The 57,209-nt window shown below is 66.8% G+C and carries 46 protein-coding genes and 3 tRNA genes (1 of these 49 running past the window's edge); 27 read left to right on the plus strand and 22 right to left on the minus strand.

Annotated features, from left to right (window positions below):
- The first annotated feature begins 89 nt into the window (after positions 1-89).
- Both ade and E0L17_RS07730 read left to right on the plus strand, forming a co-directional pair.
- The gene (gene ade / locus E0L17_RS07725; RefSeq protein WP_167930683.1) at positions 90-1,904 is read left to right on the plus strand and encodes an adenine deaminase; all 1,815 of its coding nucleotides are present in this window, start codon (positions 90-92) and stop codon (positions 1,902-1,904) included.
- 423 nt (positions 1,905-2,327) lie between these two features.
- Positions 2,328-2,885 (plus strand): YcxB family protein, encoded by a 558-nt coding sequence (locus E0L17_RS07730; RefSeq protein WP_167930684.1) that lies wholly within the window; start codon positions 2,328-2,330, stop codon positions 2,883-2,885.
- Positions 2,886-2,995: 110 nt separating this feature from the next.
- On the opposite strand, the gene E0L17_RS07735 is transcribed toward E0L17_RS07730, so the two are convergent.
- A complete protein-coding gene (locus E0L17_RS07735) occupies positions 2,996-4,681 on the minus strand; it encodes an alpha,alpha-phosphotrehalase (RefSeq protein ID WP_167930685.1) in 1,686 nt (561 codons plus the stop codon).
- Positions 4,682-4,726: 45 nt separating this feature from the next.
- Complete coding sequence (treP, locus tag E0L17_RS07740) at positions 4,727-6,730, minus strand: PTS system trehalose-specific EIIBC component (protein ID WP_167930686.1); 2,004 nt, start codon at positions 6,728-6,730, stop codon at positions 4,727-4,729.
- 214 nt (positions 6,731-6,944) lie between these two features.
- Here treP and E0L17_RS07745 point away from each other — a divergent pair, with 214 nt between their 5' ends.
- The 3 genes from E0L17_RS07745 (at position 6,945) to E0L17_RS07755 (ending at position 9,647) form a co-directional block, all read left to right on the plus strand.
- Positions 6,945-7,667 (plus strand): UTRA domain-containing protein, encoded by a 723-nt coding sequence (locus E0L17_RS07745; RefSeq protein ID WP_167930687.1) that lies wholly within the window; start codon positions 6,945-6,947, stop codon positions 7,665-7,667.
- A 204-nt stretch (positions 7,668-7,871) separates the two neighbouring features.
- Positions 7,872-8,726, plus strand: coding sequence for an alpha/beta hydrolase (locus tag E0L17_RS07750; RefSeq protein ID WP_167930688.1), 855 nt, complete (start codon positions 7,872-7,874; stop codon positions 8,724-8,726).
- Between the two features lie 57 nt (positions 8,727-8,783).
- Positions 8,784-9,647 (plus strand): alpha/beta hydrolase, encoded by an 864-nt coding sequence (locus tag E0L17_RS07755; protein ID WP_075279161.1) that lies wholly within the window; start codon positions 8,784-8,786, stop codon positions 9,645-9,647.
- Positions 9,648-9,830: 183 nt separating this feature from the next.
- On the opposite strand, the gene E0L17_RS07760 is transcribed toward E0L17_RS07755, so the two are convergent.
- The 6 genes from E0L17_RS07760 to E0L17_RS07785 all read right to left on the minus strand — a co-directional run bounded on the left by E0L17_RS07760 (position 9,831) and on the right by E0L17_RS07785 (position 18,779).
- Positions 9,831-10,802: a nucleoside hydrolase gene (locus tag E0L17_RS07760; RefSeq protein ID WP_167930689.1), complete on the minus strand. Its 972-nt coding sequence runs from the start codon at positions 10,800-10,802 to the stop codon at positions 9,831-9,833.
- Positions 10,799-11,707: a ribokinase gene (locus E0L17_RS07765; protein ID WP_167930690.1), complete on the minus strand. Its 909-nt coding sequence runs from the start codon at positions 11,705-11,707 to the stop codon at positions 10,799-10,801. Before E0L17_RS07765 ends, E0L17_RS07760 begins: the two co-directional genes overlap by 4 nt.
- Positions 11,708-11,925: 218 nt before the next feature.
- Positions 11,926-14,541: a vWA domain-containing protein gene (locus tag E0L17_RS07770; protein ID WP_167930691.1), complete on the minus strand. Its 2,616-nt coding sequence runs from the start codon at positions 14,539-14,541 to the stop codon at positions 11,926-11,928.
- A 372-nt stretch (positions 14,542-14,913) separates the two neighbouring features.
- On the minus strand, positions 14,914-16,113 hold the full coding sequence (locus E0L17_RS07775; RefSeq protein WP_167930692.1) for a DUF362 domain-containing protein: 1,200 nt from the start codon (positions 16,111-16,113) through the stop codon (positions 14,914-14,916).
- A gap of 352 nt (positions 16,114-16,465) precedes the next feature.
- On the minus strand, positions 16,466-18,160 hold the full coding sequence (pgi, locus tag E0L17_RS07780; protein ID WP_167930693.1) for a glucose-6-phosphate isomerase: 1,695 nt from the start codon (positions 18,158-18,160) through the stop codon (positions 16,466-16,468).
- Positions 18,161-18,224: 64 nt separating this feature from the next.
- The gene (locus E0L17_RS07785; protein WP_167930694.1) at positions 18,225-18,779 is read right to left on the minus strand and encodes a hypothetical protein; all 555 of its coding nucleotides are present in this window, start codon (positions 18,777-18,779) and stop codon (positions 18,225-18,227) included.
- Positions 18,780-18,953: 174 nt separating this feature from the next.
- Between E0L17_RS07785 and trxA the strand changes: the two genes are divergently transcribed.
- On the plus strand, positions 18,954-19,271 hold the full coding sequence (gene trxA, locus E0L17_RS07790) for a thioredoxin (RefSeq protein ID WP_167930695.1): 318 nt from the start codon (positions 18,954-18,956) through the stop codon (positions 19,269-19,271).
- Position 19,272: 1 nt separating this feature from the next.
- Entirely contained in the window at positions 19,273-19,959 is a 687-nt protein-coding gene (locus tag E0L17_RS07795; protein WP_167930696.1) for a phosphatase PAP2 family protein, read from the plus strand.
- 119 nt (positions 19,960-20,078) lie between these two features.
- Here E0L17_RS07795 and E0L17_RS07800 read toward each other — a convergent pair whose 3' ends face one another.
- The 5 genes from E0L17_RS07800 to E0L17_RS07820 are packed head-to-tail and all read right to left on the minus strand — an operon-like array spanning position 20,079 to position 24,627.
- Positions 20,079-20,543, minus strand: coding sequence for a YfcE family phosphodiesterase (locus E0L17_RS07800; protein ID WP_167930697.1), 465 nt, complete (start codon positions 20,541-20,543; stop codon positions 20,079-20,081).
- 45 nt (positions 20,544-20,588) lie between these two features.
- Entirely contained in the window at positions 20,589-21,305 is a 717-nt protein-coding gene (locus E0L17_RS07805) for a LytR/AlgR family response regulator transcription factor (protein WP_167930698.1), read from the minus strand.
- Positions 21,306-21,325: 20 nt separating this feature from the next.
- Positions 21,326-22,723, minus strand: a complete 1,398-nt coding sequence (locus E0L17_RS07810; protein ID WP_353652965.1) for a sensor histidine kinase — start codon at positions 22,721-22,723, stop codon at positions 21,326-21,328.
- Entirely contained in the window at positions 22,720-24,003 is a 1,284-nt protein-coding gene (locus E0L17_RS07815) for a glycosyltransferase (RefSeq protein WP_167930699.1), read from the minus strand. Before E0L17_RS07815 ends, E0L17_RS07810 begins: the two co-directional genes overlap by 4 nt.
- A gap of 3 nt (positions 24,004-24,006) precedes the next feature.
- Positions 24,007-24,627 (minus strand): QueT transporter family protein, encoded by a 621-nt coding sequence (locus E0L17_RS07820; RefSeq protein ID WP_167930700.1) that lies wholly within the window; start codon positions 24,625-24,627, stop codon positions 24,007-24,009.
- Positions 24,628-24,875: 248 nt separating this feature from the next.
- Here E0L17_RS07820 and E0L17_RS07825 point away from each other — a divergent pair, with 248 nt between their 5' ends.
- A complete protein-coding gene (locus tag E0L17_RS07825) occupies positions 24,876-27,062 on the plus strand; it encodes a MurT ligase domain-containing protein (protein WP_167930701.1) in 2,187 nt (728 codons plus the stop codon).
- Positions 27,063-27,274: 212 nt separating this feature from the next.
- Here E0L17_RS07825 and nifJ read toward each other — a convergent pair whose 3' ends face one another.
- Positions 27,275-30,811, minus strand: a complete 3,537-nt coding sequence (gene nifJ / locus E0L17_RS07830; RefSeq protein WP_167930702.1) for a pyruvate:ferredoxin (flavodoxin) oxidoreductase — start codon at positions 30,809-30,811, stop codon at positions 27,275-27,277.
- Between the two features lie 414 nt (positions 30,812-31,225).
- Between nifJ and E0L17_RS07835 the strand changes: the two genes are divergently transcribed.
- Entirely contained in the window at positions 31,226-31,975 is a 750-nt protein-coding gene (locus E0L17_RS07835; protein WP_206109071.1) for a C39 family peptidase, read from the plus strand.
- Positions 31,976-31,981: 6 nt separating this feature from the next.
- Here the strand turns inward: E0L17_RS07835 and E0L17_RS07840 are convergent, their stop codons facing one another.
- Together E0L17_RS07840 and purH are read right to left on the minus strand one after the other, a co-directional pair.
- A complete protein-coding gene (locus E0L17_RS07840; RefSeq protein WP_286163377.1) occupies positions 31,982-32,647 on the minus strand; it encodes a hypothetical protein in 666 nt (221 codons plus the stop codon).
- A 211-nt stretch (positions 32,648-32,858) separates the two neighbouring features.
- Positions 32,859-34,490 (minus strand): bifunctional phosphoribosylaminoimidazolecarboxamide formyltransferase/IMP cyclohydrolase, encoded by a 1,632-nt coding sequence (gene purH, locus E0L17_RS07845; protein ID WP_167930703.1) that lies wholly within the window; start codon positions 34,488-34,490, stop codon positions 32,859-32,861.
- A 69-nt stretch (positions 34,491-34,559) separates the two neighbouring features.
- On the opposite strand from purH, the gene E0L17_RS07850 reads away from it, so the two are divergent.
- The 5 genes from E0L17_RS07850 (at position 34,560) to E0L17_RS07870 (ending at position 38,218) form a co-directional block, all read left to right on the plus strand.
- Positions 34,560-35,210: a GNAT family N-acetyltransferase gene (locus E0L17_RS07850; RefSeq protein ID WP_167930704.1), complete on the plus strand. Its 651-nt coding sequence runs from the start codon at positions 34,560-34,562 to the stop codon at positions 35,208-35,210.
- The gene (gene gluQRS, locus E0L17_RS07855; RefSeq protein ID WP_167930705.1) at positions 35,182-36,192 is read left to right on the plus strand and encodes a tRNA glutamyl-Q(34) synthetase GluQRS; all 1,011 of its coding nucleotides are present in this window, start codon (positions 35,182-35,184) and stop codon (positions 36,190-36,192) included. The genes E0L17_RS07850 and gluQRS overlap by 29 nt, the downstream gene beginning before the upstream one ends.
- Positions 36,193-36,336: 144 nt before the next feature.
- On the plus strand, positions 36,337-37,830 hold the full coding sequence (locus tag E0L17_RS07860) for an ATP-binding protein (protein WP_167930706.1): 1,494 nt from the start codon (positions 36,337-36,339) through the stop codon (positions 37,828-37,830).
- Between the two features lie 83 nt (positions 37,831-37,913).
- Positions 37,914-38,005, plus strand: a tRNA-Ser gene (locus E0L17_RS07865).
- Between the two features lie 136 nt (positions 38,006-38,141).
- Positions 38,142-38,218, plus strand: a tRNA-Arg gene (locus tag E0L17_RS07870).
- Between the two features lie 143 nt (positions 38,219-38,361).
- Here E0L17_RS07870 and E0L17_RS07875 read toward each other — a convergent pair.
- From E0L17_RS07875 to deoC, 3 genes are read right to left on the minus strand one after another with little or no spacing between them, the layout of a single operon-like run.
- A complete protein-coding gene (locus E0L17_RS07875) occupies positions 38,362-39,228 on the minus strand; it encodes an SDR family oxidoreductase (protein ID WP_167930707.1) in 867 nt (288 codons plus the stop codon).
- A 49-nt stretch (positions 39,229-39,277) separates the two neighbouring features.
- Positions 39,278-40,225 (minus strand): class I mannose-6-phosphate isomerase, encoded by a 948-nt coding sequence (locus E0L17_RS07880; protein WP_167930708.1) that lies wholly within the window; start codon positions 40,223-40,225, stop codon positions 39,278-39,280.
- A gap of 9 nt (positions 40,226-40,234) precedes the next feature.
- The gene (deoC, locus tag E0L17_RS07885; protein WP_167930709.1) at positions 40,235-40,945 is read right to left on the minus strand and encodes a deoxyribose-phosphate aldolase; all 711 of its coding nucleotides are present in this window, start codon (positions 40,943-40,945) and stop codon (positions 40,235-40,237) included.
- A gap of 190 nt (positions 40,946-41,135) precedes the next feature.
- On the opposite strand from deoC, the gene E0L17_RS07890 reads away from it, so the two are divergent.
- From E0L17_RS07890 to E0L17_RS07910, 5 genes are all read left to right on the plus strand, one after another.
- Complete coding sequence (locus E0L17_RS07890; RefSeq protein WP_167930710.1) at positions 41,136-41,564, plus strand: PTS sugar transporter subunit IIA; 429 nt, start codon at positions 41,136-41,138, stop codon at positions 41,562-41,564.
- A gap of 50 nt (positions 41,565-41,614) precedes the next feature.
- On the plus strand, positions 41,615-42,109 hold the full coding sequence (locus E0L17_RS07895) for a PTS sugar transporter subunit IIB (protein ID WP_167930711.1): 495 nt from the start codon (positions 41,615-41,617) through the stop codon (positions 42,107-42,109).
- Between the two features lie 28 nt (positions 42,110-42,137).
- Positions 42,138-42,974, plus strand: a complete 837-nt coding sequence (locus E0L17_RS07900) for a PTS mannose/fructose/sorbose/N-acetylgalactosamine transporter subunit IIC (RefSeq protein ID WP_167930712.1) — start codon at positions 42,138-42,140, stop codon at positions 42,972-42,974.
- Between the two features lie 21 nt (positions 42,975-42,995).
- Positions 42,996-43,853, plus strand: a complete 858-nt coding sequence (locus tag E0L17_RS07905; protein ID WP_206109072.1) for a PTS system mannose/fructose/sorbose family transporter subunit IID — start codon at positions 42,996-42,998, stop codon at positions 43,851-43,853.
- A gap of 121 nt (positions 43,854-43,974) precedes the next feature.
- Positions 43,975-44,682, plus strand: a complete 708-nt coding sequence (locus E0L17_RS07910; RefSeq protein ID WP_167930713.1) for a GntR family transcriptional regulator — start codon at positions 43,975-43,977, stop codon at positions 44,680-44,682.
- Here E0L17_RS07910 and E0L17_RS07915 read toward each other — a convergent pair.
- Positions 44,669-45,061, minus strand: a complete 393-nt coding sequence (locus E0L17_RS07915) for a hypothetical protein (protein WP_167930714.1) — start codon at positions 45,059-45,061, stop codon at positions 44,669-44,671. The two genes, E0L17_RS07910 and E0L17_RS07915, sit on opposite strands and share 14 nt — an antisense overlap.
- A gap of 154 nt (positions 45,062-45,215) precedes the next feature.
- On the minus strand, positions 45,216-46,511 hold the full coding sequence (gene serS / locus E0L17_RS07920) for a serine--tRNA ligase (protein ID WP_167930715.1): 1,296 nt from the start codon (positions 46,509-46,511) through the stop codon (positions 45,216-45,218).
- Between the two features lie 101 nt (positions 46,512-46,612).
- Between serS and E0L17_RS07925 the strand changes: the two genes are divergently transcribed.
- Both E0L17_RS07925 and E0L17_RS07930 read left to right on the plus strand, forming a co-directional pair.
- Positions 46,613-46,804, plus strand: a complete 192-nt coding sequence (locus tag E0L17_RS07925) for a DUF6724 family protein (protein ID WP_167930716.1) — start codon at positions 46,613-46,615, stop codon at positions 46,802-46,804.
- A gap of 137 nt (positions 46,805-46,941) precedes the next feature.
- Positions 46,942-48,132, plus strand: coding sequence for a hypothetical protein (locus E0L17_RS07930; RefSeq protein WP_167930717.1), 1,191 nt, complete (start codon positions 46,942-46,944; stop codon positions 48,130-48,132).
- Positions 48,133-48,281: 149 nt separating this feature from the next.
- On the opposite strand, the gene E0L17_RS07935 is transcribed toward E0L17_RS07930, so the two are convergent.
- A tRNA-Leu gene (locus E0L17_RS07935) sits at positions 48,282-48,368 on the minus strand.
- A gap of 129 nt (positions 48,369-48,497) precedes the next feature.
- Here E0L17_RS07935 and E0L17_RS07940 point away from each other — a divergent pair.
- From E0L17_RS07940 to pknB, 6 genes are all read left to right on the plus strand, one after another.
- Positions 48,498-50,252 carry a serine/threonine-protein kinase gene (locus tag E0L17_RS07940; protein WP_353652966.1) on the plus strand — a complete coding sequence of 585 codons (1,755 nt, stop codon included), beginning with the start codon at positions 48,498-48,500 and terminating at the stop codon, positions 50,250-50,252.
- On the plus strand, positions 50,236-51,384 hold the full coding sequence (locus E0L17_RS07945) for an FHA domain-containing protein (protein WP_167930719.1): 1,149 nt from the start codon (positions 50,236-50,238) through the stop codon (positions 51,382-51,384). Before E0L17_RS07940 ends, E0L17_RS07945 begins: the two co-directional genes overlap by 17 nt.
- Positions 51,381-51,794, plus strand: coding sequence for an FHA domain-containing protein (locus E0L17_RS07950; protein WP_075279122.1), 414 nt, complete (start codon positions 51,381-51,383; stop codon positions 51,792-51,794). Before E0L17_RS07945 ends, E0L17_RS07950 begins: the two co-directional genes overlap by 4 nt.
- Positions 51,791-53,107: a Stp1/IreP family PP2C-type Ser/Thr phosphatase gene (locus E0L17_RS07955; RefSeq protein WP_286163381.1), complete on the plus strand. Its 1,317-nt coding sequence runs from the start codon at positions 51,791-51,793 to the stop codon at positions 53,105-53,107. The genes E0L17_RS07950 and E0L17_RS07955 overlap by 4 nt, the downstream gene beginning before the upstream one ends.
- 55 nt (positions 53,108-53,162) lie before the next feature.
- Positions 53,163-56,066, plus strand: coding sequence for an FtsW/RodA/SpoVE family cell cycle protein (locus E0L17_RS07960; protein WP_167930746.1), 2,904 nt, complete (start codon positions 53,163-53,165; stop codon positions 56,064-56,066).
- A 129-nt stretch (positions 56,067-56,195) separates the two neighbouring features.
- Positions 56,196-57,209, plus strand: the 5' end (the start) of a protein-coding gene (gene pknB / locus E0L17_RS07965) for a Stk1 family PASTA domain-containing Ser/Thr kinase (RefSeq protein ID WP_167930720.1). 1,068 nt of this gene lie beyond the right edge of the window; the window shows 1,014 of its 2,082 coding nt (coding positions 1-1,014); the start codon lies at positions 56,196-56,198; its stop codon lies beyond the right edge, outside the window.

A 57,209-nucleotide genomic window follows, 5' to 3' on the forward strand; every position in this document is an offset into this window, starting at 1 on the left:
GTACCAAAACCCATAACCGCCCGCCGATGGCACGCTGCCCGCGCGCGACGGCGCGCTACCCTTGTCACAACCGATCGCAAGGAGGCCCCATGCGCAACAACTTCTGCAAGGTCCCGCTCTGGGAGTGCAACGACGAGCTCGTGCGAGTGGCGCAGGGCACCCAGCCAGCGGACCTGGTGATTCGCCACGCCAACCTCGTGAGCGTGACCACGCACGAGATCCTGCCGGACGCCGACATCGCCGTCGCGTGCGGACGCGTGGCCTACCTCGGCCTCGGCGAGCACACGGCCGAGCACTGCATCGGACCCGACACGCAGGTCGTGGACGCAAGCGGCCTCTACGCCGCACCCGGCCTCATGGACAGCCACATCCACATCGAGAGCGCCATGATCGGTCCGGCCGAGTACGCGCGCGCCGTCGTCCCGCACGGGACCACCGGCATCTTCTGCGATCCGCACGAGGTCGGAAACGTTGCCGGCATGGAAGGCGTCCGCGCGATGTTCGAGGACGCCCGCCGAACGCCGCTCAAGGCCATGATGACCCCTCCGTCCTGCGTGCCGGCCGTAACGGGCGTGGAGGACACCGGCGCCGAGGTCACTGCGGCGGACATCGCGGACAGCATGACGTGGGACAACGTCGTCGCCCTCGGCGAGATGATGAACTTCCCCGGCATCCTCGCTGGCGAGAAGAACGCGATCGACGAGATGCGCGAGACGCTCAAGGCGGACCACGTGGTCACCGGGCATTTCCCCTCCCCCGACCGAGACCGCGGCCTCAACGCCTATGTCGCCGCCGGCGTCTCCTCCTGCCACGAGTCCGGCAGCTTTGACGAGGTGCTCGCGAAGCTCCGCCTGGGCATGTACGTGCAGCTGCGCCAGGGCTCGGCCTGGCTCAACCTGCCCGGCTATCTCCCGCAGCTCGTGGCAAGCGGCGTTGACACGCGCCTGTGCCTGCTCTGCTCCGACGACAACCACCCGCACACCCTCGTGGACGAGGGCCACATGGACCGCATCCTGCGCACGGCCGTCGAGCTCGGGCTCGACCCGGTCACCGCCCTCCAGATGGCCACCATCAACTGCGCGCAGTACTTCGGGCTCGCGCACGACATGGGATCCGTCACGCCGGGCAAGTGCGCCGACATCGTTCTTCTCGACGACCTCGAGAGCTTCCGCGCGCGCAAGGTGTTCATCGACGGCGAGCTGGTGGCCGAGGACGGGCACGCGCTCTTCTCGCCCGCCCCCTACGAGTGGCCCGACTTCATGACGCACACCATGAGCCTCGGCTTTGTTCCCACGCCCGAGGCGTTCCGATTTGATGCCGGCGGCCGCCCGGATGGCACCGCGCGCGTGCGCGCCATGGGCATCGAGCCCGGCGACACCCTCACGCGCGACATCGTCGTAGAGGTGCCCGTGCGCGACGGCGCGCTGCTCGCCGACCCCGATCATGACGTCCTCAAGGTTTGCGTCTTCGACCGCCATCACGGCGAGGCGGGCACGCACTCCCAGGGCTTCGTCACGGGCTTCGGCATTCACGGCGCGCTCGCGCAGACCGTCTCCCACGACGCCCACAACCTGCTCGTGATGGGCGACAACGACGAGGACATGGCGCTCGCGGCGCGCACGCTCGTGGGGTGCGGGGGCGGCGAGGTCGCCGTTGCCGACGGCAAGGTGCTCGCCCTCGTGGAGCTGCCCGTGTGCGGCCTCATGAGCACGGAGCGCGTTGAGGTCGTGGCCGAGAAGGTCGCGGGAGCGAGAAGGGCCTGGGAGCAGATGGGCTGCACGATGCCATCGCCCTTCATGACGATGGGCGTGATGTCGCTCGCGTGCGTGCCGGAGCTGCGCCTCACGAACCGCGGCTACGTGAACTGCCTCACCTTCGAGATGGAGGACCTGATCGTAGAGTAGGCCCACCGGGGCCGCGCCACTGGCGTCAGGCGTGCAAAGGGGACGGGCCGTGCCACTGGCGTCAGGTTTATTTGGCACGCAAACCGCGTGTGCCAAATAAACCTGACGCCAGTGGCACGGCCCGTCCCCTTTGCACGCCTGACGCCAGTGGCACATATGGACGAGGGCCCGTCGGCGCATTGTACGCGCCCCGGGCCCCCACTTTTGGCAGCTGCCTAGCAATTACGCTCACACAGTGCGTCAACACGGACGTCAATCCGTCGTGCCGTCGCTCCCTGCACGGCGTATATCATTCCCAATACGTAGCGTCACCAAGGCGACATTGCGGCGAACGGTCATATTCACCGACGAAGCACATCTCGCCGACAAGGTCTCCACAGCCGCGATAGGATGTATCGGGTGCACCGACCCAAAGGAGTGAGCATGGCCAAAAAGTCCGCCGTTCGGCGCCGGAGCGAGCAGAGCGAGTTCAACGACGACGCCTTTGAGAACGTCCGCGCCTCCATGACGTACGACTACAACGAGCTCGTCCTGGCGCGCGCGGCCGAGCGCATCCACCCGCGCACCAAGCAGTGCCTGACCTTCGTCAACCTTGCGTCCCTGCTGGTCCTCGTGTTCTGCGCCTGGAACTTCCGGGACAACAACGTCCTGCTCATCGTGCTGGCCGTGATCGCGTTTGCCCTGCTCTACGTATGGGCCAACTGGAATACCATCCAGCTGCGCCTCGCGCGCGGGGGCAGCCTCGCACTCGAGGGCCCCAACGAGCGCAGGCACGTGGTCGTCTGTGACGATGCGGTCCACGTGCAGACCAACCTCGGCAGCTCGGCAACCTACCCGCTCTCTGACCTCAAGTGGGTGAGCGCCACCGACGAGTGCCTCCTCGCAAGCTTCGGTCACGGGCGCTACGTCTACGTCCCCCGCCGCTGCCTGAGCGAGAACCGCTATCGCGACCTCATCCGCTTCCTCGAGGACCAGCGATAAGCGCGACCTGGCAGGGGCGTGCAAAGGGGACAGGCACTTTCGCACGGTGTGCCGTGCGAAAGTGCCTGTCCCCTTTGCACGCCTTTGCACGCCTCGCGCGCCTACACGATTTAGCTGCGCCAGACAACGGCCTCGTAGGGGCGCAGCACGCCGGGCGCAGGCGCGTCGTCATAGTTGCCGAGAAGAACCTCGTACTTCTCGACCCCCAGGCCCGCTATCCGGCACGGCGCGTCATCGAAGGAGCACGCCACCACCAGCCGCTCGTCGCCAAGCGCGCGATCGTACGCGATCACCTTGGGCGCCGCCTCCCCGGCATCGAGGAAGCGCACCTCCCCCGTCGCGACCACGTCGGACGCGTGCCGCAACGCCACCAGCGAGCGGTAGAACTCGAACATCGACCCCTCGACTCCCACCTCGGCCTCGGCGTTCACGAGCCCTGCCGACGCCGGAATCCCGATCCACGGCTCACCCGAGGTGAAGCCCGCGCCCGGGGCGGCGCTCCACTGCATCGGCGTGCGACCGTTGTCGCGCGAGCGCTCGTTCACCACGCGCAGCGCCTCTGCGGGGCTCTTCCCCATCTCGAGCATGATCTGGTAGTGGTTGAGGCTCTCCACGTCGCGGAACTCCTCGATGGAGTCGTAGCCGGGGTTGACCATGCCGAGCTCGTCTCCCTGGTAGACATAGGGCGTCCCCTTCATGAGGAAGTCGCAGACGGCGAGCATCTTCCCCACGCGCTCCCAGCCGCTCCCGCGCTCTCCCACGCCCGTGTGCCCGCCGAAGCGCGTCACCGCGCGCGGCTGGTCATGGTTGTCCCAGAAGAGCGCGTTCCAGCCGCCTCCGGCCTGCATGCCCTCCTGCCACTCGCGGAAGATTGAGCGCAGCTGCCCGACGTCGGGCTCGGTGAGCTCCCACTTCCTGCCGCCGGCATAGTCGACCTTGAGATGGTGGAAGCTGAAGCTCATGGAAAGCTCGTGGTCCTCCGGCCGCGTGTAGCGCACGCAGTTGGCGAGGTCGGTCGAGGCCATCTCTCCCACGGTCACCATGCCGTCGATTCCCGCACGCGCCACGAGCTCGCGCAGGTACTCATGCACGTGAGGCCCGTCCGCGAAGAGGCTCCGCCCCTGGCCAGAGAGGTCGTCCTCGAAGACCTCCGGCTTGGAGATGAGGTTCACCACGTCGAAGCGGAACCCGTCCACGCCGCGCCCCTTCCAGAAGCGCACCACGTCGGCGCATGCCTCGCGCACCTCGGGATTGGTCCAGTCGAGGTCGGGCTGGCTCACGTCGTGCAGGTGGAGGTACCACGCGCCGAGACGCGGCTCCCACTTCCAGGCGCTGCCGCCAAAGGCGCAGTCCCAGTTGGTGGGGGGCTGCCCGGGGTCGCCGGGGCCGGAGGAGCCCCGGCCGTCACGCAGGATGTAGTACGTCCGGTACCGCTCGTCGCCGGCGAGGGCGCGCTGGAACCACTCGTGCTCGCAGGAGGTGTGGCAGAGCACCATGTCGAGCATGATGCCGATCCCGCGCTCGTGGGCCCGCGCGACGAGCTCGTCAAAGTCGTCCATCGTTCCGTACGCGGGGTCGACGGCGCGATAGTCCGAGATGTCGTAGCCGCCGTCACGCTGGGGCGAGGGGTAGAACGGCGTCAGCCACAGGTAGTCCACGCCCAGCCGAGCCAGGTAGTCGAGCTTGCCCGTAATGCCAGGCAGGTCACCCACGCCGTCGCCGTCGCTGTCACAGAAGCTCTTAACGTAGATCTGGTAGACCACGCTCCTGCGGAAGTCCTTCTCGATCGCTGCCATCCGGCAGCCTCCTCTCAACGTAGGTCCTGAGCGGGGACGCCCCCGTCAGGCGCGGTAGGTGGCGACGGTCGTGAGGCCGGCCTCGGCGTCCATGCCGTCGAGCAGCGCGAGGCCGGTTGCGGAGCCCTCGCCCGTCACCACGAAGGCGACGGCGGTGGGGTGCCCGGCCGCGCGGATCTTCTCGGTCGAGAAGGTCATGAGCGGCTGGCCGGCGCTCACGCGCTGCCCCTGCTCGACGAGGCAGGCAAAGCCGTCCCCTCCCATCTCGACGGTGTCCACGCCCACGTGGACGAGAAGCTCCATGCCGTCGTCGAGCACGAGACCAATCGCGTGGTTGGAGCCGGGCATCGTGGCGGCGACGGTGGCGTCGGCGGGCGCGACGACGGTGTCCGCCCCGGCGGCGGGCTCGATGGCCAGCCCGTCGCCCATGGCCCTGCTGGAGAAGACCGGGTCGGGCATCTCGGTGATGGGCGCCACGGAGCCGGAGAGCGGGGCGAGAAGAACGCGGTCGCGCACCTCCGCGGAAGGGGCGGGGGCATCCGGCGCCGCGACGGACGCGGCGGCGCCCTCGACGGGAGCCGCGGCAGCCGCGAGCCCACGGTCCTTCTCGCCAAGCTGGCGCATTCCCACGAAGCACGTCAGCACGAACGGCACGACGATCGCGATGAGCATGCAGGCCGCGAAGACGCCCCAGTAGGCGAAGACGATCGAGAGGATGCCCGGCAGGCCACCGACGCCGATGGAGAGGGCCTGGACGCCGAAGCCGGTGCAGACCATGGCCGCGCAGGCGGAGCCGATCATGCCGCAGACCAGCGGGAACTTGTACTTGAGGTTCACGCCAAAGAGCGCGGGCTCGGTGACGCCGAGGTAGCACGAGATGCAGGCGGGGATGTTGACCTGCTCGGCGCGCTCGTTCTTGCGCTGGAGCACCGTCATGGCCAGGACCGCGGAGCCCTGCGCGATGTTGGAGAGCGCGATCATGGGCCAGAGGGTGGTGTAGCCGAGCTGGTTCACGAGCTGGGTGTCGATGGCGTTGGTCATGTGGTGCAGGCCCGTCATCACGAGCGGTGCGTAGACGGCGCCGAAGAGCGCGGCGAAGAGCACGCGGACGTCAGATGAGAGGCCCCAGTTGACCACGTCGGCGATCGCGTTTCCGATGGCCCAGCCGATGGGGCCCACGACCAGGTGCGCGATGAACACGGCCGGCACGAGGGACATGAACGGCACCACGATCATGCGCACTACCTCGGGCGTGACCCTGGTGAAGAACTTCTCGAGCCACACCAGCACGAAGGCGGCCATGAGCGAGGCGATGACCTGCCCCTGATAGCCGGTGCCCAAGAACGAGTAGAAGCCGAAGTCATAGGTGTGCGCCGCGATGTCCTCGGCGGTGGCGGTTGCCGCGGAGAAGCCGTTGAGCAGCTGCGGCGAGACGAGCGTCAGGCCCAGGACGATGCCGAGGATCTGCGTGGTGCCCATCTTGCGCGTGACCGACCAGCAGATGCCCACGGGCAGCATGTGGAAGACGGCCTCGCCGATGACCCAGAGGAAGCCGTACATGCCGTTCCAGAACGTCCACGTGTCGGCGATGGACTTGGTGCCGTGCTGGAGGTCGAAGGCGCCCGCGTCGGTGAAGAAGTTGACCTCGCCGATGATGTTGCGAAAGCCGAGGATGAGGCCGCCGCAGATGAGGGCGGGGATGATCGGGGCGAAGATCTCCCCCAGGATGCCCATCGCGCGCTGCAGCGGGTTCTGGTTGGCGCCCGCCGCCTCCTTGGCTGCCTCCTTTGAGACGCCCTCGATGCCGCTCACGGACGTGAACTCCCGGTAGAAGTCCGCGACGTCGTTGCCGATGATGACCTGGAACTGCCCCGCCTGCGTGAAGGTGCCCTTTGCGCTGGGCAGCCCCTCAATGGCCTCGACGTCGGCCTTGCCCGGGTCCACCAGCACGAAGCGCATGCGCGTCATGCAGTGCGTTACGGCGGAGATGTTCCCCTTGCCGCCAACGAGGTCGAGGAGCCTCGCGGCGTCCTCCGTGTACTTTCCCATCAGCTACCTCCTCCTGGTAACCATAACCGGCCCGCTCCCTCCGCGCCCTCCCGGGCGCGTAAACTTATTTGAATAAGTTCATCATGAGCGTGGCACTACTTATTTGAATAAGTTGGTTATCAGCGGTGAATGGTAGATAATCATCCGCAAACGGCAGTATTTTGCGGAAATACCTCATTTGAATAAGATTCATACAGGATATGAAGGAGGTACCATGAAGGCGCGCTATGACGTCATCTTCCGCGAGATTCGCGACAGCATCGAGCGTGGCGACTACCCCTTCCAGTCGTTCCTCCCCTCGGAGGCCGAGCTCACGGCCGCATTCGACTGCTCCCACAACACGCTGCGGCGAGCCCTGGGGCTGCTTCGCGAGCAGGGCTACGTCCAGCCCGTTCACGGCAAGGGCGTGCGCGTGGTCTACCAGCCGCAGGAGCGCACCTCGTTCACGGTGGGCGCCATCGAGTCGTTCCGCGAGGCGGGCGAGCGGGCCCATCTTGACACGCGGACGGAGGTGGCGCGCGTGGAGCAGGTCATCGCGGACGGGCGGCTGGCGCGCCTGACCGGCTTTGCCCAGGGGGACGAGCTCACCTACGTAATCCGCGTGCGACGCATCGGCGGCGAGGCGCTCATCCTCGACCACAGCCTCTTCCGCACGTCCTCGGTCCCCGGCATCACCGTTGAGGTGGCGCGCCGGTCGATCTACGACCACATCGAGGGGACCCTGGGAATCACCATCGCCATGAGCAAGCGCACCATCACCGTGGAGCGGGCGGGCGAGAAGGACCGTGAGCTCCTTGACCTCGACGGCATCGACTATCTGGCGGTGGTTGCGAGCCAGACCTTCGACGCGCAGGGCGTCCTCATCGAGTGGACGCAGTCCCGCCACCGCCCGGACCACTTCTGCTTCCGCGACACCGCCGTCCGCCAGCGGGTGTGACCACCGCAGTCGCGTGCAAGGGGGACAGGCGGCGTGCGAAGGGGACAGCGTGCAAAGGGGACAGGCACTTTTGCACGGAACCGTGCAAAAGTGCCTGTCCCCTTTGCACGCTGTCCCCTTCGCACGCCCCCCCCTGCACCGCCCACACGGCCGTCGGCACGCTATACTTGCGTGGTTCCACTAACCCGCAACAAGGAGGCCCCCATGGCCCTCATCAGTGTCGACTACTTCTCCTCGAGCCTCATGCGCACCACCACGCTCGAGGTCATCCTGCCCTTTGACGACCAGGGCGCCGCCTATGCCGTCAACTCGAACCTGCGCCATGCCGAGAAGACCGTCGAGGCCCAGGACGGCGCGTGGAAGCGCATGCCCTACCCGCCCAAGAAGGCGCCTTTCAAGACGCTCTTCTTGCTGCATGGCATCTCCGGCAACCACGCCGACTGGATCTCCGAGACGCGCATCCACCACTGGGCGGAGAGCCACGGCATCGCCGTGGTCATGCCCTCTGGGTACAACGCGTTCTACCTGGATCAGCCCGAGACGCACGACTACTACGGCCGCTTCGTGGGTCAGGAGCTCGTCGAGGTGGCACGCCGGATGTTCCCGCTCTCCGACCGCCGCGAGGACACCTTCATCGGCGGCATCTCGATGGGCGCGTACGGCGCCCTGCGCAACGGCCTCAGGTACTGCGAGACCTTCGGCTCCATCGTGGCCCTCTCCTCTGCCATGATCATCGACGGCTTCGACCAGATCATCTCCGACGATCTCTTCTTCCTGTCCCGCCCCTTCCTCGAGCACACCTTCGGCAAGCTCGACGAGGTGCGCGGAAGCGACAAGGACCCGGCGCGCCTGGCGGCGGACCTCGTCTACTGCGACCGTCCCCGCCCGCGCATCTACATGTCCTGCGGCAACCAGGACCCGCTCGCCGAAGCTAACCGGATGCTGGCAGGTCGCATGCGCGACACCGGTCTTGAGGTCACGTATCATGAGATGGCGGGCGGCCACGACTGGGACTTCTGGAACGCAGCCCTGCCGCAGGCGCTCGACTGGCTCCTCTAGCGTCATGCGGCGGAGCCGGGACTCCGTCTAATCCGACCGCGCAGGGAGGGACTCGGGATGGCACTGCTCAGAGTCGACTTCTACTCTCACTATCTTCAGCGCAACGTCGTGCTCACGGCGGTGATTCCCGCCGACAAGATGGACGGCGACAAGCTCGCGAAGAAGCGTCGCGGGCCGTACCGGACAATGTATCTGCTGCACGGGCTCTTCGGACAGGACGTCGACTGGATTGACCGCACGCACGTGGTCGAGACGGCCGAGGCGCGCGACGTCGCCCTCATCCTCCCCTCGGGCGAGGACGGGCTTTATCTCAACAAGCCCGAGATAAACGAGTGGCACGGCAAGTTCATCAGCGAGGAGCTGGTGGACTTTACGCGCCGTCTCTTCCCGCTCTCCACCAAGCGCGAGGACACCGCGCTCGCAGGCATCTCAATCGGCGCCTACACCGCGCTCATCAACGGCCTGCTGCGCCCCGACCGGTTTGGCAACATCGTCATCCTCTCCGGCGCGTTCATGCGCGACCGCGTGCTCGAGGCCGTGGACTCGCACTCCCCGCGCAAGCGCAAGTACTACGAGCGCTTCTTCGGCGACCTCGACACCGTGATCGGGTCTGACAAGGACTACGTGGCGCTCATCGACAAGTTCCGGCAAGACCCCGAGCTGCCCAAGCCGCGCTTCTACGCCGCGTGCGGCCTGCACGACAACCTCTGCCAGAACAACCGCGACCTCGTTCACCTGCTGCGTGATGCCAACTTTGACGTCACCTACTGGGAGCCGGAGATAGGCGCGCACGAGTGGCCGTTCTGGAACGCCTGGATTGACTGCGCGCTCGACTGGTACGCCCCCGGCCCCATGAAGCCGAGCTCGGCCGAGGTCGACTACACCGCCCTCACCAAGCTCCGCCCGCCCGAGAACCAGTAGGTCGGCCTCAGGCGCGCAAAGGGGACGGGCCATGCCACTGGCGTCAGGCGTGCAAAGGGGACGGGCCATGCCACTGGCGTCAGGCGTGCAAAGGGGACGGGCCATGCCACTGGCGTCAGGTTTATTTGGCACGCAAGCCACGCGTGCCAAATAAACCTGACGCCAGTGGCATGGCCCTGACTGTCACGACGCGAGCGCGCGTCCCACGCGCTCGCGGAAGAGCCTCAAAAAGCGCGACGCGTCGACGACGAGGGCTGCCTCGTGGTTCTTCTCGGCATCCCTGAGCCGGTCGGGGTCGCAGACGGTGCGACCGCGCGTCGCGCCGGAGAGGTCCACGCGCAGATTCGTCCGGAGGCACTCCACGAGCGAGGGGTCAATCGCCGCTGCCACCGCAAGCGGGTCGTGCAGGGCACACCCGCCCATGTGGGGGTTGTTCTGCTCGTAGGTGCCGATGTAGTGATCGGTCATGTCCGCGTAGAGCCGCCCAGCCGCCGTGCCGAGCTCGCGCCAGGACGCCGTGTCGTCGCGCGTCAGGACGGCCTGGTGCGTCACGTCGAGGCCAATCATGCGCAGTCGCAGGCCGAGGCTCAGCACCACGTCGGCGGCCTCGGGGTCGTTGTGGATGTTCGCTTCCGCACAGGGGGTAACGTTGCCGGGCACCGCCAGGGCACCTCCCATGAACGTCACGCACGGGAGGGAGCGCGCCAGGCGCGGCTCGTGCACGAGCGCCGTGGCGAGGTTGGTAAGAGGCCCCGTCGGCACATAGAGCAGATCGTCCCCGTACTCGTCCACGGCGCGAGCGAGAAACGCCATCCCATCCCGCGGCGCCGAGTAGCACCACCCGCCCGCGGCGGCGCAGAAGTCCTGCTCGCCAAGACCGTTGCTGCCGTGGATGCGGAGGACGGCCTCCGAGGGGGCAAACTCCCCCTCCGCCGCGAGCGCGCGCTCGGCCCCGCGAAAGACGGGCACCTCGGGGTGACCGAGGACCTCGAGCACCGCGCGAGCATTCCTCTCCGCCCGGCGCATGGTCACGTTGCCGTAGCTCGCGATGATGCCCACGAGCTCGACCTCGGGGCTCCCGAGCGCGTAGGCGAGCGCCAGGGCGTCGTCGATGCCGGTGTCGAGGTCGAGTATCAGCTTCTTGCGCTCGCTCATCGAGCGGCCTCCACTTCGTCCGCGGTGGGTATTGAGGGCTGGGCGCCCAGCCGGCTCACGGCAAGGGCCGCGGCGCGGGCGCCCCAGCCCATGGACTCGGCAAGCGAGAAGGACCGTGCCCTCCCGGCCGCAAGCGCGCCGATGAAGGTGTCCCCCGCGCCCGTGGTGTCCACGACGGTCGTCGGCGCTGCGGGAACGTGCACGGGGCCGCCGGCGTCGAGCCCGAACGACCCGGCCGCCCCGAGTGTGATCGCGACCGCGCCGACGCCCGCCTCGCGCAGGCGGCGCGCGTCTGCCAGGCAGGTGGCATCGTCGACGGGCAGAACGCCGCACATGATCTGGCACTCCGTCTCGTTGAGGCAGACGAGGTCGACGCAGGGCCATAGGTCGTCTGGCACGGGGCGCGCCGGCGCGGGGTTGAAGATTGTATAGAGCCCCAGCTCATGCGCCGAGCGCAGGACGGCCTCCGTCGCCGCGGGATCGCACTCTCCCTGCGTGACGAGAATGTCGTCCTTCTCGCCAATGCGCCGCAGGTCAGAGACCACGTCGTCCGCGCCGAGCACGTGGTTGGCCCCTGCGTGCAGCACGATGCGGTTCTCGCCCGCCGTGCGGAGAATGACGGCGACGCCCGTCGTCTCGTCCGCGACGTGACGAACGAGCGAGACGTCCGCCCCCGCCGCCGCAAGTCCGGCCGTCAGCTCGTCGCCGAAGCCGTCCGCACCCACGGCCGCGACCATGCGCACGTCCGCGCCAAGACGCGCGGCCGCCACGGCCTGGTTGGCGCCCTTTCCGCCTGCCGCCGTGATGAATCCAGAGCCCGCCAGCGTCTCTCCGGCGGCCGGCACGCGCGGTACGTCGATGGAGAGGTCCATGTTCATGCTGCCGAAAACGATGACCTTGGGCATGGGGCTCCTCTCCGCGATGGTTGACGACACCATTTTCCACTCTTTTGCCTCGCCGTGCAGCGGGCTTCAACGCAGAGCGAGGGTTGCGCCCCGCCACCCCCGCTGGCAAGAAACGCCTGTGAAAGACGAATTGCCCTCTCATAAGACGTCGGCCCGTCGCTAGGTCCAATGAACTGCGACGGGCCGACGGGTTTTAGGCCATGGGGACGTAAGTCAAGCTAGGAATTGACGGAGCCATCACGCCCGGTTCTTCCGTGGCCCAAGAGGGCGCGCGTGACCGCCCCGATGGCGCAGACGATCACGCCAACCGCGGCGATGATGGGGGCAAAGGCGAAGCTGACGTCGCCTGTGTTGGGAGTTCCCTCGCCGCTCTTGTCAGGGCCCTCGGAGGGGTCGGCATCCTTGTTGGGCTGGGAAGCCCCCGCATCATCGGACGGGTCGGTTCCTCCGGGGGCCGAGGGCGGCGGCGTCTGATTGTCATCGGATGTCGAGGCTACGACGGTCTCAAACGTGCCGTCGCCGTCTTCGTCTGCGGAAGCCGTGATGTCGGTTCCATCAGAGGAAATCAGCAGCTCATCCCTCTCCCCCTCGATGGGAAGCTCCTTGGAGGTATTGTCTCCCTCAGCAGTCACGACAGCCCCGTCAAGAGAGTCCGCCTTGGCAACGTAGCCTTCGGCCGTCTTTATGAGTGCCACGTTCCCGGACGAGGAGCCGCGCACGCCAAAGGTGTAGAGCTCGCCTTGGGCATCGTCGCTTGTTGCCTGCAGGGAATATGCCCCGCTATTGCCCTCAAGGGAGACGGATCCGCTCCTGGTGAAGCTTGCGCTTTCGGCGGAGTCCGCATCAACGCTCAGCAGCATGTCAGCGTACTGCAGAGAGTAGCCATAGCCGTCGGGCGAGCTGATGGTGTAGTCGCCACTGTTGTCGGGAAGGACGACGGACAGCGGGGAGCCTGACCCGGATTGGTCGTCAAACCAGTGGACGAGGTCCGTCTTGCCGGACACGATGTCGAAGAAGCTGTAGATCATGTTCTTGAATCGCAGCACGGCGTTAGTGAAGTTTGTCTCACTGGTGGCTCGGAGAATTGCCTTGTAGTTTTCCACGGAAGTCTCGATATCCTTTGTGTTCATGAGCGCGAGGTCATTGTTTGCCCGCGTGAGGTCGGCGCTTGAACTAGCTGAGTTGGTTTCGCCGTAGTCAGGAATATCCCACGCCCCCGTCTCGGTGTTGACGTAGATGTAGCAATCCCGCCCATCGGGGTCATTGGAGTCGTAGTAGCGGATCCTGCCATCATACGTGCCCGAGTCAAGGGTATAGCTTCCACTGTCGTAACGGTCACCCACGATAGCGTGACCGGCGTTCCGTCCAAGATAGTCAAAATCGAGGTTGAAACCGAGCAGCACGGGGCTCCCCCCAGTCGCCACCGCGCTCACGCGCTCCTTGAGCAGATTGACCTTCTCAACATCAGTCAAAGAGACAAAGTTGGCACGGTCTTCGCGAATGGGCTCAAGCATCTGGGTGAACATGCAGTAGTTGATATAGGACTGGACGTCTTTCGAGGCGGTCATGTCATAGAGGCTGCTGGCGCCCGGCTGACGGAGCAGCGGGTTGATAACCTCCATCTTGCTGAGGATGGAGCTTGCGGCAAACCCATAGCAGCTTCCGCCCCACTGAGCGCTAACGCTGTCTTTGATGTTCTGCTTCTCAGAGTTGCTGAGGCCGCTCAGAAGGGCATTGTAGTCGGCTGAGTTCAGGTAGTACGTGCTGCCGAAATACGTGGAGCTGTTCGCGAAGGACCAGTTGTCGGTTCCAAACACAAACTGGTTGTCATCGCTGCCCGTGGGCTCCAGAACGATCTTCTCAGACTGCGTGAGATTGACGATGTTGCTCCCGCCCGCGGTAACTGAATAGGTGATCTCCCCAACAGCCGAGGAGCCAACCGTGATGTCCCATGAGAGCGCTACGGACTGGCCAGTGAGCAGCGCGCCCAGCTCCTGATGTAACTCGCCACTCTGAAGAGTTGCCTCGCCCGGAAGCGCAAGGTCGGCGGTGAGATTCTGCACGGCCTTGCTGTTTGGGTTGGTGATGGTGGCGGAAAGCCGATAGCTTGCCAGCTGGTCGGGAGAGACGCTCTGGATGGGGGTATGGGAGAGTGAGATCTGGACCGGGTTGAGGAGCTCCTCTGCAATCTCGACGAACTTCTCGATGAGGGAATCTAGGTCATCGGCCTCAAAGTACCCGGAGTTCTGAATTGCCTTGAGGAAGTTGATTTCCGAGCTTGAGGTTGCCATAAACCCAACGGAGTACATGTTGTAGCTGGGGAACATGGTCTCCGCCTGCGCGATGGCGGTGCTGGAACTGTTCGGCATTCCATCCGACATCGTTACGATGCTCTTTGCGTACTGGTCGAGTCCGGTGTCCTGCAGCAGCAGGGCAGTACTATGCGCGTACTTAAGGGCGCTCGTCACATCTGTTGAGCCCCAGTCGTTCATGTCGTTCTCTACAAACGACTCCAGTTCGTTGAGGTCGCTTGTGAACGGGAGTACGTTGACGTCCGACCCAAACGAAACGATTGCGATCTGGCTGCGAGGATCCGCCTCAAGAATCTTCTCGCTGAACTGCTGCGCCGCCTCTTCAAGCTTTTGCGCCTTGGCGCCGCTCATGCTGCCAGAGTTGTCGAGAACGAGGACGATCGCGTTGTGGGATACCGGCCCCGTCGCTCGCGACGCCTCATCGGCAAAAGCCATAAGGGGAGCTGAAATGGCCATGACGACAGAAATGGTAAGTAAAATCAGCAGTTGGCGCATAGTCTGAAACGGCTTACTTGGTCTCATGGGACCTCCTCACGCGGTTTTGGGCTCCAGACTATTTGATATTATCTAAATGATTCAATTAGAATTGTAAATGAATTATATACACCGCAAGCGGCGCAGAATCGGGCGTGACCGGATGTGAACGCGCGGTTGCAAGGCAATTGGGCCCGGCGCCCGCGCTGTCGCCCGGCTCACAAACGTCCCGGCCTTCTCATTGCGTTCTCTTGGAGACGGGCCGGGGGCGAGACAAACGGACAGGTCTCCGCCATTCCACCCGCACCCCGCACGAACCGCCTTCCCGGCAGTCAAGGAGACAGCGTCCGCACGCTGCAAACTCCTCTGTATCGTATGATACAGAGGAGTTCGTCCGTTCGACTATCGGCCGCGCCGAGGTTACTTGACCTCAATCAGCTCGTAGTGGCTCGTGCCCAGCCCGATCTTCTCGCCGTGTTCGATCATGGAGCGCCAGTTGGTGTCCGGGTGCGTGAGGTTGAAGTGATCGTGCTGGCAGCGCTCCGGGACGCCGCCCTCGGCCTCCAGCTTGGCCTTCATGTCCGTGAGCTCGGAGTTGGGCAGCGTGGGCGCTGCCAGCGCCATGTCGATGCAGGCCTGGTCGATGGCCACGGGGTCAAAGCTCGCGAACATGCCGAGGTCGGGCACGATGGGCGTGTCGTTCTCGGCGTGGCAGTCGCAGTTGGGGCTGATGTCCATGGCGATGGAGATGTGGAAGCTCGGGCGGTCCTGCACCACTGCCTGCGTGTACTCGGCGATCTTGCAGTTGAGCACGTCGACGGCGGCATCGGAGCCCGGTGCGATGGCGTCCTGGTTGCATGCGCCGATGCAGCGGCCGCAGCCGACGCAGACGTCGTGGTTGATATGGGCCACGGGCACGGTGACGGTCTTGCCGCTCCTGAGCTCGCGCTCGCGCGTCTCGTCGAAGCTGATGGCGCCGTGCGCGCAGATGCGCTCACACGCGTGGCAGCCGATGCACTTCTCGGTCTTGACGTTTGGCTTGCCGGCCGCGTGCTGCTCCATCTTGCCTGCACGGCTGCCGCCGCCCATGCCGAGGTTCTTCATACAGCCGCCAAAGCCGGCCTGCTCGTGGCCCTTGAAGTGCGTGAGCGAGATCACGATGTCCGCATCCATGAGGGCGTGGCCGATCTTGGCCTCGCGCACGTACTCGCCGTTCTTCACAGGGACGAGGGTCTCGTCGGTGCCCTTGAGGCCGTCGGCTATGATCACCTGGCAGCCGGTGGCGTACGGGGTGAAGCCGTTCTGGTACGCGCAGTCGATGTGCTCGAGCGCATTCTTGCGGCTGCCCACGTAGAGCGTGTTGCAATCCGTGAGGAAGGGCTTGCCGCCCAGCTCCTTGACCACGTCGGCCACGGCGCGCGCGTAGTTGGGGCGCAGGAAGCTGAGGTTGCCCAACTCGCCAAAGTGGATCTTGATGGCCACGAACTTGTTCTCAAAGTCGATCTGCTCGATGCCGGCGCGGCGGATGAGGCGCTTGAGCTTGTCGAGCTGGCTCTCGCGCGCGTAGGTGCGCAGGTTGGTGTAGTAGACTTTTGCGGTGCTGTTAGCAGCAGTATCCATGCGTCCCCTCTCCTCGGCTGGATTCCAGCAAAATTGTAGGTCAGCCTGGATTCGCGGGGCACGAGGCCGGCGAGGTTTCTCTTAGGGGGCCGTCCCGCCGATTGTCGGTGATTTTCGCCGGGACCCCTAAGTACGACCGGCAATGTGGCGTTTGCCTAGCTGTGGCTTCTTCCTTCGGAATGGGGGCCATGCTCGACCCCGTCCTCAAAATACACCGACAATCGGCGGGACCGGCCGCACCCCATGCCAAGCTTATATGCAAATTGGGGGATGTCCCCCGATTGACAAAAGGGCCGCCGGACGAGAAGCCCGGCGGCCCGAAACGTGCAAAAGTGCCTGTCCCTTTTGCACGCTACTTGCGATGGGCGCGGTAGTACTGGATGAGGGCCTGGGTGCTCGCGTCCTGCGCGGCAAGGGCCTCGTCGTCGTGGAAGGCGGGCGTGATCTGCTTGGCGAGCTGCTTGCCCAGCTCGACGCCCCACTGGTCGTAGGAGTCAAGCCCCCAGACTGTGCCCTCGACGAAGGTGATGTGCTCGTAGAGCGCGATGAGCTCGCCGAGCGCGTGCGGCGTCAGCTCCACGCCAAAGATCGACGTGGTCGGGCGGTTGCCCTCGAAGACGCGCGCCGGCACCATCCACTCGGCCGTGCCCTCGGCGCGGACCTCGTCGGCCGTCTTGCCAAAGGCGAGGGCCTTGGTCTGCGCGAGGAAGTTGCCGAGGAAGAGCTCGTGGACGTCCTGATCGCCGTCCTTCACGGGGTTGGGCGTGTTCACGAAGGCGATGAAGTCCGCGGGAATCATGCGGGTGCCCTGGTGGATGAGCTGGTAGAAGGCGTGCTGGCCGTTGGTGCCCGGCTCGCCCCAGAAGATCTCGCCGGTGGCGCAGGTCACGGGGCTGCCGTCCCAGCGGACGCTCTTGCCGTTGGACTCCATCGTGAGCTGCTGGAGGTAGGCGGCAAAGCGGTGCAGGTACTGGTTGTACGGCAGCACGGCGTGGCTCTCGGCGCCGTAGAAGTTCACATACCAGACGTTGATGAGGCCGAGAAGCGCCACGACGTTCTTCTCGAGCGGGGTCTCCTTGAAGTAGGTGTCGAGGTCGTGGAAGCCCTTGAGGAAGCACTCGAAGCGCTCCGGCCCGAAGGCGATGATGAGCGAGAGGCCCACCGCAGAGTCAACGGAGTAGCGGCCGCCGACCCAGTTCCAGAAGCCGAAGGCGTTCTCGGGGTCGATGCCGAACTCGGCCACGCGCTCGAGGTTGGTGGAGACGGCGACGAAGTGCTTGCGGATGGCCTCGGCGTCCTTCTCGGCCGAGCCGTCGATCGCGCCCTGCGCGCGCAGCGTCTCGAGCAGCCAGGTCTTGGCCTCGCGGGCGTTGGTAAGGGTCTCCAGCGTGGTGAACGTCTTGGAGACAACGATGACGAGCGTGGTCTCGGGGTCGAGGCCCTTGACCTTCTCGGCCATGTCATTGGGGTCGATGTTGGAGACGTAGCGGCAGTCGATGCCGGCGTCAGCCATGGGCTTCAGGGCCTCGTAGACCATGACGGGGCCGAGGTCGGAGCCACCGATGCCGATGGACATGACGTGCTCGATGCGCTTGCCCGTGACGCCCTTCCACTCGCCAGAGCGCACGCGCTCGGCGAAGGCGTACATACGGTCGAGCACCTCGCGGACGTCGGCCACGCAGTCCTGCTCGCCGTCGAAGACGGTGCCCTTCTCGGCCGCCGGGCGGCGCAGCGCGGTGTGCAGGACGGCACGGTCCTCGGTGGTGTTGATGTGCGTTCCGGCGTACATGGCGTCGCGGCGCTCCTCGAGGCCCACGGCGCGCGCGAGGTCGCAGAGCAGGCCGAGGGTCTTCTCGGTCACGAGGTTCTTGGAGAGGTCGAAGTGCAGGTCCTCGGTGTCAAACGAGAGCTTCTCCACGCGGTCCTGATCGCCGGCGAAGGCGTCCTTGAGGTTGAAGCCGGAGCTCACGAGCTCATCATGGTGGGCCTGGAGGGCCGCCCACTCGGGCGTGGCGGTTGCGTCGATGGGCGCGGCAATGGTGGACATGGTACGTGCTCCTTCCCCGGGAAGCTACAGATAGGGTAAGCATATCGCGCGCGAGGGCGAGCTGCTAGAACGGCTCGCCCAGCGGCGGAATCTTCTTCAGGCGCGCCCACATAACCTGCTTCTCGTGGGGGTCTGCAAGGGCGTCGGCGAAGCCCCCCAGGTTGAGGACGCGCATGCCCCGCACGCGGGCCACGGCGCCCGGGGCGAGCATGGCCTCCTCGAGCGCGTCTATGAGCACGAGGTCGTCCGCGTAGGCGTCCCGCAGGGCCGAGGCGGCCGCGTCGTCGCAGCAGACAATCGTGGCGGGGTCGAGCGCGCAGACTGCCTCGACCAAGAGGTCTGAATCGAGAGGCTCACCGGCGGCATCGACCGTGAGCAGCCACTCCCACTCCTCGGGCGCGTAGCCGAGCGCCTTGAGCGATGCCTTGAGGGCCGTGCCGTCGGCGCCTGAGAACGGGGCGTCTCCGCCCCTCTCGCCCTCCGTGAGCTCGCCCTTGGCGAGAAGGACCGTGGAGAACGCGTTGCCGCCCATGACGACGCCCCGCGCCTCAAGCGCGTCGACCTCCGCCGAGGCCTTGTCAAGATACGCGCGCCGACGCGCGTCTCGCTCTGATGCCATTGCGCTCCTTTCGCGTTACGTCCAGCCTCCTGACGGCTGACCTTGCCCATATGTCGGGAGTCCGCTGTCGAAAAATTGCTATGTGAATTGTCACATATCCGTTCGCCGTCGTTTGAACTAGTGTAAATCGGGCATAAGCCAATCAAGAACATCACCGACCAAAGGGAGGGTCACATGTCTCAGGCAATCACCGCGGCCGAGTTCGACTCCGTCATCGCCGGGTCTGACAAGCCCGTCCTCGTTGACTTCTGGGCGCCGTGGTGCGGTCCGTGCCGCGCGCTCGGCCCCACCGTCGAGCAGGTCTCCGAGGAGATGGCCGACCGCCTCACCGTCTACAAGTGCAACGTCGACGAGGAGCCCGACCTCGCCACGCGCTTCAGGATCGTCTCGATCCCCACGCTCATCCTCTTCAAGGGCGGGCAGCCCGTCCACACCATGGTCGGCAACATGCCCAAGCCCTCGCTCGTCTCCGAGCTGGAGGCCAACCTCTAGCATGAACCGCAGATCGGACTTCTCCCAGGGCGCCCGCGACGTTGCTCGCGGCGCCCTGGCCCTTGCCCGGAACAACCTGCGTGCGATCATCGCCCTGGTTGCCACGCTCGTCTTTCTCGTCCTTCTTGGCAAGGTCGCCGAGGGCGAGCTCATGCGGCTCGACGCCCTGGCATACCAGGTATTCGTCGAGGGCCTTCGCTCGGACGCCCTGACGCCCGTCATGGAGGGCTTCACCTCGCTCGCCTCCGTCATCGTGCTCGCCGTGATGGCGGCGGCCATCGCCGCGCTCGCCCCGGGGAAGGCCCCGGGATGGTGCGTCTCCATCAACCTGGCATGCGTAGTCGTGCTGAACGCGCTGCTCAAGCTCATCGTCCAGCGGCCGCGACCAGAGGGGTTCCGTCTCGTCGAGGAGACGGGATACAGCTTTCCCTCCGGGCACTCCATGGTTGCCATGGCGTTCTTTGGCCTGCTCATCTGGATGATCTGGCATTATCACCGGCGCGACGCCATGCGCACGGTCTGGTGCGTCGTGTTTGGCCTCGTCATCGTGATGGTCGGGGTGAGCCGCATCTACCTGGGCGTCCACTTTGCCTCGGACGTGATTGCGGGGTTCTGCGTCTCGCTCGTGTGGCTGGCGTTCTACACGCGCGTGGTGGCGCCGGCACTCGTTACCGTGGACGCTTCCTAGGGCGGCTCCGGCGCCAGGCCCAAAATTAATCCGCCCTGTGGCGGCGTGCGGCGACATTTGCCCAGTTGGCATTTTCGCTACACCGCCACAGGGCGGATTAATTTTGGGCCCGGCGCCGTCTACCGCAGTGTGATGATCTGCGCGTCGACGACGCGCCCCTCCTCGCAGAGGATTCGGCCCATCGACGGCCGAGAGCGGCGGGGGCCCGTGGGGCTGCCGGGGTTCATCACGAGCGCGCCCGTCCACTCGTCACGCTCGAGGAACGGCACATGGGTGTGCCCGAAGATGCCGATGTCGCACATCGCAAGGTTGAGCCGCTCGCGGCGGTGCGTCACCTGCCACTTGAGGCCGCTGCCGTAGAACATCTTGCGCGTGCGGACGGTCGGCGGATAGTCGGACGCATAGTCGTTATTGCCGAGGCACGCCTGGACGGGCGCGATGAGCTGCAGCTTGTGAAAGTCGGAGGGCGAGCAGATGTCGCCCGCGTGCACGATGACGTCCGCGCCCTGGAGCGCCTCGAGCAGCTCCGGGGGCAGGTATCCATGGGTGTCCGAGATGATGTCGTAGCGCCTGAGCTCGCCCACGCGCGACCTCCCTTGGAGTCTGGGTCTGGATTGGGAGCGAGGGGCCTAGAGGCCGAGCGCCCGCTTGAGCGCCACGACGCGGCGGCGCGAGACGGAGATCTTCTTGCCCTCGATGCCGTTGACGCCCAGCTGCAGGATGCCGGACGAGATGACCTCGACGTCCTCAACGTACTCGAGGTTCACGATGTAGCCGCGGTGCACGCGGAAGAACCCGTGCGGCGCGAGCTTCTGCTCGAGCTTGGCGAGGGAGATCGTGGAGAGGAAGCGATCGTCAGCGGTGTAGATGCAGGAGTAGTCGTCCTTGGCCTCGATGTAGCGGATCTGGTCGATGGGCACCAGCACCTTGCGACCGCTCTTGACCACGGGGATGCGCTCCACCGAGGAGTGGTTCTGGGGCTGCGGCTTCATGCGCGACTGGACCTTGTCGAGCGCCTGGCCCAGACGCTCGGGCTCGACGGGCTTCATGAGGTAGTCGATTGCATCCACGCCAAACGCCTCGAGCGCGTACTCGCTGTAGGCGGTCACGAACACGATCGCGGGAGGGTTCTTGAGGCGATGGAGCGCCTCCGCGAGCTGCATGCCGGAGGTCTTGGGCATCTGAATGTCGAGGAACATGACGTCGGCCTTGCTCTCCATCAGCTTCTCGACGGCCTCGCGTGCGCTCGAAGCCTCCATGATGGCGTCGACCCTGCCGGTCTCCTCGAGGAGATACCTCAGCTCGGAGCGGGCCGGAGCCTCATCGTCCACGATCATCGCGCGCATACACGTTCCCCTTCACGCTCTCAGGACGCCCGGCCAGAGCGGCCGCACGTCCCCTCATCCTGCTTCTGGGCCGCCCCCGAGAGGAGCGACCTTCTCGCCCCCGCGAGCCTGAGCGTCACGCACGTGCCCTCGCCCGGCTTGGAGACGATCTCCACCCCCGAGCCGACGCCGTAGAAGCGCTCGATGCGCTCGGCCACGTTGCGCAGCGCCATGCCCGCGCCCTTCTCGGCGCCCGCGCCCGATGAGGGACGGGGCTCGACGGCCTCGGCCATGAGCCGACTGGCGACGGCGTCGTCCATGCCCAGGCCGTCGTCAGTCACGGCAATAAGAATATCATTTCCGTCGGTGGCTACCTGAACTTCAACGTGAAGAGGCCCCTCGTCGCGCATGGCATGGCGGACGGCGTTCTCCACGATGGGCTGCACCAGAAACGACGGGACCGGCAGGCTCTCGCAGCCGCTCTCGACGCGCTCGCTCTCCACGATGCGGTCCTCGCCGAAGCGCGCCTTCTCGATCCGCAGGTAGCTGCGCGTCTGCTGGAGCTCCTGGGAGAGCGGGATGAGCGCCTTCTCGGAGCTCTCCAGCGTACGACGATAGAAGAGCGAGAACTCGCGCAGCAGGTCGCGCGCCTTGGTGGGGTTGGTCCGCGTGAACGACGCGATGGTGTTGAGCGCGTTGAAGAGGAAGTGCGGGTTGATCTGCGCCTGGAGCGCCTTGACCTCCGCGCGGGCGGTGAGCTCGGCCTGCCTGTCCAGCTCGTAGGACGAGAGCTGAGTGGAGAGGAGCAGCCCCAGGCCCTCGGCGATGGCGAGCTGCGTGCGGTCGATGTCGAGGTCGCGCCGGTAGTAGAACTTGATCGTCCCCACCGCTCGGTCCTGCACGAGCAGCGGCACGATGATGCCGAAGGCGCTGCCCTCGGCGCGGCTCCCCACGGCGAAGAGGCGCGCCTCCTGCGTGTCGTCGTCAACGGCGACGAAGGTCTCCATGCGCCGGCTCTCCAGCACCTCGAGCGTGGGCTTGGCGTTGGGGGTGCCCGCGCGGAAGGGCGTCTGGACGGCGCCCTCGTAGGCAAGCACCTTCACGGTGTCGGTGATGGCGATGGCGGCGGCGTCCGTCTCGGGAAGAAGCATCGAGCAGATGGCGCGGGCGTTCTCCTCGGTGAGGCCGCCGCGCAGGTGGGCGAGGGTGTTCGCGGCCACGCGCAGCGTGCGCTCGGTGGCCTCGGAGCGCGTGTCCTCGGGCGTCACGCTGATGGCTCCGCTCATCACGATGACGCCGGCCATGCCGCAGCCCACGAGCATGGCGGCCACGACGATGCCGTCGCGCATGCTCGTGATGAGCAGCGCGGCGAGAAGGACGGCGCAGACGGCGAGAAGGACGTCGGCGGAGCGCCGGCGCGGGCGGAGCTTTCCGATCACTGGGCATCACCAACCGTCGGGAGCGCCCCGGTGTCGCCGAGGTCGTCGGTCGCGGCCGCCGCGCGCTCCTCCGGCGGCACGATCTCGCCTGTGCGCCTGATGGCACCCTGGAGCAGCGGGTCCTCCCAGAGTGCCGCCACCACGCCCGGCCACATCATCGAGAAGGACAGGTAGCGCGAGCTCGCCGCGCGGGCGAACTTGTCGGCGTCGTAGCGCCCCTTCGTGAGGATGCGCAGGTACGCAAGACGGTTCGGCCCCTTGATGAACCGGCGCAGGGCCGTCTGGAAGACGCGTCGGCGCACGCCGGCAGAGAGCCACGGCGCCGGATAGGGCATGAGGGACTCGGGCGTGATGGTGCGCAGGTCGCGACGAGCGTTCATGGCATCGAGCTTGCGATACTCGTACAGCCAGCGATGGACGTCCTGCATGAACATGGACGGGACGCTCGCCATCTCCTCGGGCGGCTGCGAGCGGACGAACCACGCGTTGTCAAACCACGCGTCCATGCCGTTGGCCCGCAGGTTGAGCACGTAGTCGAGGTCCTCGCCGCGCGTGATGTACGGGTCAAAGGGGACCTTCGAGTAGGCCTCGGCATGCAGGGCGCAGCACCCGCCGCAGAGGTGGTTCGACCGCGAGAAGCGCGACGACGAGGTCTGCATCCGCTCCATGACGCGGTTGAACTCCGCCGCCTTCGACCAGTACTTCTCGGTCCACTCGTCGGTGGGGTCTGCGTAGGGGCTGTTGTTGGCGTCGATGAAGAAGCCGCTCTTGACGAGGACCTTGAGGTTCTGCCGCGTGAGCGACCCGAGGCCGTGCACCGCGTTGATGAGGAAGTCGGGGTCCAGCACGACCTCGTCGTCATCGAGAAAGACCACGACGTCGTGGCCGAAGACGGCGGCGACCGCGAGGCCCATGTTCTTGATGGCGCCATAGCCGCGCAGCGCGACCGTCTCGCCGGTGACGTGGTGCGCCATGCGAGCGACGGCACGCTCCACGTGGGCGGCCTCGCGGGCGCCGATGACGAGGGGGTTCAGCGCGGGGTGCGCGCGACAGATGCTCTCCACGCGGGCCCGTGCCGAGTCCTCGCACGTGATGGGCGACACCACGAGCACGATCACGCGGATGACGCCGCGCACCTGGTCGAGCGACGAGAGGCAGAGCTCCAGCTCGGGCAGGGGCTTGTCGATCGGGGTGGTGTAGTCATAGACCCCCCGCTCACCGAGGGCGCCCGGCTGCGCCCCCTCGGCCCAGTACGACGGTATGACGATGACCGGATTCAAGCGCTACCCCTGCGACGTCCCGTCGCTGCCCAGCTGGCGGGGAAGCGACGTCTTGGAGAGGGCCCGGGCAAGCGGCAGGCCGAGCACGTACATGACCACGGCCTCGCCGATGCCGGTGGCAAGCAGGCCGAAGACGTACATGGCCGGATACGCGCCGTCGATGGCAATGCTCGTGAACGGGATGGTGTAGAAGCCGATCCCCTGGAGCATGAGCGGGAGGTAGAGCGGCACGATGAGGGCGTTGGCAAGCACCGGCCCCATGAGGGCGAGCGCGGGGCGGCGGCGGTTGCGCCACGTGAACCACGCGCCGAGCGCGGTGGCGAGGCTGCCGAAGACCACGTCGAGCATGCCGAGCATGCCGGTGCCCGAGAGCGCGATGTTAGCGAGGTTGGCGATGGCGCAGCCGAGCGCCAGGCCCGGGACGGCGTCGGCGGTGAAGAGCGCCAGGACGCACGCCGCCTCGGAGACGCGGAACTGCACAGGCCCCCAGGCGAGACTGCCGAGGAAGAGCAGGGCGCAGAGCGTCAGGGCCGCATAGATGGCCGCGACGGCCCCGATGCGCGCCGTCCTTCTCGCGTCGACGTGGTGTGCCGTGATGTTTGCTGCCGCGTTGTGCTGTCCCATTCTTCTCTCTTTTCTGTCGGAGGGCTTTGCTGGATGCCCGGACGGGCATGTCGCGCCCACGACCTGCGGGATCCCGGTGGAAAGCACTCCAAAAGAAGCATCCCCGCGGGCACGACAGAACTGATACTAGCAGAGTTGTGCCCCCCGCCCCGCGCGGACCCCCCGCCCGCGGCGCGCGCGGCCGGAAGGGCCGCCCTGGCCCGCGTGCTAGTATTGCTGCAGTGAGAGCCGCCCGGAGGGAGCCCCGCATGAACCCGCGCGTAAGAATCGCCTGCCTCGCCGCCGACGCGGCGCGCTGGGGCACCACCCGCCTGCTGCATCGAGGCGGCGGAAACGCTCCGGGCGCCGTGGCGCTGCGCCTTGCGCCGAACCTCATCGGCGAGCTTGGCGGCGCGCTCGAGCGCTCGGTGGTGGTCACGGGCACCAACGGCAAGACCACCACGACCGGCCTTGCCGCCGACGCGCTCGCGGCGGGGGCCGGAGGCGTGGTGTGCAACCGCGCGGGCAACAACATGGAGTCGGGCATCGCCTCCGCGCTCGTGGAGTCCCGCGGGTCGGGCGCGCGCGTGGGCTGCTTCGAGTGCGACGAGCTCTACACCGTGCGCGTGCTGCCGGCGCTTCGGCCGCGGGCGCTCGTCCTTCTCAACCTGTTCCGCGACCAGCTGGACCGCTACGGCGAGATCGACCACACGCAGGACGTCATTGCCGAGGCGCTGCGCCGCTCGCCGCAGACCGCCATCGCCTACAACGCGGACGACCCGTTCTGCGCCTCCATCGCAGCGCGCGTGGACAACCCGGGCGTCCCCTTCGGCATCGACGAGCCCACCGGCCAGGAGGCCGACCGCATCTCCGACAGCCGCTTCTGCGCGAAGTGCAACGCGCCCCTGGACTACGCGTACGTCCACTACGGCCAGCTGGGCAAGTATCGCTGCCCCGCATGCGGCTGGGAGCGTCCCGAGCTTGCCTTTGCCGCCGTCAACGTGACGCTGACCTGCGGCGGCTACGAGTTCGACGTCGAGGACCGCCGGGGCGAGAAGAACGTGCGGCACCACGTGCGCACCCGCTACAACGGCCTCTACATGGTCTACAACGTGATGGCGGCCCTGGTGGCGTGCCTGCTTGGCGGCGGAGACGCGGACGACTTCCAGGGCGCGCTCAACGCCTACGAGCCCGCGAGCGGCCGCGGCAAGACCTACCGGCTCGGCAGCGGCCACTCCGTCGTGAGCAACCTCGCGAAGAACCCCACGGGCTTCAACCGCATGGTGCAGCAGGTACGCGCCGAGGACGGGCGCTACGTGGCACTCTTCCTCAACGACAACGACGCGGACGGCCACGACGTCTCCTGGATCTGGGACATCGACCTCGAGCGCCTGCGTGACCTCACCGACCTGCGGTGCGTCTGCGTGGGGGGCACCCGCCGCGAGGACATGGCGGTGCGCGTGAAGTACGCCGAGCTCGGCTGCCCCATCGAGCTCACCGATGGCGTCGAGGACGCCCTGCGCTTTGTTGACGCGGGCGAGAAGCTCCACGTGATCGCCAACTACACCGCCTTCCCGCCCGTCGTCGCCGACCTCGACCGCCTCTGTAAATTGGGGACGGGTTTTTCCTCGCAGAAAAAAGGGGACAGACCCGCTGCCGACACCGTGAGCGCAACGTCCGTCGGCGTCTCGTGGATAGCGCATGAGGAGCCGGCAACCCCTGCCCTTGACCGCCCGCTGCGCATCGTGCACCTCTACCCCGACGCCCTCAACCTCTACGGCGACGGCGGAAACATCGCCTCGCTCTCCAAGCGCTGCGCGTGGCGCGGCATTCCCTGCCGGGTTGACCAGGTCCTCATGGGCCAGGAGCTTAACCTCACCGACGCCGACATCGTGCTTCTGGGCGGCGGCGCAGACCGCGACCAGCTTGCCGTCTGCCGCGAGCTGCAGGCGCAGCGCGAGAAGGTGGAGGCCTACGTCGACGAGGGCGGCGTTCTTCTTGCCATCTGCGGCGGCTACCAGCTGCTCGGCCACTACTACATGATGGGCGAGGAGCGCGTGGAGGGCCTGCACGTGCTGGACATCGAGACGACCGCAGGGAGCACGCGCCTCATTGGCAACGTGGCGATTGAGTCGCCCGTATGCGACGCTCCGATCGTGGGCTTTGAGAACCACGCGGGCCGCACGGTGCTCAGCGCAGGCGAGAAGCCCTTGGGGCGCGCGATGGTCCACGGGACCGGCAACAACGGCGAGGACGGCGGCGAGGGCGTGCTTCATAACGGCGTTGTGGGCACCTATCTGCACGGTCCGATCCTGCCCAAGAACCCCGGCGTCACGGACTGGCTGATCGAGCGCGCCCTGTGTCGACGTGGCGAGAGGATCGAGCTCTCGCCGCTGGACGACTCCCTTGAGCACCTGGCGCACGACGTCGCCATGAGGATCGCGACGGGACGCTAGCCCCCTATCGAGCTATGTCATCGGCGCCCTCGGCGTCTGGCCGCGCCACCGCGCCACTGGCGTCAGGCTTATTTGGCACGCGTGGATCGCGTGCCAAATAAGCCTGACGCCAGTGGCGCAGCGGCGCGGCCAGACGCCGAGGGCCCACAAAAAACGGCCCCCGGCTCGATGCCGGGGGCCGCAGCTTGCGCAATCAGCTCAGCGAGAGGAGCTTACGCCTCAGCGTAGAGGTCCTTGAGCTTGAGCAGGTGCGCGTAGCGAGCCATGGCGGCCTCCTCGTTCTCGGCGAAGAGCTCCTTGGCGCGCTCGGGGAAGGAGCGGGTGAGCGAGGTGTAGCGAGCCTCGTTCATGAGGAAGTCCTGGTACCCGCCAGCCGGCTCCTTGGAGTCGAGCGTGAACTTCTTGCCCGCAGGCGCGGCCGGGTTGTAGCGGAAGAGGTTCCAGTAGCCGCACTCCACGGCCTTCTTCATCTCCATCTGGCAGTTCTGCATGCCGCCGCCCTTGATGGAGTGCATCTCGCACGGGCTGTAGCCGATGATGAGCGACGGACCGTCGTAGGAGACGGCCTCGTGGATGGCCTTGAGCGTCTGGTTCATGTTGGCGCCCATGGCGACCTGAGCCACGTAGACGTAGCCGTAGGACATGGCGATCTCGGCGAGGCTCTTCTTCTTGGTCACCTTGCCGGCCGCGGCGAACTGGGCCACCTGGCCGATGTTGGAGGCCTTGGAGGCCTGGCCGCCGGTGTTGGAGTAGACCTCGGTGTCAAAGACGAAGACGTTCACGTTGTTGCCGGAGGCAAGCACGTGATCGAGGCCGCCGAAGCCGATGTCATACGCCCAACCGTCGCCGCCGAAGATCCAGAAGGCCTTCTTGGTGAGGTAGGCCTTGTCGGCGAGGATGGCCTTGGCGGTGTCGCAGTCGGCCTTCTCGAGCTCGGCGACGTAGGCGGCAGCGGTGGTCTTGCTGGCCTCGGTGTCGTTGCGGGCCTCGAGCCAGGCGGTCGCGGCCTCCTTCAGGGCGTCGGACGCGCAGTCGGACTGGAGGAGCTTCTCGGTCTCGGCGACGACCTTCTCCTGGACGGCGTCATAGCCAAGGGCGAGACCCAGGCCGTGCTCGGCGTTGTCCTCGAACAGGGAGTTGTTCCACGCCGGGCCGTGGCCGCAGGCGTTGACGTTGAACGGCGAGGTAGCGGCCGGGTTGCCCCAGATCGAGGAGCAGCCGGTGGCGTTGGAGATGAACATGCGGTCACCGCAGACCTGCGTGACGAGGCGCGCGTACGCGGTCTCGGCGCAGCCGGCGCAGGAGCCGGAGAACTCGAGGTACGGCTTGGCGTACTGGCTGCCCTTGACGTTGGCGGCCACGAGCTCATTCTTCTCGGAGACCTTGTTCACCGCGTAGTCCCACACCGGAGCCTGATCGAGCTCGGACTCCTGCGGGACCATCGTGAGGGCGCCCTTCGGGCAGACCTTCGCGCAGTTGGTGCAGCCCATGCAGTCGAGCGGGCTGATCGCCATGGTGAAGGTGTAGCCGGTGCCCTTGGGGATGGTGAGGTCGAGACGACGCATGTTCTCGGGGGCGGCAGCCTGCTCCTCGGCGTTCATCACGATCGGGCGAATCGTGGCGTGCGGGCAGACGAAGGAGCACTGGTTGCACTGGATGCACTTGGTCTCATCCCAGTGCGGAACCATGACGGCGACGCCGCGCTTCTCGTACTGAGAGGCGCCGAGCTCCCACTGGCCGTCGGCAACGTCGACGAACTTGGAGACGGGCAGCGAGTCGCCGTCCATGCGGTTGATGGGCTCCATGAGCTCGCGGACCTGCTTGACGATGGCCTCGCGGCCCTCGAGCGTGAGCTCGACCTTCTCGTCCTCGGCGTTGGCCCAGTCGGCGGGAACCTCGAACTTGCGGTACGCGGTGGCACCGGCGTCGATGGCCTTCCAGTTGGCCTCGACGATGTTCTGGCCCTTCTTGGCGTAGGACTTCTCCGCGGCGTCCTTCATGTACTGAATGGCGTCCTCGGCGGGAAGCACCTGCGCGAGCGAGAAGAACGCGGACTGCAGCACCGTGTTGGTGCGCTTGCCCATGCCGACCTTCTCGGCGAGGTCGATGGCGTCGATCAGGTAGACGTTGATGTTGTTCTTGGCGATGTAGCGCTTGGCCACGGCCGGCAGGTGGGAGGCGAACTCCTCGTCGGACCACTGGCAGTTCACGAGGAACGTGCCGCCCGGCTTGACGTCGCGGACCATCGGGAAGCCCTTGATGATGTAGGACGGGTTGTGGCAGGCAACGAAGTTGGCCTTGTTGATGTAGTACGGCGAGCGGATCGGGGAGTCACCGAAGCGCAGGTGCGAGATGGTGACGCCGCCGGTCTTCTTGGAGTCGTACTGGAAGTAGGCCTGAACGTACTTGTCGGTGTGGTCGCCGATGATCTTGATGGAGTTCTTGTTGGCGCCGACGGTGCCGTCGCCGCCGAGGCCCCAGAACTTGCACTCGATCGTGGACGGGTCCGCCGTGTTGGGGGCGTCCGGGTCCATGGGGAGCGACAGGTTGGTGACGTCGTCCACGATGCCGATGGTGAACTCGCGGGCGGGGGCGTCCTTCTCGAGCTCCTTGTAGACGGCAAACGCTGCCGCGGGCGGCTCGTCCTTGGAGCCGAGGCCATAGCGGCCGCCGACGACGGTGATCTCGGTCTTGCCGGCCTCGTAGAGCGCGGAGATGACGTCCTCGTAGAGGGGCTCGCCGATGGAGCCGGGCTCCTTGGTGCGGTCGAGGACGGCGATCTTCTTGACGGTTGCGGGCAGCGCGGCCACGAAGTCCTCGACGGACCACGGGCGGTACAGGCGGACCTTCACGAGGCCGACCTTCTCGCCGTGGGCGTTCAGGTAGTCGATGACCTCCTCGAGCGTGTCGCAGAAGGAGCCCATGCAGACCACGACGCGGTCGGCGTCATCGGCGCCGTAGTAGTCGAACAGGTGGTAGCTGGTGCCGAGCTTCTCGTTGATCTTGTCCATGTAGGACTGGACCACGGCGGGCAGCGCGTCGTAGGCCTTGTTGCAGGCCTCGCGGTGCTGGAAGAAGATGTCGCCGTTCTCGTGGGAGCCGCGGGCGTGCGGGTGCTCCGGGTTGAGGGCGTGGTCGCGGAACGCCTGGACGGCGTCCATGTCCAGCATCTCCTTGAGGTCGTCGAAGTCCCAGACCGCGACCTTCTGGATCTCGTGCGAGGTGCGGAAGCCGTCGAAGAAGTTCAGGAACGGCACCTTGCCCTCGATGGCCGCGAGGTGGGCCACCGGCGCGAGGTCCATGACCTCCTGGACGTTGCCCTCGGCGAGCATGGCAAAGCCGGTCTGACGGCAGGCCATGACGTCGGAGTGGTCGCCGAAGATGTTGAGGGCGTGGGTGGCCACGGTACGGGCGGACACGTGGAAGACGCCCGGAAGACCCTCGCCGGCGATCTTGTACATGTTCGGGATCATGAGGAGCAGACCCTGCGACGCCGTGTAGGTGGTCGTGAGTGCGCCGGCGCCGAGCGAGCCGTGAACGGTGCCCGCGGCGCCCGCCTCGGACTCCATCTCAACGACCTTGACCGGCGTGCCAAAGACGTTCTTCATGCCCTGAGCGGCCCACTGGTCAACGTGGTCGGCCATGGGGCTCGACGGGGTGATCGGGTAGATGCCCGCCACCTCGGTGAACGCATACGAGACGTACGCCGCCGCCTCGTTGCCGTCCATGGACTTAAACTTACGCGCCATATCCTCTCCTTCGAACCGGTCCCCTGAGGACCCCCATGGCCTCAGGCAGCTCTCACTCACAAGACACATGACTGAGTCGGGCCAATGGCCCATGCATGGTGACAGTGTACTCCGCACGCGCGTTTTTATTCACGACTTCGGCGGCAAATCGGTCGAGCGTGCGGTTTTTGCCGTAAAACGTCCCGTATAACAAATCGCAGGTAAAATACCCCGAAATGAGGGGGATTACCCTACGGCGGCGCAGGACGGGGCCTCGTCTTCCGCAGGGCGAGAAGGACGGCGGCTCAGGCCGGCCGGTTCGTGGTGAAATTGTGACGCCCGGCTGACTCCTCCCCCACGAGCGCAGATGGGCCCGCGGCGGCAGGCGGAAGTCGCATGATAGAATCCTTCAGTACGTAAGACGGGAGGGCGGGCGTGAACGACATCGGCAACATGGCGCTTGCCCGCGGCGGAAGCCCGCGGGGGCGCAAGAAGGGCGGCGCGGGACGCGCGCTCGTGGCGGCCGTCTGCGCCGGGGTTCTTCTCGTCATCGCGCTGGCGCTGGTTGCGGCATGCTCGCTGGGATCGGGCCCCGGCAAGGCGGAGGCCTCAGGACCCGTTGACACGAGCATCCCCGCCACGGCAGACGAGCCCGCGATCACGAGCACGCCGCGCGAGGAGTGGCGCAAGGGCGAGATGCCCTACCTCTACCAGATCGACCCGCAGTGGGCCGACGCGGAGTACTGCGGAGGGAGCTTCGCCGAGCAGGGCTGCGGGCCCACCGCGCTCACGATGGTCTACGTGTACCTGACGGGCAGCACCGACTACGACCCCGTTCAGATGGCCGCCTTCAGCACCGAGAACGGCTACGCCACCGACGGCAACGGCAGCGCCTGGACGCTCATGAGTGAGGGCGCCGCGACGCTCGGCCTCTACAGCCAGACCCTTCCCGCCGTCGAGAGCCAGCTCAAGGCGGCGCTCGAGGCGGGGCACCCGCTCATCTGCGCCATGGAGCCCGGCACGTTCACGCGCGTCGGCCACTACATCGTGGTGGAGGGCATGGCCTCGGACGGGACCCACGTCCTCGTGCACGACTCCAACAGCGTGGGTCGCAGCATGCGCGTCTGGGACCTCGAGACCATCTGCGCCGAGGCCCAGAACATCTGGAGCTTCTCGGCAGCGTAGGGCACCCTACCTGCGCCTTCCGGACGACGCGAGCAGCTTGGCATACCCCTCGGCAAATCGCTCCGCGCGTGGCTGCGCCTTGCCCGACGCCGGCACGATCCCGTGCTCGTCGGAGACGAGAAGGACCTCGTCGTAGGAGACCTCTCCTGCCAGCAGGGCCTCCGCGAGCCCGGCCCTGCGCTCGACCGCAAAGCCAACGGTCTTGGCGAGGTCGGCCATGAGCGTCGCCGCCCCGGAGGGGCGCTCGTCGGCATCGATGCCCCAAATGAGCCCCTCCTCGCGGACGAGCCAGAGCGACTCCGGGGCAACCCCCGTGCTCCTCGCCTCAGCGCCCGCCGCTCGGGCGCGGTCGGCGAGCGCCGACGGGGAGCGCAGCGCCAGCGGCTCGTAGGGCCCCACGGTCATGGCCGCCCTCCCCTCGCCGTCGATGATGAGCATGAGCACGCCATCGGGGTGTTCCGCGGCGCCCTCGGCGAGCGTCCACTCAATGTGCTGCTTCGCCCAGGCGACAAGCTCGGTCGGAACGAGCTCGCCGTTCACGACTCGCTGCCCGAGCGCGCGAAGGTGGCGGTTCTCCAGCGGCAGCGCGCGGCTCGCGAGCCGCCAGCGGCAGACGAGCGCAGGGCTCCCCAGCTTGAATCCGTCCATCTGCGTCGTGTCTTCCAGCTGCATGCGTCCTCCCCCTACGTCTGCGTCACGTTCCCGTAGGGTACCCCAACGAGCCCGTCGCGACCGTGCAAAGGGGACAGGCACTTTTGCACGGCGTCCGCGTGCAAAAGTGCCTGTCCCCTTTGCACGCCGCCGTCTGACGAAGCGCCCCGGGCGGCATCTCGGCCGTCCGGGGCGCTTTGCCTAAAAGGGGCCTGTTCCCTTTTAGGCAAGTCTAGTGACGGAAGTGGCGGTTGCCGGTGAAGACCATCGCGATGCCGTGCTCGTTGCACGCCTCGATGGACTCGTCGTCGCGCTTGGACCCGCCGGGCTGGATGATGCAGGTCACGCCGTGCTCGGCGAGCACGTCCACGTTGTCGCGGAACGGGAAGAAGGCGTCGGACGCGCAGGCGTAGCCGCCCTTCTCCACGCCCATGCGCTCGCAGGCCTCGTCGGCGCGCTCGCAGGCGAGCAGCGCGGAGTCAACGCGGTTGGGCTGACCCGGCCCCATGCCGATGCCGGCCTTGTCCTTGGAGACGAGGATCGCGTTGGACTTCACGCCCTTGCAGACGCGCCAGGCAAACATGAGCTCGTCCATCTCCTCCGGCGTGGGCTTGCGCTCCGTCGGGCAGGTGAAGGTCTCGGGGTCCTCGCTCACGGTGTCGACGTTCTGGACGAGAACGCCGCCGTCGATGGAGCGCAGCTCAAACTCGGCGTGGCCCTCGGCGCCGCCCGTGGCGAGCACGCGGAGGTTGGGGCGCTTGGCCATGCGCTCGAGCGCCTCGGGCGTGTAGCTCGGGGCGATGATGACCTCGACGAACTGCTTGTTCTCGTCGGCGAAGTGCTCCACCAGCTCGTAGGGAACCTCGCGGTTGCAGGCGATGATCCCGCCGAAGGCGCTCTTGGGGTCACATGCGAAGGCGCGGTCGTAGGCCGTGGTGACGTCGTCGGCAACGGCGGAGCCGCAGGGGTTCTGGTGCTTGAGGATCACGCAGGCGGGGCCGTCGAACTCGCGCACGAGGTTCCACGCGGCGTCCGCGTCGAGGTAGTTGTTGTAGGAGAGCGGCTTGCCCTGGACCTGCTCGGCGCCCACGAGGGGGTTCGCCGAGGAGAGGGCGTCGGCCATGTCGTCGGCAAAGCGATAGACCGCGGCGGTCTGCTGGGGGTTCTCGCCATAGCGCAGGTCATCGACCTTCTCGAGATAGAAGCCAAGCTCCTCGGGCATGGCGGGCTCGTCCTCGGCCTCGTCGTCGGCGAAGTCCTCGTCGTAGCGGTCGGCGAGCCACATGGCGATGGCCGCGTCGTAGTTGGCCGTGGTCTCATAGACCTTGAGCTGCAGGTAGCGACGCAGCTCGAGGGAGGTGCAGCCACCATTGGCGCGCATCTCCTCGAGAATCTCGTCGTAGTCGGCCGGGTCGGAGACCACGGTCACGGAGGCGGCGTTCTTGGCCGCGGAGCGCAGCATCGAGGGGCCGCCGATGTCAATGTGCTCGATGGCATCGTCGAACGTGACGTCCGGCTTGGCCACGGTCTTCTCGAACTCGTAGAGGTTCACGCACACGAGGTCGATCATGCCGATGCCGTGCTCGGCCGCCTCGGCCATGTGGGCGGGGTTGTCGCGCCGGGCGAGCAGGCCGCCGTGCACCTTGGGGTGCAGCGTCTTCACGCGGCCGTCCATCATCTCGGGGAAGCCCGTGTACTGCTCGATGGGCACCACGTGGACGCCCGCCTCCTCGAGCACGCGCGCGGTGCCTCCGGTCGAGATGACCTCGACGCCGAACTCGTCCTCCAGCGCCTTGACGAAGTCGACCACGCCCGTCTTGTCCGTGACGGAGACGAGCGCTCGCTTGATGGGAGTGTCTGCCATGGCCCCTCCTTGGGTTTGACGACGACATGTTGTACCGTCTCTTCTACGATACCGCAGCTGGAGGACAACATGACGCAGACGGAAAAGTTGACGTGGCGCGCCTTTGCGCCGGAGGACTTCGAGCGCGCGGCGGCGCTTCTCGGCCGCACGTGGCTCCCCGAGTTCGACGGGGCCGCCCAGCGCGCGGCGAGCCAGATCGAGCTCGCCCACTACCTCTCGCAGGCGACGTGGTCGCTCGTGGCCGAGCGCGCGGGTGAGATCCTGGGCGTGGTCCTTCTCGCCGAGCGCGGCCAGGAGGCTCCCGAGGGCGCCGGCTGGACCGAGCTCGAGACTCGCCTCACGCGAGCCGCCGAGAAGGACCCGCAGCTCGCGGAGGCCGTGCGCACGGAGATGGACGGCGTGCGCGAGGAGGCGGAGCTCGAGCGCGAGTACGCCGCAGGAGACCCCGCGGGCGTCGACGCGGCGGTGAAGCTGCTCATCGTCTCCCCTGACGCCAAGAGGCTCGGCATCGGCGGGAGGCTCTTCTCGGCAGCCCTCGACCACCTGCGCGAGTCCGGGGCCGCGGGCTACCACCTGCTCACCGACGACAGCTGCGACGTTGGGTTCTACGAGCACAAGGGCCTCACGCAGGCCATGCGCCGCCGCTCCGGCGCCTACTGGCCCGGCGTTGACCCCGAGAGGGACGAGTTCTATGTCTACGTCTACGACCAGCTCCTCTAACTTGCCTAAAAGGGGACAGGCCCCTTTTAGGCAAGTGCGCGGGCGCTTTGCCCCGACGCCCTCGGGACGGATGCATCTGGGCAACGCATTTGCCGCGCTCGTGGCGTGGCTCTCCGTGCGTGCCGCGGACGGAGAGATGGTGCTCAGGATCGAGGACCTTGACCCGCGCGCAGCCAATCGCGAGCGCGCCGAGCTGCTCATCGATGACCTCCGCTGGCTGGGGCTGGACTGGGACGAGGGACCGTACTGGCAGAGCGAGCGCTCCGCGGCCTACTCCGAGGCCCTCGACCGACTGGCTGACGCCGGGCTGACCTACCCCTGCTTCTGCTCGCGCGCGGAGCTGCACGCCGCGAGCGCCCCGCACGCCTCCGACGGCACGCCGGTCTATGCGGGAACGTGTCGAGGGCTCTCGGCGGACGAGGTCGCCCGACGCTCGGCGAAACGGCCGCCCGCGACGCGCCTCCGCGTGCCCGACGCCGACGACCCCGCGGGCGTAGTCGAGTTCTGCGACCTGGCCTATGGGCCGCAGCGTGAGATCCTTGCGCGCGAATGCGGCGACTTCCTCGTGCGGCGCAGCGACGGCGTGGTGGCCTATCAGCTCGCCGTGGTGGTGGACGACGCGCTCATGGGCGTGACGCAGGTGGTGCGGGGACGAGACCTCCTGGGCTCCTGCGCGCGCCAGGTCTATCTGGGCGGGCTCCTTGGGTATGCGGCGCCCGAATACGGCCACGTGCCGCTGCTCGTTGCCCCCGACGGGCGGCGCCTCGCAAAGCGCGAGAAGGACCTCGACCTCGGCGCCCTGCGGGAGCGCGGCGTGCGGCCCGAGCGCGTGGTGAGCGCGCTCGCCTGCGCGGCGGGGCTTGCCGAGCCCGGCTGGGAGGGCAGCGCCCCCGAGCTCGTGCCGCTTTTCTCGTGGGACAAGGTCACCGCCCACCGGGAGGACATCGTCGTGGACGATGCGTTTCTCGCCAGGCTGTCATAGAGCTGCGTCCGGTTCACGCTCCATAACAGCCTCTCTTCAGTCCATATTATCCCTCCATGAGTCCATCCTTTCTGTCTATCAGTCTATAATTTGCTAATATCAGTTCATTGCACTGTCTATCCATCCATCTTATTGGGAGGATTCATGGACCTCGAGACGAGCAGGCTCCCCGAGCAACTCCTCGGCCTCATGCGCACAATCGAGAGCGATCTTACGAACGTCGAGGTCAAGAGCGCGAAGGGCGGCTTCCCAAAAGATGTCCTTAGAACGATATCCGCCTTTGCCAACACGTCAGGGGGAGTGCTCATTCTGGGCGTCTCCGAACAGGACGGCTTTTTGCCAGTCGAGAACTTCGATGCCCCCGCAATGCGTGACGCCCTGGGCAATGCGTGTCGCCAGCAGCTCACCCCGCCCGTAACACCTCGAATCGAAGTTGTCCCCTATCAGGGCACGCCCGTCGTCGTTGCCGACATACCAGAGATGCGTCCCACAGAAAAACCCTGCTATATCACCGCAAGCCATATATACGAAGGCTCCTACGTACGTGTTGGAGACGGCGACCGTCACCTCACGCCATACGAAATAGACCGACTTCGCGAGGAGCGCACCCAGCCAAAGCATGACCTGGACGTCGTAGACGAGGCAACCTTAGGCGACCTCGATTCCGTCCTTATTGGCAAGCTGCTTGCCCGCGAGCGCTCACTCAACCCCCTAGTGTTCGGCTCACTTGATGACTCTGCCGCTCTCAGGGCCCTCCGGGTAATCAGGACCGACTCCAATGGAGAGGATCGCCCGACGCTCGCCGGCCTACTCGCCTTAGGCGTGTTTCCACAGACATTCTTTCCGCGACTTGGAATAACGTTCGTGGAATTCCCCGGAACGCGTCACAGCCCGTTCTCCTCGGGCAGGCGCTACGTAGATTCGCAGGAGATCGGCGGATCTATACCAACCATGGTGGCGCAAGCCCTTTCCGTCATCGAAAGGAACACCCGCACGGGAGCGCTCGTGAGCGGGGCGTTTCGCCAAGACCTGCCCGACTATCCCCCCGCGGCGCTTAGGGAGGCATTTGCCAACGCGCTCATGCACCGGGACTACTCTCCCGAGGCGCGTGGGGGTCAGGTGCAGATTAACCTGTACGCCGACTGCCTAGAGATCACCAACCCCGGCGGGCTGTTCGGCGGCGTGACAGTCGACACGCTCGGGATGCCGGGAGTTTCCTCGACAAGAAATCAGTTCCTGTCCAAGCTCCTGTCAAGCACTCCCTACCCATCCGATCTTCACGGGGCGCGCTATGTCGTTGAGAACAAGGGGACGGGATACGTTGAGATAAAGCGGACACTCGCCGATGCGCTCATGCGTGACCCGCTCGTTTACGACAGCCCAGGGCGATTCACCATCGTGTTTGAGCGAAGAAGGCTGGCGACCGCCGAGCGCCAGGGTTTCTCGGCTGCCGAGCTCGACGAGGCGATTATCCAAATGATCATGGATCGTGGAACGGTGAGCACCCGTGAAATCCAGGACGCCTCCGGGCTCGCGCGCTCGACGGTCCTCAGCCACCTAAAGCGCCTCATTAATAACGGAACCGTCGAGCCCACCGACCCGGCCGGAAGCAAAAGACGCAGGTATCGACTCGTCTGACATTCTTTGCGTTTCTCGCCCGCCTGCTTGCGCGATAGTTGTGAGTTCACCGGTTGTGCGGTATGATGCTCAGGCACCAGTTTGGAGAGCTGACCGAGAGGCCGAAGGTGCTCGCCTGCTAAGCGAGTATAGGATGCAAATCCTATCTGGGGTTCGAATCCCCAGCTCTCCGCCAGACTGTTCGGGCCCGTTCCGCGCTGCGGGGCGGGCCTTTCTCGTGGACGCCACCCCTCCTCACCCACACATCTCCAACATTTTTTGAAATCCCGCTTGACGCGCCGGGGGAGGCGTGGCAATATATCCAACTGCACGCGGCGTTACCTCAGCTGGATAGAGGACCTGACTACGAATCAGGGCGTCATAGGTTCGAATCCTATACGCCGCACCACGCAAAGTAAGGGGCTCCTTCGGGAGCCCCTTTTTGCATGCCTTCGCGCTACATAAAGTACGCACCCCAGCCAACCCCTCTCGCGTCAGCGCTGATGGCGAGAAGAACCCGTGGCCGGGGTGCGTACGAGGAGCGCGTGCTGCCTACCTAAGACCAAAGTCCCCGAGGCAGAGGTCAAGGTCCTCCTCGAAGGTCCCGAGCTCAATGCCTGCCGCCTGAATCTTGTCCGACGCCAGACGGAAGTCGCGCGGCCGGTCCGCGTACGTGGTCTCGTCGGGCAGGACGAGACGGTCGACCTCGCCCGCGGGACAGCCGAGGCGCTCGGCCACGAGCCGGGCGGTCTCGTACGTGGTGCGCCCGTTCTGGCTGGCGAAGTGATACGCCCCACTCGGAAGCTCGAGGATCTGCGGCAGCTGCCCCGCAAAGCGCTGCGCGTAGGTCATGTTCCGACGCTCGTGCACGCGGAAGGCCGCGGGCTCCCCGGAGCGCAGGACGCGCATCACGTTGGTGAGGATATTGGGCGAGGGACGCACGCCAGGCATGGCCAGACCAAACATCCACGAGAATCGCAGGATGAGATAGTCGTCCACGTTCTCGCGAATCCAGGCATCGGCCTCCATCTTCTGCTGGCCGTAGCGCGTCGTCGAGACCTGCTCGTCATCCTCCGAGAAGGGCGCCGGCCCGGGCGAGGCGTTGAAGCACTGCTCGGTGGAGATGAAAACCACGCGCCGGCCACGCTCGGCGCACGCGCGCGCAATGGCGATCGCTGACTCGGTGTTCACGCGATGCGTGCCATCGGGGTCCTGCTCGCAGTGGGCCGTCGTCGCGTCCGCGGCCATGTGCAGGCACACGTCGAAGTCCGCCGCGCGGAAGAACTCCTCCACGCCGACGGGATCGTGAAAGTCGACGTCGGTGTGGGAGATGCAGGAGAACTCGTAGCTCCCGGCGTTGTAGAGGCGCGCGAGGCTCGCAAGGTACCCGCGCGCGCCCGTGATGAGAATCCGCTTCATGCCCCTTCCTTCCTGACAATGGTGACCGGGTCGTTTGTCAGCATCCCCGTCACAGCGCCTCGCCGGGTCGGGCCGCATAGCTCCGCAGGACCCGGCACGTCCCCTCAATCGTATAGGAGCCGGCGCTTGCGGGCATGAGGAGCGAGCGCGTGAAGGGCAGGTCAACCTCCCCCTCAGCGGTGCGCACGCGCGCGGAGCCCGCAACGCAGGAAAGCACCTCGTAGCGGCCATCCATCGCCTGCTCCCACGTTCCGCGCACGTCGATCACGTCAGAGGCGAAGAGTCGATGCGTCACCCCGCGACGCACGCCCGCGGACGCCTGGGGGTCAAACGGGCCCAGATGGTTGGGCGTGGGAAGCGAGTCGGTCCTCAGCACGTCAAAGGCCTGGCGCACGTGAAGCTCGCGCCCCCGGCCCCAGTCACAGATGCGGTAGGTCTTGAAGCCGAGGCTTCCCACCTCGAGCGCAAAGACGCCCTTTCCCATGGCGTGGAGCGTCCCCGCCGGAATGAGGACGAAGTCTCCCTCGGACACGGGTACCTTGCGGCCGTACTTCTCGCCAAGCGTGTCATCCGCCGCGGAGGCGCGCAGGGCCGCCACGTCATCGGTCGTCGTGCCGCAGTAGATGAAGGCGCCGGGGTCCGCCGCGAGGATGTACCAGGACTCGGTCTTCTCGTGGTCGCCCTCGTGCGCCTGGGCATAGGCCTCGTCCGGATGCACCTGAACGGAGAGGTTCTCCCCCGCATCCATCACGATGATCTGCACGATACCGTCATCGGGAAGGTCACCCATGATCTCCGCGCGGTGCGTGCGAACGAGCTCGTCGAGCGGCTTGCCGTCAAAGGGCCCTCCCTCGACCGTGTTGACGAGGCCCTCGTGCACGGAGACGTCGAACGACTCCCCGTAGAGGGTCTCCCCCGCAATGCCGCGCGCCTCGTTGACGCGCGGCCCCGACCACACCGGGGAGATGTAGTTTGGCCTGAGCAGAAGCGGGCCCATCACAGCCCCCTAGAGCTCGAAGGCGTCGGCGCCCGTGGCCTCGAGGCGTGCCTTGAGCTCCTCGATGATGGGGATGCCGGCGCTGCAGCCGATGCGCTCCGCACCGGCGCTGACCATGGCGAGGAAGTCGTCCGCCGTGCGAATGCCGCCCGCGGCCTTGACCTTCACGCGCTCGTCCGTGTGCTCGCGCATGAGCTTGACGTCCTCGACGGTGGCACCGCCGGTCGAGAAGCCCGTGGAGGTCTTGACGAAGGTCGGGAGCACCTTGCTCGCGACCTCGCAGAGCTTGAGCTTCTCGTCCTGGGTGAGCAGGCAGTTCTCGAAGATGACCTTGGAGGGGACGTCCGCCTCGCGGCAGATGGCCACGATCTGGGCCATCTCGTCCTCGATGTAGTCCCAGTTCCCGGCCTTGACCTCGGTGAGGTTGACCACGTAGTCGATCTCGTTCGCGCCGTTGGCGAGGGCGTCTCTGGTCTCGAACACCTTGACGGCGATGGTGGTCTGCCCAAGGGGGAAGCCGATGGCGGCGCCGGTGTGGATGTCGGTGCCGGCGAGCAGCTCGGAGCAGAGCTTGGACTGGACGGAGTTCACCGCGACCATCTTGAAGTGATAGCGCTTGGCCTCCTCGCAGAGCTTCTCCATGTCCGCGCGCGTGGCGTCCGCGTGCAGGTTGGTGTGGTCGACGAGGCGGGCAAGATCATCAATCGTATAGCGCTTCATGGCAGTCCTTTCGTTCGATTCGACCTTGCGCTGATACTAACATATAGATGACTTATTAGACTGTCATATTCTATTTGTACCGTTTATGTCTGTTTTACTACCGTTCATGGGACCGCAATTCTTGCAATATGGACATTTTTTGTCTGACTTATATGATTCACTACAACCAACGCGATCGAAAGGAGCGCATATGAACATTGTAGTGGCTTCCCACGGGAAACTCTGCGAGGGACTCGTGGACGCCCTGCACATGATGGTGGCTGAGCCCGCCCCGGTCGTCGCCGTCGGGCTTGACGAGCACGGCATCGACGACTTTCGCAAGCGCCTCGTCGCCGCCGTCGACGCATCGCTCGCCCAAGGAAAGACGCTTATTATGTCTGACCTTATTGGCGGCACGCCGTACAACGAGGCGTATGCCCTCTTCCTCCAGCATCCCGAGGAGCTTCGCGTGGTCGCGGGGGCAAACTTCCCCATGCTCATCGAGGTGGGAATCGCCGCCGCGGACTCGGACGACCTCGATGAGGTGCTCGGCGTGGCCGTCGAGGCGGGGCGGGGCGGCGTGATCGCCGCCGAGCTCCCCGACGAGGGGCCCGAGAACGACGAGGACGACCTCTTCTAGCGACGTAGGCAAGGCGCCCGCACCCCGGGCGCTCAGGAAAGGAGAAGAACATGGCCATTGTGCTCGCACGCGTTGACGATCGCGTCATCCATGGGCAGACGACCACGAGGTGGGTCGCCGTCAAGCCCGCCGACGCCATCCTCGTGATCAGCGACAAGGTCGCTGCCGACCAGCTGCGCTGCAAGGTCCTCAAGGCCGCAGCCGGCAAGCTCAAGCTGGGCATCTACACCCTCGCCCAGGGTCCCGAGGCCCTCGCCAAGGCAAGCGCCTCCCCGAAGAAGTTCTTCGTCATCTCTGACTCCATCAGGAACTTCGCCGACCTCACCAAGCTCGGCGGCAACTACGGCGGGGTCCTCAACGTGGGCAACCTCAACGCCACGCGCGAGGGCACCAAGAACATGGGCAACACCGTGATGCTCAACGACGAGGACGTCGTGGCCCTCGACGAGCTCGCCGCGGCCGGCGTGGACATCCAGTTCCAGCTGCTCCCCGACGACTCCATCCGCACCTGGCCCGAGCTCAAGGCAAAGTACCAGGCAATGTAGCGACCCCTAACGAGAAAGGGAGAAAGACATGAACCTCGCGCTGCTGTTCCCCGCGCTCATGTGTGGCGTGTTCTGCTACCTCGGCGCCATCGAGAGCTGCTGCCTCTTTGGCATGAGCTGGGGCTATTACGTGATGGGCCGTCCGCTCGTGGCCGGCCTGCTCTGCGGCCTCGTGTTTGGCGACGTCACCCAGGGCGTCCTGTGCGGCGTTGCCGTCCAGGCCGTCTTTATCGCCAACCTCTCGACCGGTGGCGCCACCAACTCCGAGATCACCTACGCCTCGTACGGCGGCATCGGCCTTGCCATGGCCACGACCAAGGACCCCGCGATCGCGGTGACGCTCTCCGTGCTCATTGGCCAGACCCTCGGCCTGATCTTCTATAACACGCGCATGGCGCTCTACTCGTTCTTCAACAACGGGGCCTCGCGCGCCGCGGAGAACAACGACGACCGCGGCATCACCCTCTGGCACATCGTCTACCCGCAGATCTGCACCTTCTTCATCCGCGCGGTCCCCGTCTTCCTGATCGTCTTCTTCGGCCAGGGCGTCGTCGACGCGCTGCTCAACAGCGTTCCCGAGATCGTCACGCACATCATCTCCGTCCTCGGCGGCGTCCTGCCCGCCCTCGGAATCGGCATGCTCATGAACATCGTCATCAAGGACAAGATGCAGCTCATCTTCTTCCTCGCCGGCTTCGTTCTCCTGTCCTTCGCCGGCCTCTCGATGGTCGCGATCGTCTTCATCGCCGCGCTTGTCGCGTACCTCGTGTTCCTCTCCAGCGGCAAGTCCGCCGCAGAGCCGGCGGCAGAGGCCGTGGCAGAGGCCGACGCGCACGCGGTCTACGAGGACGACGACCTGTTCTAAGCACCGGAAAGGAGCACTCCCATGGCCACTGAAACCACCGATATGACCCAGCAGGGCGTCGGCGCCAACGGAAAGCCGCGTCTGACCAACAAGGAGCTCAACACGATCTGGCTGCGCTGGGCGTTCACCCACCTCGCCTCCATGAGCTACGAGAAGCTCCAGGGCCACGCCTACGCCTGGTCGTACATCCCCTTCGCCAACAAGTACTATGCCGACGACCCCGAGGCAAAGCGTCGCCTCCTCGTCCGCCACTCGGTCTTCTTCAACACCGAGCCGCAGACCGGCCAGATCATCAACGGCATCGTGACCTCCCTCGAGGAGAACATCGCCCTGGGCGGCGAGGTCTCCGAGGAGATGCCCAACAACATCAAGGCCACGCTCATGGGACCGCTCGCGGGCATCGGCGACTCCATCATCCAGGGCATCATCGTCCCGACGCTGCTCTCCATTGGCATGAGCCTCGCCAACGGCGGAAGCCCCCTCGGGCCGCTCTTCTACATCGTCGCCTACGGCATCATCGGCCCCGTCATCTCGTTCATCAGCTACCGCACGGGCTACAAGCTGGGCGTGGGCGCCATCGACGTCATCGTCGGCGAGAGCGCTAGACGCATCATGGACGCCTTCAACGTGCTCGGCATCATGGTCGTCGGCGCGCTTGCCGCGGGCAACATTGCCCTCACGACCACGCTGAACATCCCCTTCGGCGAGGAGTGGCAGCCGCTTCAGACCACCCTCGACGGGGTCTTCCCCGCGCTGCTCCCGCTCATCGCGGTCCTCGTGACCTGGTGGATGCTCGGCAAGAAGCAGTACAGCCCCACCAAGGTCATCGTCATTCTTGCTGTTGCCATCAGCGTTCTGTGCGTCCTCGGCGTCTTCTAGGAGAGGCCCGCGCCTTTTGAATGATTGTTTATGCCCCACCCCCTGCGGGACCTGCGCTCTGTGCGGGTCCCGCGCGCGTTACAATCAACGCATCAACGCGCTCACACGACGGCAGGATCCCATGACCCTCTACGACCAAATCAAGGACGACCTCCTCTCAAAGATCAAGGACGGCACCTATCCCGAGGGGCAGACCATCCCCTCCGAGCTTGAGCTCGCCGAGATCTATGGCGTCAGCCGCCCCACCATCCGTCAGGCGCTCCAGATCCTCGTCAGCGACGGCTATCTTGAGAAGCGGAGGCGTCGCGGCACCGTGGTCACCAAGCCCAAGGTGAGCCAGTCCTTCACCATGAGCATCTCGAGCTTCGAGGACGCCATGCGCCTCGCGGGGCGCCTCCCCAAGACCAAGGTCCTCGTGTTCAAGCGCGAGCGCGCGAACGCCGAGGTCGAGAAGCGCCTCGAGCTCACCCGCGGCCAGGACGTCTTCAAGCTCGTCCGACTCCGCTATGCCGACGACCTGCCCAACGTCTTTGTGGAGAGCTACATCCCCTGCGCGCTCTACCCCGGCCTCGACTCGTTCGACTTCAACGAGTCGAGCCTCTACGCCGCGATGGACGCCTGCGGGAACCCCGTGATGACGGCGCGAAGGCGCCTCGAGGTCATCAAGGCCGACGGCGCGGCCGCCGCGCTCCTCGACGTCGAGGCCGGAGACCCGCTGCTGCTCTTCCACACTGTCGCCCGTGACGCCAGCGGAACGGCCGTGGAGTACTCCGTGGCCACCTACCGCGGGGAGAGCAACAGCTTTGAGCTCAACGTCAGCCGAGTCTGATCGCGGGCGGGGCGCCCGGGCCCTGATCTGACCGACGGGCCGGCCTAAACTGCAGGACGCCGCCCGGCCCCTCAGACGAGAACGCATACGGAACGCCCAGCCCGTCGCAGAGATCCATCAGGTCGACGATGTCATGCGCCTCGTCCGACAGGTAGCTCCACAGCGAGTCAACGCCCCCGCAGAAGCCCAGCCGCAGCAGCCGTGCGGCGTCCTCCGCCGCGAGCGATACCCTGAGCGTCCGGTTCTTCTCGCCATAGGCGAGAAGAACCGACGGGCCGGAAAGGTCCTCGCGCACCACGATCTTCTCGCCATCCGCGCCAACGCGCATCACCCGCACGTCGCCCGCGCATTCGAATCTGGCAATCTCACGCTCTTCCATGGCAACCGCCTTCCCTCTCGTCCCCGCCAACAGTATAGCAGAACATTTGTTCTTTTGGAACACATGTTCTTTTTCCGTCAACGGTGAGAGCGGCAAGAAAAACGGGGTCGCCCGCGCGTGACGGACGACCCCGCAGCACTCTGGGCGGAAGGCGCTAGGCCTCCGGACGGATGACCTCGACGCCGCCCATGTAGGGACGCAGGGCCTCGGGCACCGTGATGGAGCCGTCGGCGTTCTGATAGTTCTCCATGATGGCAGCCATCGTGCGGCCAACGGCGAGGCCGGAGCCGTTGAGGGTGTGGACGTAGCGCGTGCCCTTGAACTCCGCCGGGTCCTTGTAGCGGATGTTGGCGCGGCGGGCCTGGAAGTCCCAGCAGTTGGAGCAGGAGGAGATCTCCTTGTAGGCGCCGTAGCTGGGCAGCCACACCTCGAGGTCGTAGCACTTGCATGCGGAGAAGCCGATGTCGCCGGTGCAGAGCGTGACCACGTGATAGGGCAGCTCCAGCGCCTGGAGCACCGCCTCGGCCTCGCCGACCATGCTCTCGAGCTGGTTCATCGAGTCCTCGGGCTTGGCAAACTTGACCATCTCGACCTTGTCGAACTGGTGCACGCGGATGATGCCGCGCGTGTCGCGGCCGGCCGATCCCGCCTCCTCGCGGAAGCACGGCGTGAAGGCCGTGTACCACAGCGGCAGCTGGGAGGCCTCGAGGACCTCGCCGCGATGGAGGTTGGTGAGCATGACCTCGGCCGTGGGGATGAGGTAGAGGTCGGGGTTGACGTGGTAGAGGTCGTCCTCGAACTTGGGCAGCTGGCCCGTGCCAAAGAGGGTCTCGCGGTTGGTGATGACGGGCATCCACCACTCCTTGAAACCGGCCTTGACGTGCATGTCCACCATGAAGCTGATGAGGGCGCGCTCCATGCGGGCGCCCATGCCGCCGAGCACGTAGAAGCGCGTGCCCGCGATCTTGACGCCGCGGTCAAAGTCAATCATGCCCGTGGCGGGGCCGAGGTCCCAGTGCGCCTTGGGCTCAAAGCCGTCCGAGGAGAAGTCGCGCGGGGTGCCCCAGCGGCGCACCTCGGGGTTGTCGGAGTCGTCCTTGCCGTAGGGAACGCTCTCGTGCGGGATGTTGGGAATGCGGGACACCAGGTCAAAGAGGGCGTCCTCGACCTCGGTGCGGCGGTCGTCCAGGCTTGCGATGCGGTCCTTGTTGGCGGCCACGCGCGCCTTGGCGGCCTCGGCCTCGTCCTTCTTGCCCTCGCGCATGAGCTGGCCGATCTGCTTGGATACGGAGTTGCGCTCGGCCTGGAGCTTCTCGACCTCGGCGATGACGGAGCGGCGCTCCTCGTCAAGCTCGAAGAACTTCTCGCGGTCCCAGTGGGCGTTCTGGCGAGACTCGCAGGCCTTGTCCACAAGGTCAGGGTTCTCGCGGACGAACTTGATGTCGAGCATGCTGGCTCCTAGCTTTGGGTGCGTGCATTTCGCCGGCGCTCGCGCGCGGCCCTCCAAGTATATACTTGTGCGGATGAAACGACGCGTTCCCGGGAGGGTGCATGCAGGCGATTGGCGACTTCTTCACATGGCTCTTCAACGACAGGATGGGCGTCATCTGCCTCATCGGCGGTGGCATCGTGATCTGCCTCGTCATCGCCCTGCTCATGGAGCGCACCACCAAGAAGCGCTACTTCAACCACGAGAAGTCCGAGGGTGACTGGGACCTCTTCGACGACGAGGGTGACGAGTAGCGGACTCTGCCCGCAGGTTCTTCTCGATTAACGCGCACTCGTGCACGGCTCTTCTTACGTTTGCCCAGTTGGCATTTAAGAACCCGTGCACGAGTGCGCGTTAATTCCCTATCAGCCGCTCGTCGGGAGGAGGGGGCGTGCTTCTTACCGTCAATCGGATGTCCGCGCTGAGGGCGCTGCGGCGTGAGCGAAGCGAGAACGGTCGTCTGACCGGCGCCCGAACCGACCTCGCCGCGCCGGACCCCACCCCGCGGAAACGCTGGACCGCCGGCATCATACCGAAGGGCCCGCTCGCGATTGACGCGCCGCCGAGCCGGGATCGCCCCCTTGACATCGTGGTCCCGCAGGCGCGCTTGCGACCGCGCGCCGCGTTCTTCCGGAGCTCCGTGCACGGGGGCGACATTCCGCCCGGCTCCTACGTCAGCTTGGGGGAGGAGGTCGCCTCCGTTGGCCCCGAGCTGCTGTTTCTCGAGCTTGCGGGAGTCATGCACCCCATCGTCCACGCCCTCGTAGGCTACGAGCTCTGCGGCACCTACGCGCGCGACCCGCGCTCGCCGCGAACGGGCAGTGTGACGTTTGGCGTCGAGCCGGCCACGACGAAGGCGAGAATCGCGGAGTTTCTCGACGGCTGCCCGGGCCTGCGCGGCGTTGACCAAGCCCGTCGCACCCTCGCGCATGTCGCCGACAACGCCTGGTCACCCACGGAGGCGCTTCTCGCGCTTCTCGTCCGCCTGCCCGTCACCGAGCTGGGCTTCGGCGCGGGGCCCGTGACCCTCAACGTCCGCCACGAGACGACGGCCGAGCTGCTGCAACGTGGAGTGAGGGCGTCGCGCGTGCCTGACATAGAGGTGGACGGAACGCCCATGGGATTCAACTATGACGGGTACGGGCACTTTGACCTCGCCTCCATCGCTCGGGCCGAGTCTGCCGAGGAGCGCATGGGTGCCATGCGCAGCGTGCGCGAGAAATACCTCGACGACCTCAGGAGAAACCGGGAGCTCACCGCGCGCGGCAAGATAATCCTGCCCGTCATCGCCGACGACCTGTTTGCCGACGGCGGGCTTGACACCGTCATGCTCGAGGCTGCCTTGGCCTGCGAGGAGCTCTGCGGCCAATCGCTCGGGGACGTGCGCCTGGCGCTCGCGTCCCCGTTGCTCGCCCGGAAACGCCAGGAACTCATCTGGTCGCTCCTCCCGTGGGAGCCGGGGACGCGCTACGCCCGTGCCATGGCGGCGCGTCAGGAGGCGAGGGAGGGAACCCCCGAGGACGTCCTCCTCCTAGGGGACGAGTTCGTGACGGTGGAGGAGGTTTCCCTTGCCGGAGATTAACGCGCACTCGTGCACGAGTTCTAAAGTGCCAACTGGGCAAACGCGAGAAGAACCGTGCACGAGTGCGCGTTAATTGCAGCCGTGACAGGGGACGGGCCGCGGCCCGCGGCACAAAAAAGCCCCGGCGCGAAGCCGGGGCCAAACAATCATGGTGCGGGCGAAAGGACTTGAACCTTCATGGAGTTGCCCCCATACGGACCTGAACCGTACGCGTCTGCCAATTCCGCCACGCCCGCGTGCAGAGGTCATTCTAGCGCATGCCCCGCAACCTGCCAAGTGTTTTTTCTGGCGGGACGGCCCGCCCGCGCGCCTGCGGTAGAATGGGCCCACGACACGGCACACGCAGCACAACCGAAGGAGACGCCGTGAGCGAGACGAGCCCTATCGCGCAGCAGCACACGCCGCCCGAGGAGATCCTCCTAGGCAGGTATCGCGTTCTCGCGCGCCGGGGGACCGGCGGCTTTGGCACGGTCTGCACCTGCTGGGACCTGCGCCTCCAGCGCCGTGTGGCCATCAAGCGGCTCCCCATCCTCGATGACGCCGCAACCACGACGGCCGAGGAGGCCCTCGCGGAGGCGCGCACGGCGTGCATGCTGGGACACCCCAACATCGTGACGGTCTTTGACTTTGAGTCCGACGGGGCCTACGCGTACATCGTCATGGAGTACGTCGACGGGCTCAACCTCGCCGAGCTGCTCGCCCGCGTGGAGGGCGGCAGGCTCACCTGCGAGGAGTGCGCGCAGGTGCTCGACTCCGTGGCACGCGCGCTCGAGTTTGCCCACGAGAACCGCGTCCTGCACCTGGACATCAAGCCCACCAACATCATGATCGACCGGCAGGGCGTGGTGAAGCTCGCGGACTTTGGCATGGCCACGCTCGCCTCGGCCGCCGGATACGGCGGGGCGCGCGGCGGCACCGTGGGCTACATGCCCCCCGAGCAGATCGAGGGCATGCTCGTGGACGAGCGCAGCGACGTCTTCTCGCTCGCCGTGGTCCTCTGGCAGGCGCTCGGCGGGACCTGCCCCTTTGCCGCGGACTCCGCCGCCGCCTCGCTGCGCCTCATCGAGCGCGGGCCGCGGCGGCCCCTCTCCCGCGACTGCCCGGAGCTGGCCGGAGACCCCGAGCTCATCCTCGCCGACGCGCTCGCCCCCCAGGCCTCCGCGCGGCCCGCCGACGTCCGTGAGTTCGCCGACGAGCTCGTCCCCTGGCTGGGCGACCCGCGCGCCGGCGCCGCGTCGCTCAGGGAGCTCGTTGACCAGGCCGAGAAGGACGACGGGTCGGCGGCCACGCTCGTGGGCGAGCGCCCGCCGATCGCCCTGCGCCTCCCGTGGCTGCCGAGCGCGATCGGCCGTGCCGTCACCGCGCTCGCGACGTTCGCGACCGTCCGGCTCGCGCTGCCCGCGCTGCTTGGACCCGAGTCCGGCGCCGCCGCGGCGGCGTCACTCGCGTGCGCCGTTGCCGCGGCGGCCTGGCCGCCCCTCGGCGGCGCGCTCGGCGGCCTCGCGCTGGCGGGCGCGCTCGGCGTCACCGCGCGGGCGCCCTCGTCGTTCCCGCTGGCGGCCGCGGTAGCGGCGGCGACCCTCGTGTGGTGGGCCGCCGTGGGCCGAAAGGAGCACCTCGGCGGCCTCGCCGTCCTTCTCCCCTGCTGCCTGCCCACGCCCGCCGCGGGCGCGGGCGTCGCGGGGTACGCGCTCGACCCCGGCCCCGCCGCGGTCACGGGCGCGGTCGGCTACCTGCTGGGAAGCCTCTTCGGGTGCGCCGTCGACGCGGGGTTTTCCGCCACGGTGACCGTCGCGGCGCTGCTCGCGGAGTGGTCGGACCCGGCGTTCTGGGCCGTCTGCGCGGGTGCTGCGCTCTGCGGCGCCGTCTCGTCCGCCGTGGCGCTGCGCGGCTCGGTGGCGGCGGGGGTCTGCGGCCAGATCCTCGGCCTCTGCCTGCTTGTGGGCTCCGAGGTCATCGCAGCTAGCATGGAGAATGCCGGTATATGGGCCGCCCTCGATTGGGAGGCCGCCGTCATTGCGGTACTCTTGTCTGTGCTTTTGTGCATTGCGACAGTCCTCAGAGGCCCGCTCTTCGAGGACCTGGATGACGAGGATGGGTACCATGAGCTTCCTCAGTGACTTTGAGGGGCGCATCAGCTCCGTGTTCGGGGCCGCGCCGCAGGGATATACCGAGCCGTTCTCATTCAAGAAGCTCGCCAAGCGCGCGGCGCGCGAGATGGAGAACGAGACGTACGAGATAGACGGCGTGGACACCGCGCCGGCGCTCTACACCGTGCTCGTCTCCTCCTCAGACGACTCCCTCATGCGGCCGCTCTACGAGCAGATCACCTACGAGATCTCCTCCTTCGTCACGGCCCAGGCCCAGAAGAAGGGCTACGCCTTCGTGGGCAGTCCCCTCGTGCGCTTCATGGTCGACCCGTCGCAGCGCTCCGGCAAGTTCGCCGTCTTCGCGGAGAACGTCGACGCGCGGACGCTCAACCGCCTGCGCGAGGAGGAGCGTGCGTTCCTCGCGGGCAACTCGAGCGCCGGCGGCGCCGCGGCCAAGATCAACCGTCGCGGACCGCAGCCGCGACCCACGCGCCGCCCGTCCGACCGCATGGCGTCGCTCGCCCCGCGCGAGCCCGAGCGCCGTCCCGCGCTCTCCGACTCCGAGGCCGGCCTCGAGGTCATGCCCGCCGAGTTTGACGACGTCGCGGGACCCGTCGCCTCCGCGTCCGAGTCCACGCCCATGCCCGTCGCGGCAGCCGGCACGCCGCTCGTCGCGCCCGCGGCGCAGCCCGCCGCCATCCCGGTTCCGCAGACGCAGCGCCGCAACGTCCCGCTCGTCGACATGAGGCGCGGCGTGGGGGCGGACGCGGTCGCCGGCATCGCCGGCGCGGTCCCCGGGGCCGCCGCCGTGGCGTCCTCCATCCCCGCCCCGGCGCCGACGCCCGCGGCACCGGCCGAGGACGAGAGCGTGGCCACCTGCCTGCTTATCGACCGCCAGACCGGGCGGACCTTCTCGGCCAAGGCCCCCGCGACCGTCATCGGGCGCGAGCGCTCCCAGGCCGGCGTCGTCCTGCGCGACCCCAACGTCTCCCGCCGCCACGCCCAGCTCTCCTTTGACGGGCGCGACTGGCACATCACCGACCTCAACTCCACCAACGGCACGCTCGTGAACGACGTCGACGTCCAGGACTGCGTCCTGCGCGACGGCGACCTCATCACGCTCGGCCTCGTGAACCTCGAGTTCAGGGAGATGCGCGCATGATCGACCTCGTCCTCTTCGTGGGACGCGTCCTTCTCGTCGTCGTCCTGTACATCTTCCTCTTCGCCGTCATGCGGACGGGCGTGGGCCTCGTGCGGGGCCAGCGTCGCGACGCGGCGATCTGGTCCGTGGACGTGGAGAAGGGCACCCGCTCGCTCAGGGGCCTGCACGTCGACATCCTCGGCCCCGTCGTCATCGGGCGCTCCCCCTCGTCGGACATCGTCGTTGACGAGCCCTACGTCTCGTCAACGCACGCCCGCTTCACCCTCCAGGGGCCGGCCCTCGTGCTCGAGGACCTCGGCTCCACCAACGGAACGCTCGTCAACGGGCACGGCATCGAGCAGCCCGTCACGCTGAGGGAGGGCGACGAGGTCCAGGTGGGCGACACCATCATGAGGGTGAGCCGCGGATGACGGAGGAGTCTCAGGTCATCACCGCCCCGGAGCCCGCCAACGCCCCGGGCCGCGCCGAGATGCCCGTCGAGGGACGCGCCGGCGCGGACAAGGTCACGGGCTCCAACGGGTTCATCTCCTGGGGCTCGCGCAGCGACGTGGGCCTCGTCCGCGGCCACAACGAGGACTCGTTCTTCCTTCGCGCGCCGCTCTTCGTGGTGTCCGACGGCATGGGCGGCCATGCGGCCGGCGAGGTCGCAAGCTCCATCGCCGTTGACACCATCGGCGAGCGCGCGCCCGCGACCGCCGACGACGTCCTGCTCGGCGCCGCCGTCGAGGCCGCGAACCAGGCCGTGATCAAGGGCGCCGAGGAGGGCATCGGCAAGCCCGGCATGGGCTGCACCGCCACCGCCATCCTCATCGAGAAGAACAAGATGGCCGTGGCCCACGTCGGCGACTCGCGCGCCTACGTGCTGCACCACGGCACGCTCGTGCGCGTCACGCACGACCACTCCTACGTCGAGGAGCTCGTCGACTCCGGCCAGATCACGGCCGACGAGGCGCGCACGCACCCCTCGCGCTCCATCATCACCCGAGCGCTCGGCTCGGACCCCGACATGTACGCGGACCACTTCTCCCTCGAGGTCAACACGGGCGACCGCATCATCCTGTGCTCGGACGGCCTCTCGTCGATGATCTCCGACAGCGAGATAGAGTCCGTCGCCGTGTCCAGCGCCACGCCGCAGCAGGCGGCCGACAACCTCGTCTCCGCCGCGCTCACGGCGGGCGGCGCGGACAACGTCACCGTCATCGTCGTTGACGTCCTGAACGACGGCGTCGCCGACGAGATCCGCCGGCGGCTCATCCGGCGCGCCGCCATGATCACGAGCGCCGTGGCCGGCGTCCTCATCGCCGCCTTCCTCGTCACCGCAGCCTTCGTCCGCAGCGAGTGGTACCTCGCCGAGAACGGCGGCACCGTCGCCATCTACCGCGGCATCAAGGGTGACATCCTCGGCATCCCGCTGAACGAGCTCGTGGGGACGAGCGCCGTGAAGGTGAGCGACCTCCCCTCGTCCGTCCAGGACCAGCTCGAGCAGGGCATCCGCGTGAACGGCGAAGAGGCGGCGCTCGAGACGATCGACTCCTACCACCGCCAGATCGACGAGGAGGCCGTGAAGGCCGCCCAGGTGGCCGAGGGGGCCAAGTCCGACGGTCAGCCCGGCGCCGAGGAGGGGGCCGCTGCGGAGGACGCCGGTCAGGCGGGCCAGAGCGCTGCCGAGACCCCTCCGACCGAGGGGCAGACGGGCGACGCAGAGACGAACGGGGGCGAGTGAGATGGCGAGAAGAACGCACTTCTCGGGCGCTCGCACGCGCGCGGCCTACGAGGCCATGGCCGCCCCCGCCGCTCCCGCCCCGCGCGGCCTCTCACGCCGCAACACCGAGCTCTTCCTGCTGTTCCTCGCGGCGGTGCCCGTCGTCCTGCTCTATGCGATGTACGTGGTCACCACCACGGCGCAGCTGAGCCTCGCCACGCTGGGCGTGCCGCTGGGGCTCTTCGCCGCCTTCGGCGCGGCCCACGTCGCCATACGCTTCCTCGCGCCGGGGGCCGACCCCGCCATCCTGCCCATCGTCTTCGCGCTCTCGGGGACGGGCATCACGTTCCTCACGCGCCTCGCGCCCGATCTCGCCGTCAACCAGGTCATCTGGCTCTTCGTCTCCATCGCGGCCATGGTCGTCGTGCTCGCCGTGGTGCGCAACCTCGACCGCCTCGCGGACTTCAAGTACACGCTCGGAATCGCCGGCGTGGTCCTGCTGGTGCTGCCCATGATCGTCGGCACCGAGCGTGGCGGGTCCAAGCTCTGGATCAACATCGGCGGCTTCACCTTCCAGCCGGGCGAGTTCGCCAAGATCGCCATCGTCCTCTTCCTGGCGTTCTACCTCGCCGCCAACCGCGAGGCGCTCTCGGCCTCCATGCGCAAGATCGGCCCTGTGAGCCTCCCGCGCCTGAGGATGCTCCTGCCGCTCTTCGTGGTCTGGGGCGTGAGCCTGCTCGTCGTGGCCTTTGAGACCGACCTCGGCAGCGCCCTTCTCCTCTTCACGTTCTTCCTCATCATGCTCTACGTGGCCACCGGCCGCGTGAGCTACGTCGTGGTGAGCCTCCTTCTGCTCGCCGTGGGCGGCGTGGCCTGCTACAACCTCTTCGGCCACGTGCAGACGCGCGTGAACATCTGGCTCGACCCGTGGGCCGACGCCTCGGGCGGCGGCTACCAGATCGTGCAGTCGCTCTACTCGCTCGCCGACGGCGGGCTCATGGGGCGCGGCATCGGCAAGGGCATGGCGACGGTCATCCCCGTCGTGGAGAGCGACTTCATCTTCTCCGCCATCGGCGAGGAGATGGGGCTGCTCGGCGGCGCGGCCATCTTGATCCTCTACCTGCTGCTGTGTGTGCGCGGCCTCGCAACGGCGGCGCGCGCCAAGTCCGACACTTCGGCCTTCGCCGCGGTGGGCCTCACGAGCGCCATCTGCTTCCAGGCCTTCCTCATCGTGGGAGGCGTCACCAAGCTCCTGCCGCTCACGGGCGTGACCCTGCCCTTCATGAGCCAGGGCGGCACCTCGCTGCTCGCGAGCTTCATCATCGTGGGCCTGCTCCTGCGCGCGGGAGACGAGGGCACCGGCCGCGGCACCCAGATCGAGAGCGGCCTTTCGGGCGAGAAGAACGTGCGCCCGCCGCTGTCGTCTGTCGCCGAGGGGGCCGGCAAGGTCGGCGCGCACGCGGCGTCCGTGGTGCACGGCAGCCATGCGCGCGGAAGCTTCTCGCTGCTCACGGCCGAGTCCGGCGTCCTGGGCCGCGTGGCGCTCGGAAAGCGTCTGACGAACCTCATCACGGTCTTCTCGCTGCTCTTTGCCGTCCTTATCGCCAACCTCACGTACGTGATGCAGATCGACGCCGCGCGCGTGCAGGACCTGCCCACGAACAACCACACCATCGCCCGGAGCGCCTACGTGCAGCGCGGCGCCATCATCACGTCCGACGGCGTGACGCTGGCCGAGAGCATCCAGCAGGCCGACGGCACCTACCTCCGGAGCTACCCCCAGGGCACGCTCGCGCGCCACACCGTGGGCTACATCTCCCTCCAGTACGGCTCAGCCGGCATCGAGGAGACCATGAACGACACGCTCACCGGACATGCGGACTACTCCAACTGGAGAAGCGCGCTCTACACCCTCGCGGGCGTCGACCAGCCCGGCTCGACCGTGGCGCTCACCATCAACTCGCTCATCCAGCGCGCGGCGGAGGACGCCCTGCAGGGCTACACCGGCTCGATCGTGATCCTCGACCCCAAGACGGGTGCCGTCCTGGCCAAGGCGTCCAACCCCACCTACACCGTCGACAACCTCGAGTCCGTCATGGCCTCGGGCACGAACGGCGAGCTCATCGACCGCGCGACGAGCGTCCTCTACCCGCCCGGGTCCTCCTTCAAGGCCCTCACGCTGGCCGCCGCGCTCGACTCCGGCACCACCACGCTCGACGCCGTCTACGACGCGAGCGCCGAGATAGAGATCGGCGGCGCACCCGTCACCAACAACCACGACGCCGACTACGGCGAGCTCACGCTGCGCGACGCGCTCGCCGTCTCCTCCAACACCGCCTTCGGGCAGGTCGGCGTGGAGGTGGGAGCCAGCACGCTCGTGAGCTACGCCAACGCCTTCGGCTACGGGCGCCGCGTCGGCCAGGACTTCAAGTGCACCGCCTCCCTCATGCCCGACCCGTCCGAGATGACGGAGTGGGAGACCGCGTGGGCGGCCTGCGGCCAGCCCGTGGGCGAGCACGAGAGCCCCGCGGGCCCGCAGACCACCGTCATGCAGAACGCCATGGTGGCCCAGGCCATCGCCAACGGCGGCGTGGTCATGGACCCCTACGTGGTCGACCACGTGCTCTCCCCCGAGGGCGTCGAGACCTCGCGCACCCAGGCCCGCTCGCTCGGGCAGGCCATCTCGGCCGACACCGCCGCGCTCGTGAAGGAGGCCATGCTCCAGGTCGTCGAGAGCGGCACGGGCATGGCGGCCCGGGTCCAGGGGACCCGCGTGGCCGGAAAGACCGGCACCGCCGAGGTCGGAGACGGCACCATCAACTCGCTCTTCATCGGCTTCGCGCCGTATGACAACCCGACCCTCGTCATCTCGATCTGCGTCGAGGGCCAGGGGGAGGACGTCGAGGGCCTCGCGGCCTCGCTCGCCGGGCAGGTGCTCGCGCGCGCCCTCGCCGTGCAGTCATCCGGGGCGGGCAGCTGATGGGGGCGCGACAGACCGACAGGACACACTGACCAACGAAGCAGAAACGAACCAGAGATAGAGCAGGACGCGCCCTCGGCGCACAGAAAAGGGGACGCGGCACGGCCGCGAGCGGGATAGGAGTTGAGCATGCCAGGGATGATTCTCGGCGGACGCTACCAGGTGCAGGACAAGATCGGGACGGGAGGCATGGCCACGGTCTTCCGCGGCCTTGACGAGGTGCTCGGCCGCACCGTCGCCATCAAGACGATGCTGCCCCAGTACGCCGCGGACCCGTCCTTCGCCGCGCGCTTCAAGCAGGAGGCGCAGGCCGCGGCTGCTCTGCAGAGCCCCTACATCGTCTCCGTCTACGACTGGGGCAAGGACGCCGACACGTACTACATCGTCATGGAGTACCTGCGCGGCACCGACCTCAAGAGCGGCATTCGCAAGCACGGCGCACTCGACTGCAAGAAGGTCGCGCAGATCGGCTCGCAGATCGCGCAGGCGCTCTCCGTGGCCCACAAGCACGACATCATCCACCGCGACATCAAGCCGCAGAACATCATGGTGCAGCCGGACGGCAACATCAAGGTGATGGACTTCGGCATCGCGCGCGCCAAGAACAGCCACCTCACGCAGGACAACTCCGTCCTCGGCACGGCCCACTACGTCTCCCCCGAGCAGACGCAGGGCAAGGAGCTCGGGCCCACCACGGACATCTACTCGCTCGGCATCGTGATGTACGAGGCGGCCACCGGGCAGGTCCCCTTCCAGGGCGACGACGCCATCACCGTTGCCCTCAAGCAGGTGAACGAGCAGCCCAAGCCGCCCAGCCAGCTCAACCCCGCCGTGGACCCCGCCCTCGAGTCCATCATCCTCAAGTGCATGCAGAAGAACCCGGCCGACCGCTTCCAGACGGCCGACGAGCTCTTCCGCACGCTGCGCGACTACCTCGCGGGCCGCGTGCAGGCCGTGAACAGCGCCACCGCCATGCTCCCCATCCAGCCCACCAACAAGCTCGAGCGCGGCACGGGCGCCATCCCCGCCACGGGCGGCACCGCCTCCATCCCCCGCGTCGAGCGCACGAACCGCTATCGCGCGCAGAGCGCCACCGAGCAGGCCGCCGAGGAGGAGGCCGAGCGTCAGCGCAGGCACCGCCGC

The sequence above is a fragment of the Olsenella sp. SW781 genome (assembly GCF_012027725.1).
Classification (GTDB): domain Bacteria; phylum Actinomycetota; class Coriobacteriia; order Coriobacteriales; family Atopobiaceae; genus Thermophilibacter.

What these genes read in the sequence shown, in the direction of transcription:
- E0L17_RS07770 (WP_167930691.1), bottom strand. Translation starts at nt 14,541, where the DNA reads ATGAGACCAAGTAAGCCGTTTCAGACTATGCGCCAACTGCTGATTTTA.
- E0L17_RS07795 (WP_167930696.1), top strand. Translation starts at nt 19,273, where the DNA reads ATGAACCGCAGATCGGACTTCTCCCAGGGCGCCCGCGACGTTGCTCGC.
- E0L17_RS07960 (WP_167930746.1), top strand. Translation starts at nt 53,163, where the DNA reads ATGGCCGCCCCCGCCGCTCCCGCCCCGCGCGGCCTCTCACGCCGCAAC.
- E0L17_RS07950 (WP_075279122.1), top strand. Translation starts at nt 51,381, where the DNA reads ATGATCGACCTCGTCCTCTTCGTGGGACGCGTCCTTCTCGTCGTCGTC.
- E0L17_RS07895 (WP_167930711.1), top strand. Translation starts at nt 41,615, where the DNA reads ATGGCCATTGTGCTCGCACGCGTTGACGATCGCGTCATCCATGGGCAG.
- E0L17_RS07905 (WP_206109072.1), top strand. Translation starts at nt 42,996, where the DNA reads ATGGCCACTGAAACCACCGATATGACCCAGCAGGGCGTCGGCGCCAAC.
- ade (WP_167930683.1), top strand. Translation starts at nt 90, where the DNA reads ATGCGCAACAACTTCTGCAAGGTCCCGCTCTGGGAGTGCAACGACGAG.
- E0L17_RS07875 (WP_167930707.1), bottom strand. Translation starts at nt 39,228, where the DNA reads ATGAAGCGGATTCTCATCACGGGCGCGCGCGGGTACCTTGCGAGCCTC.
- E0L17_RS07900 (WP_167930712.1), top strand. Translation starts at nt 42,138, where the DNA reads ATGAACCTCGCGCTGCTGTTCCCCGCGCTCATGTGTGGCGTGTTCTGC.
- E0L17_RS07805 (WP_167930698.1), bottom strand. Translation starts at nt 21,305, where the DNA reads ATGCGCGCGATGATCGTGGACGATGAGGCTCCGGCCCGCTCCGAGCTG.
- E0L17_RS07850 (WP_167930704.1), top strand. Translation starts at nt 34,560, where the DNA reads ATGACGCAGACGGAAAAGTTGACGTGGCGCGCCTTTGCGCCGGAGGAC.
- deoC (WP_167930709.1), bottom strand. Translation starts at nt 40,945, where the DNA reads ATGAAGCGCTATACGATTGATGATCTTGCCCGCCTCGTCGACCACACC.
- E0L17_RS07945 (WP_167930719.1), top strand. Translation starts at nt 50,236, where the DNA reads ATGAGCTTCCTCAGTGACTTTGAGGGGCGCATCAGCTCCGTGTTCGGG.
- E0L17_RS07755 (WP_075279161.1), top strand. Translation starts at nt 8,784, where the DNA reads ATGGCACTGCTCAGAGTCGACTTCTACTCTCACTATCTTCAGCGCAAC.
- E0L17_RS07880 (WP_167930708.1), bottom strand. Translation starts at nt 40,225, where the DNA reads ATGGGCCCGCTTCTGCTCAGGCCAAACTACATCTCCCCGGTGTGGTCG.
- E0L17_RS07785 (WP_167930694.1), bottom strand. Translation starts at nt 18,779, where the DNA reads ATGGCATCAGAGCGAGACGCGCGTCGGCGCGCGTATCTTGACAAGGCC.
- pgi (WP_167930693.1), bottom strand. Translation starts at nt 18,160, where the DNA reads ATGTCCACCATTGCCGCGCCCATCGACGCAACCGCCACGCCCGAGTGG.
- E0L17_RS07860 (WP_167930706.1), top strand. Translation starts at nt 36,337, where the DNA reads ATGGACCTCGAGACGAGCAGGCTCCCCGAGCAACTCCTCGGCCTCATG.
- E0L17_RS07745 (WP_167930687.1), top strand. Translation starts at nt 6,945, where the DNA reads ATGAAGGCGCGCTATGACGTCATCTTCCGCGAGATTCGCGACAGCATC.
- E0L17_RS07955 (WP_286163381.1), top strand. Translation starts at nt 51,791, where the DNA reads ATGACGGAGGAGTCTCAGGTCATCACCGCCCCGGAGCCCGCCAACGCC.
- E0L17_RS07760 (WP_167930689.1), bottom strand. Translation starts at nt 10,802, where the DNA reads ATGAGCGAGCGCAAGAAGCTGATACTCGACCTCGACACCGGCATCGAC.
- E0L17_RS07825 (WP_167930701.1), top strand. Translation starts at nt 24,876, where the DNA reads ATGAACCCGCGCGTAAGAATCGCCTGCCTCGCCGCCGACGCGGCGCGC.
- E0L17_RS07840 (WP_286163377.1), bottom strand. Translation starts at nt 32,647, where the DNA reads ATGCAGCTGGAAGACACGACGCAGATGGACGGATTCAAGCTGGGGAGC.
- E0L17_RS07730 (WP_167930684.1), top strand. Translation starts at nt 2,328, where the DNA reads ATGGCCAAAAAGTCCGCCGTTCGGCGCCGGAGCGAGCAGAGCGAGTTC.
- treP (WP_167930686.1), bottom strand. Translation starts at nt 6,730, where the DNA reads ATGGGAAAGTACACGGAGGACGCCGCGAGGCTCCTCGACCTCGTTGGC.
- E0L17_RS07765 (WP_167930690.1), bottom strand. Translation starts at nt 11,707, where the DNA reads ATGCCCAAGGTCATCGTTTTCGGCAGCATGAACATGGACCTCTCCATC.
- E0L17_RS07910 (WP_167930713.1), top strand. Translation starts at nt 43,975, where the DNA reads ATGACCCTCTACGACCAAATCAAGGACGACCTCCTCTCAAAGATCAAG.
- trxA (WP_167930695.1), top strand. Translation starts at nt 18,954, where the DNA reads ATGTCTCAGGCAATCACCGCGGCCGAGTTCGACTCCGTCATCGCCGGG.
- E0L17_RS07925 (WP_167930716.1), top strand. Translation starts at nt 46,613, where the DNA reads ATGCAGGCGATTGGCGACTTCTTCACATGGCTCTTCAACGACAGGATG.
- nifJ (WP_167930702.1), bottom strand. Translation starts at nt 30,811, where the DNA reads ATGGCGCGTAAGTTTAAGTCCATGGACGGCAACGAGGCGGCGGCGTAC.
- serS (WP_167930715.1), bottom strand. Translation starts at nt 46,511, where the DNA reads ATGCTCGACATCAAGTTCGTCCGCGAGAACCCTGACCTTGTGGACAAG.
- E0L17_RS07735 (WP_167930685.1), bottom strand. Translation starts at nt 4,681, where the DNA reads ATGGCAGCGATCGAGAAGGACTTCCGCAGGAGCGTGGTCTACCAGATC.
- E0L17_RS07775 (WP_167930692.1), bottom strand. Translation starts at nt 16,113, where the DNA reads ATGGATACTGCTGCTAACAGCACCGCAAAAGTCTACTACACCAACCTG.
- E0L17_RS07750 (WP_167930688.1), top strand. Translation starts at nt 7,872, where the DNA reads ATGGCCCTCATCAGTGTCGACTACTTCTCCTCGAGCCTCATGCGCACC.
- E0L17_RS07820 (WP_167930700.1), bottom strand. Translation starts at nt 24,627, where the DNA reads ATGGGACAGCACAACGCGGCAGCAAACATCACGGCACACCACGTCGAC.
- E0L17_RS07890 (WP_167930710.1), top strand. Translation starts at nt 41,136, where the DNA reads ATGAACATTGTAGTGGCTTCCCACGGGAAACTCTGCGAGGGACTCGTG.
- gluQRS (WP_167930705.1), top strand. Translation starts at nt 35,182, where the DNA reads ATGTCTACGTCTACGACCAGCTCCTCTAACTTGCCTAAAAGGGGACAG.
- purH (WP_167930703.1), bottom strand. Translation starts at nt 34,490, where the DNA reads ATGGCAGACACTCCCATCAAGCGAGCGCTCGTCTCCGTCACGGACAAG.
- E0L17_RS07915 (WP_167930714.1), bottom strand. Translation starts at nt 45,061, where the DNA reads ATGGAAGAGCGTGAGATTGCCAGATTCGAATGCGCGGGCGACGTGCGG.